This window comes from Caballeronia sp. INML2, assembly GCF_023631365.1.
Classification (GTDB): Bacteria; Pseudomonadota; Gammaproteobacteria; order Burkholderiales; family Burkholderiaceae; genus Caballeronia; species Caballeronia turbans.
Genome location: NZ_JALQDH010000111.1, coordinates 111,158 through 167,375, shown reverse-complemented (window position 1 = coordinate 167,375; position 56,218 = coordinate 111,158). Strand labels below are relative to the sequence as shown.

Annotated in this window: 56 protein-coding genes (2 of these 56 cut by a window edge); 38 read left to right on the top strand and 18 right to left on the bottom strand. The window is 64.1% G+C overall.

Annotation, left to right across the window (positions count from 1 at the left end; all coding sequences use genetic code 11):
• Both NCT32_RS33285 and NCT32_RS33280 read left to right on the top strand, forming a co-directional pair.
• Window positions 1-244, top strand: partial view of an L-dopachrome tautomerase-related protein gene (locus NCT32_RS33285; protein WP_086961127.1) — the final stretch only. 884 nt of this gene lie to the left of the window's left edge; only the last 244 of its 1,128 coding nucleotides appear in the window; its start codon lies beyond the left edge, outside the window; it ends in the stop codon at window positions 242-244.
• Window positions 245-339: 95 nt separating this feature from the next.
• Window positions 340-708, top strand: a complete 369-nt coding sequence (locus NCT32_RS33280) for a YqjD family protein (protein ID WP_250478390.1) — start codon at window positions 340-342, stop codon at window positions 706-708.
• Window positions 709-813: 105 nt separating this feature from the next.
• Here the strand turns inward: NCT32_RS33280 and NCT32_RS33275 are convergent, their stop codons facing one another.
• Window positions 814-987, bottom strand: coding sequence for a hypothetical protein (locus tag NCT32_RS33275; protein ID WP_250491283.1), 174 nt, complete (start codon window positions 985-987; stop codon window positions 814-816).
• A 280-nt stretch (window positions 988-1,267) separates the two neighbouring features.
• Between NCT32_RS33275 and NCT32_RS33270 the strand changes: the two genes are divergently transcribed.
• Together NCT32_RS33270 and NCT32_RS33265 are read left to right on the top strand one after the other, a co-directional pair.
• Window positions 1,268-1,702 (top strand): hypothetical protein, encoded by a 435-nt coding sequence (locus NCT32_RS33270; protein WP_061118504.1) that lies wholly within the window; start codon window positions 1,268-1,270, stop codon window positions 1,700-1,702.
• A 185-nt stretch (window positions 1,703-1,887) separates the two neighbouring features.
• On the top strand, window positions 1,888-2,259 hold the full coding sequence (locus tag NCT32_RS33265) for a YciI family protein (protein WP_250478388.1): 372 nt from the start codon (window positions 1,888-1,890) through the stop codon (window positions 2,257-2,259).
• A gap of 227 nt (window positions 2,260-2,486) precedes the next feature.
• Here NCT32_RS33265 and NCT32_RS33260 read toward each other — a convergent pair whose 3' ends face one another.
• From NCT32_RS33260 to NCT32_RS33250, 3 genes are all read right to left on the bottom strand, one after another.
• Complete coding sequence (locus tag NCT32_RS33260; RefSeq protein WP_061118502.1) at window positions 2,487-3,077, bottom strand: YSC84-related protein; 591 nt, start codon at window positions 3,075-3,077, stop codon at window positions 2,487-2,489.
• Window positions 3,078-3,261: 184 nt separating this feature from the next.
• On the bottom strand, window positions 3,262-3,558 hold the full coding sequence (locus NCT32_RS33255) for a nickel-binding protein (RefSeq protein WP_250478387.1): 297 nt from the start codon (window positions 3,556-3,558) through the stop codon (window positions 3,262-3,264).
• Between the two features lie 18 nt (window positions 3,559-3,576).
• Complete coding sequence (locus tag NCT32_RS33250; RefSeq protein WP_061118501.1) at window positions 3,577-7,200, bottom strand: AAA family ATPase; 3,624 nt, start codon at window positions 7,198-7,200, stop codon at window positions 3,577-3,579.
• A 337-nt stretch (window positions 7,201-7,537) separates the two neighbouring features.
• Between NCT32_RS33250 and NCT32_RS33245 the strand changes: the two genes are divergently transcribed.
• Window positions 7,538-8,752 carry an MFS transporter gene (locus NCT32_RS33245; protein WP_086961097.1) on the top strand — a complete coding sequence of 405 codons (1,215 nt, stop codon included), beginning with the start codon at window positions 7,538-7,540 and terminating at the stop codon, window positions 8,750-8,752.
• Between the two features lie 164 nt (window positions 8,753-8,916).
• Here NCT32_RS33245 and argG read toward each other — a convergent pair whose 3' ends face one another.
• Entirely contained in the window at window positions 8,917-10,248 is a 1,332-nt protein-coding gene (gene argG, locus NCT32_RS33240; RefSeq protein WP_061118500.1) for an argininosuccinate synthase, read from the bottom strand.
• Window positions 10,249-10,333: 85 nt separating this feature from the next.
• On the opposite strand from argG, the gene NCT32_RS37720 reads away from it, so the two are divergent.
• Window positions 10,334-10,606: a GntR family transcriptional regulator gene (locus tag NCT32_RS37720; RefSeq protein ID WP_086961095.1), complete on the top strand. Its 273-nt coding sequence runs from the start codon at window positions 10,334-10,336 to the stop codon at window positions 10,604-10,606.
• 187 nt (window positions 10,607-10,793) lie between these two features.
• Here the strand turns inward: NCT32_RS37720 and hutG are convergent, their stop codons facing one another.
• Both hutG and NCT32_RS33230 read right to left on the bottom strand, forming a co-directional pair.
• Complete coding sequence (hutG, locus tag NCT32_RS33235; protein WP_061118499.1) at window positions 10,794-11,591, bottom strand: N-formylglutamate deformylase; 798 nt, start codon at window positions 11,589-11,591, stop codon at window positions 10,794-10,796.
• A 39-nt stretch (window positions 11,592-11,630) separates the two neighbouring features.
• Window positions 11,631-12,611, bottom strand: a complete 981-nt coding sequence (locus NCT32_RS33230) for a LysR family transcriptional regulator (protein WP_061118498.1) — start codon at window positions 12,609-12,611, stop codon at window positions 11,631-11,633.
• Between the two features lie 9 nt (window positions 12,612-12,620).
• On the opposite strand from NCT32_RS33230, the gene NCT32_RS33225 reads away from it, so the two are divergent.
• The 11 genes from NCT32_RS33225 (at window position 12,621) to NCT32_RS33175 (ending at window position 24,086) form a co-directional block, all read left to right on the top strand.
• Complete coding sequence (locus NCT32_RS33225; protein WP_143756341.1) at window positions 12,621-12,824, top strand: hypothetical protein; 204 nt, start codon at window positions 12,621-12,623, stop codon at window positions 12,822-12,824.
• 86 nt (window positions 12,825-12,910) lie between these two features.
• Window positions 12,911-13,654: an ABC transporter permease gene (locus NCT32_RS33220; protein WP_086961093.1), complete on the top strand. Its 744-nt coding sequence runs from the start codon at window positions 12,911-12,913 to the stop codon at window positions 13,652-13,654.
• Complete coding sequence (locus tag NCT32_RS33215) at window positions 13,651-14,841, top strand: ABC transporter ATP-binding protein (protein WP_086961091.1); 1,191 nt, start codon at window positions 13,651-13,653, stop codon at window positions 14,839-14,841. Before NCT32_RS33220 ends, NCT32_RS33215 begins: the two co-directional genes overlap by 4 nt.
• Window positions 14,838-15,554 (top strand): ABC transporter permease, encoded by a 717-nt coding sequence (locus NCT32_RS33210; RefSeq protein ID WP_086961089.1) that lies wholly within the window; start codon window positions 14,838-14,840, stop codon window positions 15,552-15,554. The genes NCT32_RS33215 and NCT32_RS33210 overlap by 4 nt, the downstream gene beginning before the upstream one ends.
• 23 nt (window positions 15,555-15,577) lie before the next feature.
• Window positions 15,578-16,501 (top strand): glycine betaine ABC transporter substrate-binding protein, encoded by a 924-nt coding sequence (locus NCT32_RS33205; RefSeq protein ID WP_086961087.1) that lies wholly within the window; start codon window positions 15,578-15,580, stop codon window positions 16,499-16,501.
• 3 nt (window positions 16,502-16,504) lie between these two features.
• The gene (locus tag NCT32_RS33200; protein WP_061118496.1) at window positions 16,505-17,377 is read left to right on the top strand and encodes a nitrilase-related carbon-nitrogen hydrolase; all 873 of its coding nucleotides are present in this window, start codon (window positions 16,505-16,507) and stop codon (window positions 17,375-17,377) included.
• 79 nt (window positions 17,378-17,456) lie between these two features.
• Window positions 17,457-18,716, top strand: a complete 1,260-nt coding sequence (locus NCT32_RS33195; protein WP_250491282.1) for an SRPBCC family protein — start codon at window positions 17,457-17,459, stop codon at window positions 18,714-18,716.
• Complete coding sequence (locus NCT32_RS33190) at window positions 18,709-19,788, top strand: hybrid-cluster NAD(P)-dependent oxidoreductase (RefSeq protein WP_061118495.1); 1,080 nt, start codon at window positions 18,709-18,711, stop codon at window positions 19,786-19,788. Before NCT32_RS33195 ends, NCT32_RS33190 begins: the two co-directional genes overlap by 8 nt.
• Window positions 19,785-21,188, top strand: a complete 1,404-nt coding sequence (locus tag NCT32_RS33185; protein ID WP_061118494.1) for an MmgE/PrpD family protein — start codon at window positions 19,785-19,787, stop codon at window positions 21,186-21,188. Before NCT32_RS33190 ends, NCT32_RS33185 begins: the two co-directional genes overlap by 4 nt.
• An 18-nt stretch (window positions 21,189-21,206) precedes the next feature.
• Window positions 21,207-22,835, top strand: coding sequence for an FAD-dependent oxidoreductase (locus tag NCT32_RS33180; protein WP_061118493.1), 1,629 nt, complete (start codon window positions 21,207-21,209; stop codon window positions 22,833-22,835).
• Window positions 22,836-22,892: 57 nt separating this feature from the next.
• Complete coding sequence (locus tag NCT32_RS33175) at window positions 22,893-24,086, top strand: FAD-binding oxidoreductase (RefSeq protein ID WP_061118492.1); 1,194 nt, start codon at window positions 22,893-22,895, stop codon at window positions 24,084-24,086.
• Window positions 24,087-24,091: 5 nt separating this feature from the next.
• Here NCT32_RS33175 and NCT32_RS33170 read toward each other — a convergent pair whose 3' ends face one another.
• Entirely contained in the window at window positions 24,092-25,042 is a 951-nt protein-coding gene (locus NCT32_RS33170) for a GlxA family transcriptional regulator (RefSeq protein WP_061118491.1), read from the bottom strand.
• 188 nt (window positions 25,043-25,230) lie between these two features.
• Here NCT32_RS33170 and NCT32_RS33165 point away from each other — a divergent pair, with 188 nt between their 5' ends.
• From NCT32_RS33165 to NCT32_RS33125, 9 genes are all read left to right on the top strand, one after another.
• Window positions 25,231-26,232, top strand: coding sequence for a LysR family transcriptional regulator (locus NCT32_RS33165; protein WP_061118490.1), 1,002 nt, complete (start codon window positions 25,231-25,233; stop codon window positions 26,230-26,232).
• Window positions 26,233-26,382: 150 nt separating this feature from the next.
• Complete coding sequence (locus NCT32_RS33160; protein WP_061118489.1) at window positions 26,383-27,405, top strand: ABC transporter substrate-binding protein; 1,023 nt, start codon at window positions 26,383-26,385, stop codon at window positions 27,403-27,405.
• A 10-nt stretch (window positions 27,406-27,415) separates the two neighbouring features.
• Window positions 27,416-28,183 (top strand): ABC transporter permease, encoded by a 768-nt coding sequence (locus NCT32_RS33155; protein WP_061118488.1) that lies wholly within the window; start codon window positions 27,416-27,418, stop codon window positions 28,181-28,183.
• A complete protein-coding gene (locus NCT32_RS33150) occupies window positions 28,171-28,956 on the top strand; it encodes an ABC transporter ATP-binding protein (RefSeq protein ID WP_061118487.1) in 786 nt (261 codons plus the stop codon). The genes NCT32_RS33155 and NCT32_RS33150 overlap by 13 nt, the downstream gene beginning before the upstream one ends.
• 115 nt (window positions 28,957-29,071) lie before the next feature.
• The gene (locus tag NCT32_RS33145) at window positions 29,072-30,259 is read left to right on the top strand and encodes an FAD-binding oxidoreductase (protein WP_061118486.1); all 1,188 of its coding nucleotides are present in this window, start codon (window positions 29,072-29,074) and stop codon (window positions 30,257-30,259) included.
• Entirely contained in the window at window positions 30,240-30,836 is a 597-nt protein-coding gene (locus tag NCT32_RS33140; RefSeq protein ID WP_061118485.1) for a HutD family protein, read from the top strand. The genes NCT32_RS33145 and NCT32_RS33140 overlap by 20 nt, the downstream gene beginning before the upstream one ends.
• Before the next feature lie 23 nt (window positions 30,837-30,859).
• A complete protein-coding gene (locus tag NCT32_RS33135) occupies window positions 30,860-31,609 on the top strand; it encodes an electron transfer flavoprotein subunit beta/FixA family protein (protein ID WP_061118484.1) in 750 nt (249 codons plus the stop codon).
• Complete coding sequence (locus tag NCT32_RS33130) at window positions 31,610-32,539, top strand: electron transfer flavoprotein subunit alpha/FixB family protein (protein ID WP_061118483.1); 930 nt, start codon at window positions 31,610-31,612, stop codon at window positions 32,537-32,539. It begins immediately after the preceding gene.
• Window positions 32,540-32,669: 130 nt separating this feature from the next.
• Window positions 32,670-33,443 (top strand): OBAP family protein, encoded by a 774-nt coding sequence (locus NCT32_RS33125; RefSeq protein WP_061118482.1) that lies wholly within the window; start codon window positions 32,670-32,672, stop codon window positions 33,441-33,443.
• A 13-nt stretch (window positions 33,444-33,456) separates the two neighbouring features.
• Here the strand turns inward: NCT32_RS33125 and NCT32_RS33120 are convergent, their stop codons facing one another.
• Window positions 33,457-33,648 (bottom strand): hypothetical protein, encoded by a 192-nt coding sequence (locus NCT32_RS33120; protein WP_061118481.1) that lies wholly within the window; start codon window positions 33,646-33,648, stop codon window positions 33,457-33,459.
• A gap of 422 nt (window positions 33,649-34,070) precedes the next feature.
• On the opposite strand from NCT32_RS33120, the gene NCT32_RS33115 reads away from it, so the two are divergent.
• Entirely contained in the window at window positions 34,071-35,429 is a 1,359-nt protein-coding gene (locus tag NCT32_RS33115; RefSeq protein WP_061118479.1) for an epoxide hydrolase family protein, read from the top strand.
• A 232-nt stretch (window positions 35,430-35,661) separates the two neighbouring features.
• Here the strand turns inward: NCT32_RS33115 and NCT32_RS33110 are convergent, their stop codons facing one another.
• Window positions 35,662-36,447 (bottom strand): IclR family transcriptional regulator, encoded by a 786-nt coding sequence (locus tag NCT32_RS33110; protein WP_061118478.1) that lies wholly within the window; start codon window positions 36,445-36,447, stop codon window positions 35,662-35,664.
• Window positions 36,448-36,633: 186 nt separating this feature from the next.
• Between NCT32_RS33110 and NCT32_RS33105 the strand changes: the two genes are divergently transcribed.
• The 3 genes from NCT32_RS33105 to NCT32_RS33095 all read left to right on the top strand — a co-directional run bounded on the left by NCT32_RS33105 (window position 36,634) and on the right by NCT32_RS33095 (window position 40,704).
• Window positions 36,634-37,917: an MFS transporter gene (locus NCT32_RS33105; protein ID WP_061118561.1), complete on the top strand. Its 1,284-nt coding sequence runs from the start codon at window positions 36,634-36,636 to the stop codon at window positions 37,915-37,917.
• Window positions 37,918-37,921: 4 nt separating this feature from the next.
• Entirely contained in the window at window positions 37,922-38,368 is a 447-nt protein-coding gene (locus NCT32_RS33100) for a type II 3-dehydroquinate dehydratase (protein ID WP_061118477.1), read from the top strand.
• Window positions 38,369-38,913: 545 nt separating this feature from the next.
• Window positions 38,914-40,704, top strand: a complete 1,791-nt coding sequence (locus NCT32_RS33095; protein WP_061118476.1) for an acyl-CoA dehydrogenase — start codon at window positions 38,914-38,916, stop codon at window positions 40,702-40,704.
• Between the two features lie 143 nt (window positions 40,705-40,847).
• On the opposite strand, the gene NCT32_RS33090 is transcribed toward NCT32_RS33095, so the two are convergent.
• The 7 genes from NCT32_RS33090 to NCT32_RS33060 form a co-directional block, all read right to left on the bottom strand.
• On the bottom strand, window positions 40,848-41,537 hold the full coding sequence (locus NCT32_RS33090; protein WP_061118560.1) for a DsbA family oxidoreductase: 690 nt from the start codon (window positions 41,535-41,537) through the stop codon (window positions 40,848-40,850).
• Window positions 41,538-41,612: 75 nt separating this feature from the next.
• Window positions 41,613-42,410, bottom strand: a complete 798-nt coding sequence (gene phaZ / locus NCT32_RS33085; RefSeq protein WP_409241559.1) for a poly(3-hydroxyalkanoate) depolymerase — start codon at window positions 42,408-42,410, stop codon at window positions 41,613-41,615.
• Window positions 42,411-42,556: 146 nt separating this feature from the next.
• On the bottom strand, window positions 42,557-44,248 hold the full coding sequence (locus NCT32_RS33080; protein ID WP_061118559.1) for an alpha/beta fold hydrolase: 1,692 nt from the start codon (window positions 44,246-44,248) through the stop codon (window positions 42,557-42,559).
• Between the two features lie 32 nt (window positions 44,249-44,280).
• The gene (locus NCT32_RS33075) at window positions 44,281-44,745 is read right to left on the bottom strand and encodes a MaoC family dehydratase (RefSeq protein ID WP_061118474.1); all 465 of its coding nucleotides are present in this window, start codon (window positions 44,743-44,745) and stop codon (window positions 44,281-44,283) included.
• 22 nt (window positions 44,746-44,767) lie between these two features.
• Complete coding sequence (locus tag NCT32_RS33070; RefSeq protein ID WP_061118473.1) at window positions 44,768-46,405, bottom strand: fatty acid--CoA ligase; 1,638 nt, start codon at window positions 46,403-46,405, stop codon at window positions 44,768-44,770.
• Between the two features lie 74 nt (window positions 46,406-46,479).
• A complete protein-coding gene (locus tag NCT32_RS33065; protein ID WP_061118558.1) occupies window positions 46,480-46,851 on the bottom strand; it encodes a BON domain-containing protein in 372 nt (123 codons plus the stop codon).
• 41 nt (window positions 46,852-46,892) lie between these two features.
• Complete coding sequence (locus NCT32_RS33060; RefSeq protein WP_061118472.1) at window positions 46,893-48,038, bottom strand: porin; 1,146 nt, start codon at window positions 48,036-48,038, stop codon at window positions 46,893-46,895.
• A 481-nt stretch (window positions 48,039-48,519) separates the two neighbouring features.
• On the opposite strand from NCT32_RS33060, the gene NCT32_RS33055 reads away from it, so the two are divergent.
• From NCT32_RS33055 to NCT32_RS33030, 6 genes are all read left to right on the top strand, one after another.
• On the top strand, window positions 48,520-49,500 hold the full coding sequence (locus NCT32_RS33055; protein WP_061118557.1) for a quinone oxidoreductase: 981 nt from the start codon (window positions 48,520-48,522) through the stop codon (window positions 49,498-49,500).
• Window positions 49,501-49,510: 10 nt separating this feature from the next.
• A complete protein-coding gene (locus NCT32_RS33050; RefSeq protein ID WP_061118471.1) occupies window positions 49,511-50,359 on the top strand; it encodes a TauD/TfdA family dioxygenase in 849 nt (282 codons plus the stop codon).
• A 51-nt stretch (window positions 50,360-50,410) separates the two neighbouring features.
• On the top strand, window positions 50,411-51,466 hold the full coding sequence (locus tag NCT32_RS33045) for a 3-keto-5-aminohexanoate cleavage protein (protein WP_061118470.1): 1,056 nt from the start codon (window positions 50,411-50,413) through the stop codon (window positions 51,464-51,466).
• A gap of 162 nt (window positions 51,467-51,628) precedes the next feature.
• Window positions 51,629-52,978, top strand: coding sequence for an MFS transporter (locus NCT32_RS33040; RefSeq protein ID WP_061118469.1), 1,350 nt, complete (start codon window positions 51,629-51,631; stop codon window positions 52,976-52,978).
• 70 nt (window positions 52,979-53,048) lie between these two features.
• Window positions 53,049-53,255: a hypothetical protein gene (locus NCT32_RS33035; RefSeq protein WP_143756340.1), complete on the top strand. Its 207-nt coding sequence runs from the start codon at window positions 53,049-53,051 to the stop codon at window positions 53,253-53,255.
• A 116-nt stretch (window positions 53,256-53,371) separates the two neighbouring features.
• Window positions 53,372-53,689: a Rieske (2Fe-2S) protein gene (locus NCT32_RS33030; protein WP_061118468.1), complete on the top strand. Its 318-nt coding sequence runs from the start codon at window positions 53,372-53,374 to the stop codon at window positions 53,687-53,689.
• 496 nt (window positions 53,690-54,185) lie between these two features.
• Here NCT32_RS33030 and NCT32_RS33025 read toward each other — a convergent pair whose 3' ends face one another.
• Window positions 54,186-54,599, bottom strand: a complete 414-nt coding sequence (locus NCT32_RS33025; protein ID WP_061118467.1) for a hypothetical protein — start codon at window positions 54,597-54,599, stop codon at window positions 54,186-54,188.
• A gap of 283 nt (window positions 54,600-54,882) precedes the next feature.
• On the opposite strand from NCT32_RS33025, the gene NCT32_RS33020 reads away from it, so the two are divergent.
• Together NCT32_RS33020 and NCT32_RS33015 are read left to right on the top strand one after the other, a co-directional pair.
• Complete coding sequence (locus NCT32_RS33020; RefSeq protein ID WP_061118466.1) at window positions 54,883-55,920, top strand: amino acid ABC transporter substrate-binding protein; 1,038 nt, start codon at window positions 54,883-54,885, stop codon at window positions 55,918-55,920.
• Between the two features lie 18 nt (window positions 55,921-55,938).
• Window positions 55,939-56,218 carry the beginning of an SLC13 family permease gene (locus NCT32_RS33015; RefSeq protein ID WP_061118465.1) on the top strand. 1,061 nt of this gene lie beyond the right edge of the window, so the window shows 280 of its 1,341 coding nt (coding positions 1-280); the start codon lies at window positions 55,939-55,941; the stop codon falls past the right edge of the window.

Genomic DNA, 56,218 nt, shown 5'->3' with positions numbered 1-56,218 from the left:
CTGGTTCGACGAACGCGGCCGGCTTTACGTGTCGTCGGTGGAACATCACGCCATTCGCGTGCGCGATGGCGAGCGCTTTTACACCCTATTGCGCGATAAGCAACTTGTATGGCCCGACACGTTCTCGCAAGGCGCGGACGGCACGCTCTACGTCACCGATTCGCGGATCCCGGACATGAACTGGTTCGATCCGCAAAGCCCGATTGCGCTGCCGACTCGACTCTATGCGATCAGGGGGCGTTAGCAGAACGTCAGCGGCACGGCGATTGCGTTGCTGAACATGTCTCTCTTCAAGCGAGCCGCAGAATACCGAACTTCACAATGCCCAAGGAGGCAAACATGGCTGACAACGATAGCTCTCTGCAACCCGTCGACGCGCTCAAGACCGAAAAAGCCGGCAATGCCTACGAGTTTCCGACGAGCGAAAGCGTCGCTGCATCGAACGGCGATAACGAATCATCCGCAAACGGCGGAACTCACACGTTCCGCGAATCGTCGCGCTCATGGGACGCAAGCAGCAATTCCTCGGCGTCCGCGGATCTGCGTTCAGTGGCGAAGAACAAGTTTTCCGACGTGCAGGACGCCATGACCAGGAAGTACAGAGTCGCCGCGGACACGACCGACGATTTCGTGCACGACAATCCGTGGAAGGCCATCACGATGGCGGCGTTGGCCGGGTTGGTGATCGGGATGCTTGCCTCGCGTTAGTACGCATTTATCGCGTAATTAACTGAACGCGGAATTGCAGGCAAGACGGGAACGGAAAACATCGCGATACCGCTTTGACGTTGCGGAGATCGGGCGCGCCCTCGCCTAGCTGACGAAGACGACGTCGCAAGTGATCGAACTGGTGCAAGTGAAATACGCGATCCGCCCGATCCGCAACTGCAGCAAAACCTGCTCGAGCCCGTGGACCTCCCCGCCATCTTTCCGCATGCCGACGACCGTCGCGCGGCATGCTTCCATCACATCGCGCTTGATGGCCATGACGCGCCGGATGGCTCCTTGCTTGTCGGTGAAGTATCGATTCATTCGGCACACTCGCATTGTCCGGCTCTGATCGTAACGCCGCACGCCTTAAGTGAATGTTATGAAGAATACGTTTAGCGCGCGATGCTGCATGGTCCGCTGCGCTTGAACCACGCGTTGATAGGAACCTCATGAATCACTTTTGTTACAGCTCTTACCGAGGTTTATTAATGATGTTACGAAAACCTTTCTGACCTGCGGTTATACTCGGCGCCGTCTAAAACAAAACGTCCGAACAATGTCGAAGCGAATCATTCAGCTTATTGCTATTGCAGCGGTCACGGCCGCGACGTCGATCCCAGCCGTCGCTGGCGACATGAATAATGCGCTAGGCGGTGCGCTCGGCGGAGTAGCCGGGGCCGCGCTGGGCGGCGCCGTAGGAGGCAGCACGGGCGCGGTGCTCGGCGGCGCAGTGGGTGGTGGAGCGGGCGGTGCGGTCACGTCGAATCGTCGCGAACGCACGGGCGCTATCGTCGGCGGCGCGCTGGGCGGCGGTGCGGGCACGGCCGCAGGCAATGCCATGGGCGGTCCCGGCGGCGGCCTGATCGGCGCTGCGCTGGGCGGCGGCGCTGGTGCCGCGCTGGGCGGCAATGTTTCTCGATCGAATTCGTATGGGGACGACTACAGCCGTGGTCATCGCGGCAAGCATCACAAACGTCATCGTCATGATTGAGGAATGAGTCCACGCGGGGCGTGGTGGCCATGATGTCGCGTACATGATCGCCACGTGCTCCGTGCGGTGTCGTATTTCGGACCAAAAGCGGACAGGCTGGCGAGACGGGCTAAAAACTAGCTGGAGCATTGTCGATTTCCGATCATCACATTCGTCGTCACTGAACTCCATCCAAAGGATCTCCGATGAAATACCTCGGCTTGGCCTACTTCGCCCCTGAAAAATTCGCCGCGATGGCTCCAGACGACATCAAGGAATTGGTGAGCCAATGCCCGGCATTGGACGAGAAGATGCGCGCTACCGGCAAGGTTCTGATTTCCGCCTCGCTTGGCGATCTGGACAAGTGGAGAACGCTTCGCCCGCGCGCTGGACAGACGCGCGTCACCGATGGGCCCTACACCGAGTCGAAGGAAGTCGTCGGAGGCCTGTTCATTATCGAGGCGGATAGCCCTGACGAGGCGTTGCGCATCGCGTCCATGCACCCGGCTGCCACACTTGGCGAAGAAGGCGGATGGGCTGTGGAGCTTATCCCCTTGGATTTCTATCTGGCCCAATGAAGATTTGGACGCCTTTCTCCAGAAGGCGTTAGCGTTCTCTTCACCACAGACACCTTCACCGCGGCGGGGGTCATCGCGGCGATGTCCGCTGCTCTCTTTTTTGTCGACGACCGATGAGCGCAAGCGCTCCGTTCACGAGGCAAATCGAAACCGGTGAAGAGTTTCGCGCAACGGATGCGGCGCAACCACAGGTTACGCCACATGCCGCCGCAGCCTGCGCAATGCGCTCACTCGGTCAGCCGCGATATCTTCGTGCCCTGAAGGGAGGCGTCGGCCATCAGGCCGGCGTTGGTCAGCACGAAGACCTGGACCGGCTTGCTTGCGGTGGTCGTGTCGACCATGCCGTTCGCGCCCATTCTGACGAGTGCCACGGACGCGTCCGCACCGGCCGACCAGCCGTCGGAGTTGCGGAATTTGCTGAGCGCGTCCTGCGTCATGAACAAAAAGATGAGCGCCTTCGATTGCGCGCCCGCCTGCAGGCCGAGCGAGCCCGAAGTGGTGCTGTAATAGCCTACGGTACGACCGCCCACGCGCAGTGAGCCTTTGCCATACTGCGCGCCGACGACGAAGCCGGCCTGGAGCACGGACGGGAATACGAGTACGCCGCTCGCTTTAGCGACCAGTTCACGCGAGCCACCTACCGTGGAATAGAGACGCTGCAAGGTGCCATCGACGTCGGCATCGATGGAGCGGCGCAGATCAGCGGCGCCCGCAGCCTGTTCGGCTCCTGTGTTTCTGTTCGTCGTGCAGCCGGCGAGCGCGAGGCCGCCCAGCGCCAGGACGGCGGTCGACTTGAGCACGAAGTTCCGTCTTTGCATGGTTGTTCTCCGTCGTGGAATTCGGGAAACCGCATAGATCTGGAGCGAGAGGCACGTTGAGTTATAGCACAGCATAGGGCGATGGGAGTTTCGCAAGGCGAAAGCGAGTTCTCTTCACCCGGACCTTCAAGCTGCCACGGTAATGCTGGTCAGCGCCGCGCCCGACAAAACTCTTGCCGAGGAATCAACTGAACATTTCCGGTCGCAAATCGCTTACCTCGACGATCACGTCGGCTGGAAGATTCGCTCGGCGTGCCGCGGCGCGGATGGCATCGACACTGGGTGCTTCATATAAGCAATAGGTCTTTTTCTTGTCCGCGCTCAGAAACGAAAAAAGCCACTCGACACCTTCCTCGTCGTTGATTCGCTTTACGGTCGCCGCGCTGTCGTTCGTGACGTCGAGTTGCTCCGCAAAATTACGTTCGATCATGAAACGTGGCATGACATCCTCCTCGGGTATCGACAGCACATCGCACATCATCTTGCGCGTGAGCCTGTGCTAGTTCCTGGTCCTTGCGCAAATCTGCCCTCCTCCGATGCGCTCGATGAGCGCGAACATCTTGAGTCTCCTCGCTTCGGCCGCCGCCATCGAAAGCAGATCTTGCGCTCGTGCTCTGTCTTCGATGCGATTGCGCGCCACCAGCATGAGCGCGTATTCGTACCGGCTATGCGCGAGCCAGGGCCACGCACGCAAGCGTTCGTCCAGGTGAAGGGCGTATTCGAAATGCTGTTCGGCCGCTGCCCAGTCGCCAAGCGCGTGCGCGAGCATCCCGAGAAACCTTGCCGTCGATCCGCAGCAAAGGGTAAAGACAGGAACCGTGACGGCCTGATCCCGAAATGGCAGAAGAAGGGAGTAGATCTGTTCGGCATGCTTGACGTCCCGCAGGCGCGCGGCAACCTCCGCCAGATACGCCAGGGTGACTAGCCGCTTGCTGTCCACGGGAATGCTGTGCTCCGATTCCGCAAGCCGCTCGAGATTGTCGCGGGCCTGGGCTTCGAACCCGAGATCGCTGCAGATCAACATGAATCCCGGCCGCCATGTTGCATCCTCGGAATGCGCGTCGACAAAGCGCTTGAAGATCGGCGCCACCTCGGCGAGTCTGCCCTGCTCGCGGCGAACCGAGAACATCTGCATGCCATAGACGCCCGTTGCGAGATTCGCGTCGGCGCTCTGCGCCATCCGCAGGGAGTCGCGCGTCTTGTGCTCCGCCTCGGCAAAGTCGCCAACGAGTATGGCCCGCATTGCCTGTGCCCCCGTCACGCACCACTTGTCGACGAAATGCTGCCCGCTTGCGGCAATCTGCCGATACCGTTCCAGCGCGCTCTCGAATCGGTCGGCGTCGCCGATCTCCAGGTAGCCAGCCAGACATCGGGCGCACGCGTGACCGATGGTGTGCGCATCGCCGAGTTCTTCCGCGATCTGCCTCAACTCCAGCAACACACTTTCACGTTCCGCAAACCTGTCCGCCGACAGCGGCAGAGCACCGACATGCATCACCTCGCAGGCCAATGCGTCGAAGAGACTCGGCAGATCGTTCAGGCGTCGCGCGAGGGCAACGGCCTTCCGGGAAAATTCGCTGCTCTGCTCCCGAGCGCCTGTCATATGAACAGTGCGGACGAGCCGGCTCAACAGGCGGCAGCGCATGACCGATTCCTCGGTCCCGGTGAGGGCGAGCGCCTCCTCGAGCAATGAAAGCGAAGCATCGCCGGAGCCTTCGAGGAACGTCTCCGCGGTGTCGAATTCCAGCGCTGCCTGCACGAGATACGACGTGGATTTCTGGTCGCGGGCGATTCGCGCGGCCTCGCGGAAAGTCGCGATCGCCTCGCGTTGGGCCAGGCGCAGTTCCGCCCTGCCTCTCGTCAGCAGCATGGGCAGCAGGCGCGCGGCCCGCTCGGGCTCACTATAGTGGCATCGCTCGACCAGTTCGAGTCCGCGCCGCACATGGGCGATGGCCTCCTCGTAGGCGGCGCCTGCGAGCGCGTGTTCGCCGGCACGCTGCCAATAGCCGATCGCGCGTTCCGGCAGGTCGGCCGCAGCGAAGTTCTGCGCAATCAATTCGGGTTGCCGCTCGACGATGTCCGGATAATGTTCCTCCAGGGCGGCGGCAATTCGAGCGTGGAAATGCCGCCGGCGCGCAAGCAGAAGCGATTGATACGCAATCTCCTGGATCAACGCATGCCGGAACACGTAGGCATCGCCGTCAGCGGGTTTGCCCGGAGCGGGAACGATGATTTCGGCGGCAATCAGGCGATCGAGCGTTCGCTGCAGTTCAATCTCCGACCTGGACGCGATCAGACCCAGCAGCTTCCTGCCGAACTCCCGTCCCACCGTGGCGGCAATCTGGGCGGTCTCCTTGACGCTCGCCTCCAGCCGGTCAAGCCGCGAGAGCAGCGAGCCCTGCAGCGTGTCCGGAATCGCGATCGTCTGCGGCGTGCCCTTCAACTCGTAACTGATGCCGGCATCCCGCAACAGGTCGCCCTGGAGAACGGCCTTGGTCAGTTCTTCCACGAAGAGCGGCACGCCGTCCGTCTTCGAGACAATCTGATCGAGAACGAGATCGGGAAGCCGCTTGCCGCCCGTCAGCCGCTCGATCATCGCCGCGCAGTCGCGGCGCGACAGCCGGTCGAGATTCAGTTGCACGAGATGCGGAAAAGTCCATCCCGCCTCGAATTCGGGCCTCGCCGTGAGCAGCACGAGCAGCCTTGCGGAGATCAGCCGTTCGAGCACGAGCCGGATAAATTCAAGCGACGATGGATCGATCCAGTGCGCGTCCTCGACAACGAGGAGCACTGGCTGCGCGCGTGTCGATGTTTCGAGAATGCCCACAAGAACGTCGAGCGTCCGGCGTTTGAAGGACGGAGAAGAAGTGTCGACTGGCGGATGCGACGCGTCCGTCGGAATTCCGATCAGGCTCGCCAGAACCAGAAGCGTCTCGTCGACATCCGCTCCGAGTTTCAGGATTCCGGCCTTCAGCCGCTCACGATCCGACGCATCCGCCACGCTCAGACCGACGCCAAACGTGCGCTGTAGCCAGCGAAGGACCGGCCAAAAAGGGCTATCGCGATCATACGCAGAGCAGTGAAGCGAGACTGTCGCGTGCGACTCTTCACCGATGCTGTCGCAGACCGCGCGCAGCACGCGGGATTTCCCGATTCCCGGCTCGCCGATCAAAAGCACGCAGCGCATTTCGCCTTCGACGCTCTGCTTCCAGCGCTGCAAGATCACTTCCAGTTCCGCGGCCCGGCCGATGAGCGGCGTCATGCCGCGGGCCGCCCTGAGTTCAAAACGGTCGATCGCATCGGCCGGCGCCAGAACGCGCTGGACTCGGACCGGACCGGTGACCCCTTTCAAGTCCCGGTAACCGAGGTCTTCGAGCTTGAACGATCCCTCGATCAGATGTTGTGCCCTCGGCCCCACGACGATTGCATCGGGCGGAGCGAGCGCCTGCAGCCGTGCCGCGATGTTGGGCGCCTCGCCGACGATCGCCTGGTGATCCAGCGAAGATCCCGCGCCGATCGCGCCAGCGACGACAAGTCCCGTTTCGATTCCGATCCGCACCCGCAGACGCAGCCCGTACTCGGCCTCGACGTTATCGTTCACCTCGCGAAGCGCCGCTACGGCGGCGAGCGCGGCGAGTACCGCGCGCGTGGCGTCGTCTTCGTGCGCGTGGGGATAGCCGAAATAGACGAGCAGGCCATCGCCGATATACAGCGCGATATGGCCTTCGTGAGCTTCGATCGCGCGTGCACAGGCTTGGTGATAGACGCCCAGGAGGCGCCGCATATCCTCTGGATCGAATCGCTCGCCCAGCGATGTCGAGTCGATGAGGTCGACGAACATGACCGTGACTTGCCGCCTCTCGGCCTCGGTGGACTCACGTGTGCGCGGCGAAGCTGAGTCCGCTCGTTCCTTCGCCCGCTTCGGCGCATTCGCGTGGGCTTCGCTCAGGCCCGCAAGCCCTATCGCAAACCGCTTGCGGTCACCGAGCCCGAGGCCGAGCTCCTTCAGGTCGCACTCGGAAAGGTCCCCAAGCACATCCCAGTCAATTCCTTGCGAAATGAACTTCGCAGCGTGAGCGCCGAGGCCAATCCGCGTCAACCATGTCGCCAGATCGTCGGTCATCGCAGAATCTCTGCTATTTCTCCAATGTCATCATCCCCGTGGCAGCGCGACTTGTCACGCGCCTTTGCCCATCCCGGTAATGCCGCATCGCCGTGTGGCGGCGGGACTTCTTGAAGTATGTGGATAAACCGCGCACCCGATTCTGCTGAAATCGCGGATATCACCTTGAAACACCGTGCGTGGGGTTCCTCTCATCTCGTTTCGTATGAGTGCCTCGGCCTGCCCTTTGATCCGGCGAACGCGGGCCATTAGCCGCGCCTCATCCTTCGATGTATGCATGCACGATATTGCGTATAACGTAAGGGGTGAGTGTCACTTCCAGCTGAACCCGTGTTGCATGCCAAGAATAAAAAGCCGACAAAGACCAGGCGTTCTTCACCAGATCCCTCGCAGCGTCTGGGTGCTCGGATGCGTCAGCCTGCTCATGGACGTCTCGTCGGAGATCATCCATAGCCTTCTGCCAATGTTCATGATGGCGAGCCTCGGCGCGAGTGCCACGACGATTGGCGTCATCGAAGGCATCGCGGAGGCAACGGCGCCTGTCGTCAAGGTGTTCTCCGGCGCGCTGAGCGACTATCTCCGGAATCGCAAATGGCTCGCCGTCGCGGGCTATGGGCTCGGGGCACTGAGCAAGCCTCTGTTCGCAGTAGCGCCGACGATCGGCGTCGTCGTGGGCGCGCGCGTCATGGATCGAGTAGGGAAAGGCATCAGAGGGGCGCCACGGGACGCGCTCGTGGCTGACGTGACGCCGCCGCATCTGCGCGGCGCTGCGTACGGTTTGCGTCAGTCTCTCGATACCGTCGGTGCATTCCTCGGCCCGCTGCTCGCCGTCTGGATCATGCTCGCCTGGTCGGACAACTATCGCCTCGCATTCTGGATCGCGGTCATACCGGGAGTGCTTGCGGTCGCACTGCTCGCATTCGGCATCAAGGAGCCCGAGCACGCGCCTGGCACCGAAGGCGCCAAAGCCACCAATCCGATCCGCTGGCAGAAGCTCGTCGAACTAGGCAGCGGCTATTGGTGGGTCGTCACCATCGGTGCGGTGTTCTCACTGGCGCGCTTCAGCGAGGCGTTTCTGGTTCTCCGTGCGATGGGAAGCGGCGTGCAAGTGGCGCTCGTTCCGCTCGTCATGGTCGCGATGAATGTCGTGTACGCGATTTGTGCCTATCCGTTCGGCAAGCTCGCGGATAGAGTCAGCCATACGCGTCTGCTGATCGGTGGACTTCTCGTGCTTTGCGCCGCTGACATCATGCTCGCGCAGAGTGCGCATTGGGGCTTCGTGCTTGCGGGCGTCGTCCTATGGGGGATGCATATGGGCATGACACAGGGTCTCCTCGCGACCATGGTTGCCCACGCTGCGCCGGCTGACTCGCGCGGCACGGCGTTCGGCTTCTTCAACCTGTTTAGCGGGGGCGTTACGTTGCTGTCCAGCATTCTCGCTGGAGCGATATGGGATCGGGTGAGTGCAGCAGCGACGTTCTATGTCGGTGCGGGGTTTTGCGTCGCGACCATCCTGCTACTTTCTTCAGTTCACCAACGCCGGCGTCGCTGAATCGCTGCGCGACGCCCGCAAGCTCGCAACTTGCGACACAGTGCGAGCCCGTCTATACGAAGCAGAGGCAGGCACGAACTCGGCGGGCACAAAAAAACGGCCACCGGTGCGAAGACCGATGGCCGCTCGTGTACTTCAGCGAAACCGCGAAGAAACCTTGAACGTTATTCTTCGCTCTTCAGCTGCGGCAGCGCCGAAGCTTCTCCCGGCGTCAGCAAACCGACCTCGGAGTAGATTCGCAGCTTGTCGCGCGTATCGGTGATGTCGAGGTTGCGCATGGTCAGCTGGCCGATGCGGTCGCGCGGCGAGAACGTCGAAGCGACTTTTTCCATCGACAGGCGCTCCGGCTGATACGTCAGGTTCGGCGACTTCGTGCTGATGATCGAGTAATCGTTCCCGCGGCGCAGTTCGACGGTCACTTCACCCGTGATGGCGCGCGCGACCCAGCGCTGCGCCGTCTCGCGCAGCATGATGGCCTGCGGGTCGAACCAGCGGCCCTGATACAGCAGGCGGCCCAGACGACGCCCGTTCTCGCGATACTGCTCGATGGTGTCTTCGTTATGGATGCCGGTCACGAGCCGCTCGTACGCGATATACAGCAGCGCGAGCCCGGGCGCCTCGTAAATCCCGCGGCTCTTCGCTTCGATGATGCGGTTCTCGATCTGATCGCTCATGCCGAGACCATGACGCCCGCCGATGCGGTTCGCCTCCAGCAGCAGCTCGACCGCGTTCGGGAACGTCTTGCCGTTGAGCGCGACCGGCTGGCCCTCCTCGAAGCGGATCGTGACTTCTTCGCGGTCGACCTTCACGTCGTCACGCCAGAACGCGACGCCCATGATCGGATTCACGATGCGGATGCCGCTTTCCAGGCTTTCGAGGTCCTTCGCTTCGTGCGTCGCGCCGAGCAGGTTCGAATCCGTCGAATAGGCCTTTTCCGCCGACATCTTGTAGGCGAAGCCCGACTGGCGCATGAACTCAGACATCTCCGCGCGGCCGCCGAGTTCGTCGATGAACTGCTGGTCGAGCCACGGCTTGTAGATCTTCAGATCCGGATTCACGAGCAGACCGTAGCGGTAGAAACGCTCGATGTCGTTGCCCTTGTAGGTGCTGCCGTCGCCCCAGATGTTGACGCCGTCTTCCTTCATCGCGGCGACGAGCATCGTGCCCGTGACGGCGCGGCCGAGCGGCGTCGTGTTGAAGTAGGTGACGCCCGCCGTCGATACATGGAACGCGCCGCTTTGCAGCGCGGCAATGCCTTCCGCGACGAGTTGCGCGCGGCAGTCGATCAGGCGCGCGCCCGCTGCGCCGTATTCGGTCGCGCGGCGCGGGATCGAATCGTAGTCGTCCTCGTCGGGCTGGCCGAGGTTCGCGGTATAGGCGTAGGGCACGGCGCCTTTCTTCTTCATCCAGTGAAGCGCGGCGCTGGTGTCGAGACCGCCGGAGAACGCGATGCCGACCTTCTGGCCGACCGGAAGATTTTCGAGAATTGTGCTCATGAGCAATACCGTCTAATCGATTAATGGAAAACTGGTCGGACTATCGAGTCCGCGATGGCCGGACAAATGACAAGCGTAACCGGAAATGGCGGCACGCTTCGCCCCGGCGTGTCGGGGCGGCTGCCGCCCGGTTCGCGGCTGGAGGAAACCGAGCTTTTCCGAGCGCTTCGCATGCTCGCGCACGCCGGTCCGCGAGGCGCTGCGGCAGCTCGCATCGGAGGCGCCGATCACGCTGCGTCCCCGCCAGCCCGCAATGCGATCTCGCTCTCGAGCGTCGTCAGAAGCTCGTCGCTCGCGTGGTCACGTGTATCTCCAGAGCCCATTGCCTGTATTTCTTGCGGGCTCGATTGTCGCATGAATCGATGCGTTCACCGCCGCAGACAGCATGCCGGGCTATCTGACGAAAGTGCGTCCATATCGTCGATGTCATCGCGACCATCACCCTCATTCCGAGCCGAGGGCGCGGAGCTCGACTAGTTCGCGCCGCGGCGTGATCGGCTCCGCTGGCGGAGTCGGCGCGCTATCCCGAACGGCCCGCCGACGCCTCAGGACAACGCCACGACAGCGTCGAGCGCGCCGCCGACCATATCGCGCAGCGTCGGCTGGATCGCTTCGGCTTTTGCCGGCAGGTAATCGAACGGGGGTGCTTCGTCCATGTAGGCGGACTGGCACATCTCCAGTTGCACGGCGTGAATCCCGTCCTGCGGCGCCGCATAGTTCCGCGTGATGAAGCCGCCTTTGAAACGTCCGTTCGCGATCCATGAGTAATCGCTCCGCGCGGCCGCATCCGTCACGGCTTTCATCACCGATGCCGCCGCCGTGCGGCCATCCTGCGTGCCGATGTTCAGGTCCGGCAGCTTGCCGTCGAACAGACGAGGCAACACGCTCGCAATCGAATGCGCTTCCCACAGCAGCACATTGGCGTGCCGCTCGCGAAGGCGCGCAAGCTCGACGACGATCCTGTCGTGATACGGCTTCCAGTACTTCGCGACGCGACGCTGTTTTTCGGCGGCATCGGGTACGCAGCCTTCGCGGTACACCGGCTCGCCACGGAACGTCAGATCGGGGCACAGGCCGGTCGTCGTCTGCCCTGGATAAAGGCTTTCATCGGACGAAGGCCGGTTGAGATCGATCACATAGCGCGACATGCGTGCGCCGAGGATCGTTGCGCCGAGCTGCTGCGCGAACGCATAGAGCCGGTCGAGGTGCCAGTCGGTGTCGGCAACCGTCAGCGCGATATCCGTGTACCGGTCGCGCAGATCGTCGGGGATGATCGTGCCGAGGTGCGGGATCGAGAGCAGCAGCGGCCCATCGCCGCGTTCGAGCGTGTAGAGATCGTCCATTGAATGATGTCGATTGTGAAGTGGTTTGCGACAAGGAAGTCATAACAGCGCATCGTCCGGCAGCGTCGGCACGGCGCGCGTGAGTGCGGGACGAATCAGGTGATCGAGCACGCGGCGCGTGAGCGTGACGGTCTCATCGACGAAATCGTCCCATTCCCCTTGCCGATGCAGCACGAAAAACTCGCGTCGCGCGAGACGTCCTTCGGGCAGCGGCAATACGGCGATCGCGTCGAGATAATGCCGCGCCTGCCAGAGACACAAGGGCGTCGAAATGGCGAAACCGAGTTTCGCGCTGACGAGGCTCAGCAGCGGATCGGTTGCGTCGAATTCGAAACGGCGCGGGCTTTCGATGCCGAGATGCCGCGCGAAGCGATCGACCTGCTGGCCGATGACGGAGCGCGCGGTATAGCGGATCAGCGGCAGCTCATCGGCGAGCGTGCGCCACGCCGACGCATCGTGTCGAAGCGGCTCGCGCTCTTCGAGCCAGCGGCGCGATACCACGGCCACGAACGCCTCCGAAAACAACGGCACTTCGACGATGCGCGCGTCATTCAACGCGGTCTGCGTGCAGACGACGACATCGACTTCGCGCGCGTGCATCTGCGCCGACAGGCCGGGCGTCAAACCCGACCATAACGAGATCTGCCGCGCCGAGCCGGACATCGCGCGGATCAGTTCAGGGCCGACCGTTGCCGCGAAGGAATCGACACAGCCGAGCCGCAACGGCAACGCGCCCGCAAGCGACGCATCGCCGATGCGCGCGCTCACCATCTGCGCGTGATCGAGCAGCGGACCCGCGAGTTCGAGCAGCGCGCGCCCGGCGCGGTTCGGACGCGGCGGACGGCTGTCGCGATCGAACAGCGCCGTGCCCTGCTCGCGTTCGAGCGATGCGATCGACTGGCTCACCGCGCTCTGGCTCAAACCAAGGCGGCGTGCAGCCGCGGTCATCGAGCCGGTCTCGCAAACGGCGACGAAAGCCTGCAGCGCGCGCAGGTCGAGCGGTGATGGGGTGCGTCTCATCGAGACTCCGTGATGCTGCCTGGTGCATTGGATCTGGAAACCGCGGCGCGGCGCGGCGCGGCGCTCATCATGCGCCTTTCGGGGGATGGCCCTGGCGTCATCAGCAAACCGCCGATGACGACCATCAGTTTGTCTTATGCTAAATATTCGCACGTCACGACCCACGATGCGCGGGCGTCGTGTGCGGTCGCACAGGCCGAGTCGGATTGGTGACAGTAGATGTCGAGTTTGTGTCGGTCCAGCCGATTTTGGCCCGTTACATTCGACCAACGCTGGCATCGGTGCGCGGGAGGGCCGCAGTGGATACACTGGTTTTCATCTGGAATAACGCGGCATCGATCGGGCATATGCTCGTCGATCACATGCTGCTCGTGCTGGCCGGGGTCGGCTGCGCGATCGTGACGGGCGTCGCGCTCGGCATCGTCATCACGCTCGATGAGCGGCTCGCCCGCGTCGTGCTCTACACCGCCGCGATGCTGATGACGATTCCATCCATCGCGCTTTTCGGCCTGCTGATTCCGGTGCTGTCGCTGATCGGCCAGGGCATCGGCTTTCTGCCCGCCGCCATCGCGCTATTTCTCTATTCCCAGTTGCCCATCCTGCGCAACACCTACGCCGCGATCCGCAACCTCGACCCCGCTCTGCGCGAAGCCGCGCTCGGCATGGGGATGACGCCGTGGCAGCGGCTGTATCGCGTCGAAATGCCGATCGCCGTGCCGATCATCATGGCGGGCGTGCGCATGGCCGTGGTGATGAACATCGGTATCGCGGCGATCGCGACGTATATCGGCGCGGGCGGGCTCGGGCGGCTCATCAGCCGCGGCATCTCGCAGTCGGACCCGCGCCAGCTCGTAGCGGGCGCGGTGATCGTCGCGCTGCTCGCGATCCTCGCCGATCTGGGCCTCGCCGCCCTGCAATGGCGTCTTACGCCGGAAGGCATGCGCCCGCGCCGGGTGCGCTTCCTCTGGCGGCGCGGCGGGCTGCAGCCGCCGCTCGCGGCGCCTCTCGTCAATGCGGCAGCCACCCCGGCGGAGGGACGATGATCGAGCTTCGAAACCTGACCAAGCGCTTTGCGTTGCGCGGCGCAAAGCCGGTCGTCGACGACATCTCGATGACGGTCGAAGAAGGCGAACTGTGCGTGCTGCTCGGGCCGTCCGGCTGCGGCAAGACCACGACGCTCAAGATGATCAACCGGCTCGTGCAGCCGACGTCGGGCCAGATCCTGATCGGCGGTGTCGATACGGCCGGCTTCGACATCGTCGAGCTGCGGCGGCGCATCGGCTATGCGATCCAGCAGGTCGGCCTCTTCCCGAACATGACGGTGGCGGAAAACATCGCGCTCGTGCCGCAGATGCTCGGCTGGGACAAGGCGCGCATCCGCGAGCGCACGGAAACACTGCTGGCGATGGTATCGCTCGATCCGGCGACCTTCATGCCGTGCTATCCGCGCGATCTGTCAGGCGGACAGCAGCAGCGCGTCGGCGTGGCGCGGGCGCTCGCCGCCGATCCGCCGGTGATGCTGATGGACGAGCCGTTCGGCGCGATCGATCCGATCAACCGCACGTCGATTCAGGACGAATTCCGCCACATCCAGAAGAGCCTGAGAAAGACCGTGATGTTCGTGAGCCACGACATCGACGAGGCGATGAAGATGGGCGACAAGGTGGCCATCTTTCGCGACGGCAAGATAGAGCAGATGGCGAGCCCGGACGAGCTGCTGGCGCGCCCGGCAAGCGCGTTCGTCGCGGATTTCGTCGGCGCCGACCGCGCATTGAAGCGCCTTCGCCTGATGCGCGCAGCCGATGCGGCGCTGGAACCGGCACGCGTCGCGCGTTTGGGCTTTTCGAGCGCGGATGCGCGTGCGCTGCTGCGCGATCACCTGGCCGACACGCTCGTCGTGCTCGATGCGCAAGACAAGCCCGTGGGTCATATCGGTTCGATGGAACTCGCCGCTGGCGGTGCCACGCTCGAAGCCGCGCAACTGCGCCCGCTGCCTGCCCTGGCACGTGCGACCGACGACCTGCGCTCCGTCATGTCGATGCTGCTCGCGCACGGCGCGACGTGGCTGCCGGGCGTCGATGCCGACGGGCGCTTCATCGGTTATGTGACGCACGAACGCATCGCGCTGATGGCGCGCGCGGCGTGCGCGTCGGGCGAGGCGTCGCCGCATGTTCCCGCTGCCACGCCCGATGCGCCCGAACCCGCGCTCGTGCTCGGAGGTGCGCGATGAACGGACGCGCCGCCCGCATCGCTACCGGCTCGCTGACGGCAGTGCTCAGCGCATCGGCGCATGCGGACAACTGGTTCGCGTCGATCGGCCAGTATCGCGCGGACATCGTGTATCAGGCCGGCCAGCAAATGCTGATGGTGCTGATCGCAGGCGTTGCGGCGATCGTCGTCGCGGTGCCGGTCGGCATCTGGCTGAGCCGCCCGGCGAACGGCCGCGCCGCACAGTTCGTGATGTTCGCGCTCAACGCAGGTCAGGCAGTGCCGAAACTCGCGATTCTCGCGCTCGCGATGAGCGCGTTCGGCATCGGCGCGAAGCCCGCGATTCTCGCGCTGTGGCTCGCCACGCTGCTGCCCATCGCGATGAACACCTACGAAGGCATCCGCGCCGTGCCGCCCGCGCTGATCGAAGCGGCCAACGGCATCGGCATGACGCAATGGCAGATTCTCCGCAAGGTCGAACTGCCCAACGCGATGTTCGTGATCCTCGCGGGCGTACGCACCGCGCTCGCGATCACCGTGGGCACCGCGCCGCTGGCGTTTCTCGTCGGCGGCGGCGGACTCGGCGAACTTATCTTTACCGGCATCGACCTGAATGATTTTTCGATGTTGCTTGCCGGCGCCATCCCGACCGCCCTGCTCGCGGTCGCCACCGATCTGTTCGTCGCGCAGCTTCAGCACTGGCTGGTGCCGCGCGGCGTCAGTCCTCAACGTTGATCCTTCTCGGGGAACCGAAGCCCATGTTCAAGCCGCTATTGTCACGCAAGCTGTGGTCGCGCCTGCTCGGCGCATCTTTGTTCACGCTCGCCGTCGGCGCGCTGGGCGTCGGTCAGTCCGCGCGGGCTGCATCGACCATAACCGTCGGCGGGAAAAACTTCACCGAGCAGGTGCTGCTCGCGGAGATGACCACGCAACTGCTGCAGGCGAAGGGCTTCACGGTCGTGAAGAAGGACGGCATGGGCAGCACGGTGCTGCGTCAGGCGCAGGAGAACGGACAAGTGGACGTGTACTGGGAATACACCGGCACGTCGCTGATCACCTATAACAAGGTGACCGACAAGCTCGATCCGCAGCAGACCTATGCGCGCGTGAAGGAACTCGACGCGCAGAAGGGTCTCGTCTGGCTCGATCCGTCGAAGGCGAACGATACGTACGGCCTCGCGATGAACCGCGACGTCGCGCAAAAACTCGGCATCGCCACGCTCAGCGATCTCGCGAAGGTGCTCAACGGCGGCAAGGAGCTGACCTTCGCGTGCAATTCCGAGTTCTACGCGCGGCCCGACGGTCTGCGTCCGCTCGAGAAGGAATATGGCTTCCACTTCGGGCCGGCGCAGATCAAGCGGATGGATTCGGGCCTCACGTATCAGGCGCTGAAGGATCGTCAGGTCGATACCGCGCTCGTCTTCACGACCGATGGCCGCGTGCCCGCGTTCGACTTCATCGTGCTGCGCGACGACAAGAACTTCTTCCCGGCGTATGCGCTGACGCCGGTCGCGCGCAAGGCGACACTCGACGCCAACCCGAATCTCGCGGGCGTCCTGAACGCGCTGTCCGCCAAGCTCGACGACGCAACGATGGCGCGCCTGAACGCCGAAGTCGACGTCCAGAAGAAGTCGCTCGGCGACGTATCGAGCGCGTTCCTCAAGTCGGCCGGCCTGCTCTGATCCATGCGCGCGACGCAACCCTTGCTCGTCGCGGCCGCGCAGGTCGAGACGGTCGTCGGCGATCTCGCGGCGAATGCCGCGGCGCATCGGCGGGTGATCGAAGAAGCCGCGGCGCGCGGCGTGCGTTTGCTCGTGTTTCCCGAGTTGTCGCTCGTGGGGCATGGCGCGGGTGAGCACGCGCTGAAGCTCGCCATCACGCGCGACGACGAGACGCTGCTCGAACTCGCGCGCTGCTGTACGTCGCTGTGCGCCGTGGTCGGTTTCATCGAGGAGGCGCCGGGCGCGTCGTTCTACAACAGCGTCGCGACGCTGCATGCGGGGCGCGTGGCGCAGGTGCATCGGAAGATCGCGCTGGCGACCTACGGAAAGCTCGACGACGGCAAGTACTACGGACACGGCGAGTGCCTCGACCAGTTCCCGATGCCGGACGATCCGCGCTGGCGCGTCGCGACGCCGATCTGCGCCGACCTGTGGAGCCCCGCGCTGATGCATCGCCTGGCGCGCGACGGCGCGACCTTGTGCGCCGCGCCGGTCAGTTCGGCCGTCGAAGCCGTCGGCACAGAATTCGACAACCCGCGCGGCTGGGACACCGTGTTGCGGGCTCACGCGCTCGTCTATGGCCTGCCGATCGTGTTCGCCAATCGCGTCGGACGGGAAGGCACGCTGCAATTCTGGGGCGGCTCGCGCATCGTCGGCCCGCGTGGCGAGATCCTCGCGCAGAGCGAGTCGGCACGCGAGGAGCTCGTGATCGCGGCGCTCGACTACGGCGCCGTGCGCAACGCGCGTTTCGACCTGCCGACGGTGCGCGACGCCCGCGCCATCGACACGATTCTGGCGCAGCGCGGGTCCGGAAACGACATCGTGTCGGTTTCGTGATCGGGTTGGTCGTCTGTCTGTGCGCATCGGCGAAATCAGCGACAGACAATCGGTTTAACTGATCGTTTGCACGGAGAGCATGACGATGATCGACCCGACGCGCGTGCGCGCCGCCCTCGCGCAACGCCGCGACAACTTCTCGCTGCCGCAGCCGTTCTATACCGACGAAGCGTTTCATCGACTCGATATCGACGCCGTCTTCAACAACGAGTGGCTGTTCGCGTGCAATAGCTGCGAGTTGCGCGAGCCGGGCGACTATCTGACGCTCGAAATCGGTGCGACTTCGGTCATCGTGTTACGCGACGAGGACGGCGAGATTCGCGCATTTTTCAATACGTGCCGTCATCGCGGCTCGCGCATCTGTCTCGACGAAAAGGGGCATGCGCATCGGCTGACGTGTGCTTATCACCAATGGGTCTATGAGCTCGACGGCTCGCTGCTGCATGCGCGGCAGATGCCCGCAGGCTTCGAGCGCGAAGCGTATGGGCTGCGTCCCGTGCATGTCGGAATCGTGTGCGGCATGGTCTACATCTGCCTCGCGGATACGCCGCCCGACATCGCCCGCTTTCGCGATGCCGTGACGCCGTACATCGCGCCGCATCAGCCGTGGCGTACCAAGGTCGCCGCCGTCTCGACGATGATCGAGGACGCGAACTGGAAGCTCGTCATCGAAAACAATCGCGAGTGCTATCACTGCGCGGGAAATCATCCGGAACTGCTCGCGACGCTGGTCGAATTCGCATTGCCCGACGATCCCGCCGGCTCGCGCGACTTCCGCCTGCTGATGGACGCGCAAGCCGCGAAGTGGGAACGTCACGGCCTGCCGCATCTGCCCGCCGATGGCGGCGACGAGTTCCGCTGCATTCGCTTGCCGTTTCATCGCGGCGCGGTGTCGTTCACGCCGGATGGATCGCCTGCATGCGGCAAGCTGCTCGGCGATCTCACCGAACCGGATCTCGGCTCCGTGCGCATGTTCCGCGTGCCGAACAACTGGAATCACTTTCTCGCGGATCACATCATCCATTTCCGCATCCTGCCGCTGTCGGCGTCGCGCACGGTGCTGCGCACGACCTGGCTCGTGCACGAAGACGCGGTGGAAGGCGTCGATTACGACATCGACAAGCTGACCTCCGTGTGGAACGCGACCAACACGCAGGACGCGCGGCTCGCGGCCAACAATCAACTCGGCGTCGGATCGATCGCTTATACGCCGGGGCCGTATGCGCCGTCCGAATTCATGCTGCGCAACTTCACCAACTGGTATGCGAACAAGCTGTCGACTCATCTCGATAGCGCGCTTGCGCATCGTTCGTTCGAGCTGAAGGTGTCGAATGGCTGATGTGCTGATCGACGCGGAAAGCGCCCACGCTTTCGATGAAGCGCAAGCGCGCACGCTCGAATGCATCGCCGTGCGCGACGAAGCGCCGGGCGTCAAGACTTTTCGCCTGCGAGATCCGCATCCCGACGGCGTGCGCCTCTTCGCGCCGGGTCAGGCGATGCTGCTCGCGCTGAACATCGACGGCGTGCGTCATGACCGAATGTTTTCCATCGCATCGTCGCCCGTCGAGCGCGACGTGATCGAACTGACCATCAAGGCGCAGGCGCATGGTGTGGTGACGCGCTGGCTGCACGAGCGCTGCGCGCCGGGAATGCGGATCGACGCGCGCTATCCGCTCGGCCGCTTCACGCTCGATCCATCGAACGCGACGCCGCTTGCGCTCGTGTCGGCGGGATCGGGCGCATCGCCGCTCATGTCGATGCTGCGCACGCTCGCGCTCCGCAGGCCGGATGCCGACGTCGCATGGCTGCATTGCGCGCGCAACGCCGACGACATCCTCTTCGCCAGCGAACTCGCGACGCTTCAGTCGCGCATGCCGAACCTCAAGGTCAGCGTGTGGCTGAGCGCGCCCGCGCCGGGATGGTTCGGCTTGCGCGGGCGCATCTCGCGCGGCACGCTCTGGGCGATGACGCCGGACTTCGGGCGGCGCACGGTGTATTGCTGCGGGCCTGCGGGTTTCATGCAGAGCATCCGGCAGATTCATGCAGCCGAAGGCGCGCGACGCGCGGCGTTTCATATCGAGCATTTCGGGCCTTCGCCTTGCGCGGCACCCGAACACGATGCAACCTCCTTGCCCGAAGAAATGCACGGCGTGGTTCATCACGCCACCCTCGGCGACAAGCGCTTCCAGGTGCACGCGGGCGAAACGCTGCTCGTCGCGGCGACGCGTCAGCAGGTCGTGATTCCGTGCGGCTGCGCGAGCGGCATGTGCGGCACCTGCAAGGTGCGCCGCGTGTCCGGCGAAGTATCGATGCACCACGCGGGCGGTTTGTCGGCAGCCGAGGAATCGCAAGGCTGGATTCTCGCGTGCTCCAGCCGCCCCTCCACCGACGTCGAAATCGCCTTCCGATGATGACCGCCGCCCTGCCTTTGCTCGACGACGCAAGCCGCTTCACGCACGCGTTGCGCTTCGAGATGCTGCCCGATGCCGTGGTGCGCGATGCGCAACGCCGTCTGCTCGACCTCTTCGGCATCGCGGCGGCGGGCACGTCTACGCGCATGTCGTCGATTGCGCGGGAGCATGCGCTCGATTGCTTCGCCGCAGGCCGCACGCCCGCGCGCATGCTGTTCGACGGACGCATCGCGAGCGCGGCGGGCGCGGCGTTCGCGGGCGCGGCGACCATCGACAGTTTCGATGGTCACGACGGCCACGCGCTCACCAAGGGACATGCGGGCGTCACCGTGCTGCCTGCGCTGCTCGCAATGACCGAGCGCGTGCCCGGCATGAGCGGGCGGGAATTCATCGTGCAGACCGTCCTCGGCTACGAACTCGGCACGCGCGCGGGCATCGCGCTGCACGCGACGAGCCGCGAATATCACACCTCCGGCGCGTGGAATGCGCTCGCGGCGGCGGCCATCGCGAGCCGCGCGCTCAGCTTCGACCTGACGACGACGCGGCATGCGCTCGGCATCGCGGAGTATCACGGGCCGCGCTCGGACATGATGCGCTGCATCGATCATCCGACCATGCTGAAGGACGGCTCGTGCTGGGGCGCGCTCGCGGGCATCAGCGCGGCGCTGCTCGCATCGCGCGGCTTCACCGGCGCACCGGCGACAACCGTGGAGCGCGATGCGCCCGCGGTCTGGGCCGATCTCGGCGAGCGCTGGCTGATCCTCGAACAGTATGTAAAGCCATATCCGGTTTGCCGCTGGGCGCATCCGTCGATTGCAGCGGCGCTGGCGGTGCGCGCGCAGGCCGGTTTCGATGCGGCCGACATCAAGCGTGTGGAGATCGAGACCTTCCACGAGGCGAAGCGCCTGTGGTCCGGCGCGCCCCGCACTACCGAAGAAGCGCAATACGGCGTGCTGTTTCCCGTCGCCGCCGCGTTGCTGCATGGTCGCGTGGATGCCGGCACCATCGGCGATGCGGGTCTCGCCGATCCTGCGGTGCGCGCGCTGCTGCCGCGCCTCGTCACGCGCGAGCATGCCGAATTCAACGCGGCGTTTCCCGCCGAGCGCTGGGCGCGCGTGCGAATCGAACTGCGCGATGGACGCCGTCTCGATTCCGGCGCGATGCAGGCAAGCGGCGATCCCGCCCGTCCGATGACGCCGGGCGCCGAGCGCGAGAAATTCCGCACGCTGACAGGCGCGCGCTTCGGCGCACGTTTCGCGAGCGAACTCGAAGCGGCCGTCGATGCGCTCGCCGAACCGGACACAAGCGCCGCCGCCTTGTGCGAGCTCGTGCTGAACGCGCCGACCGCCATCGGCGAATCGGATGCGCGGCGGGACGACGCGCAAGCCATGACATCCTGACTTCAAAGAGTCGAACCCGTGGAAAACGAAGCCATGCAAACGCCCTTCTACGATCCCGCATCCGTGGCGGGCAAGGCGCCGCCCGTCGATGAATCGACCGATCTGCTCATCGTGGGCGCGGGTCCGGCGGGCATCGCGGCCGCGCTCGAAGCGGCCGGACGCGGCATCGGCGTGACGCTCGTCGATGAGAATCCCGTGCCGCTCGAAACGATGGGCGAGGACGTGCCGCTGCATTTCGGCGCTCGCATGGGCGCGGCGGCCGGCAACGCCAACGCGATGCTCGAAGCCATGCTCGAAGCGCGCCCTGAACTTGGCGATGCGCTCGAAGCAGGCATCGACGTGAAGCTCGGCACGGCAGTCTGGGGCCTCTTTCCGCACGGCCCGGCGAGCGCCTGGATGGACACGCATGTCGCTGGTCTCGCCGATTCATCGCATACGTGGCTCATGAGTTTCAAGCGGGTGATCGTCGCATCCGGTCGGCGCGACATGGGCCTCGCGTTCGACGGCTGGCAGCGTCCCGGCGTGATGGGCGCAAGCGCCGCGTGGCGGCTGGCGGCGCTGTACGGCGCACTCGATGCGCGTCGCGCGGTGTTGATCGGCAGCGACACGGACGCGCTGAACGTGGGCGTCGAACTGATGACGCGCGGCGTGCAGATCGTCGCGGTGATCGAACAGTCCGATGCGATCCTCGGCGATGCCGCACTCGCGTCGCAACTCGAAGCGGGCGGCGCGCGCATGCTCACGCGTCATGTCGTGCGCCACGCGCACGGGGATGCGTATGGCGTGACGTCGGTCGAAGCGGCATCGCTCGATGCGGGCGCGTCGGCTAGGTTCGATTGCGACACGGTGCTGCTCGGCATCGCCGCGCTGCCCGCGATCGAACTGCTCGAAGCGGCAGGTTGCGCGACTGCGTTCGATGCGGCGCGCGGCGGTCACGTCGTCAGTGTCGATGCAATGCAGCGGACGTCGCTGCCGTTCGCTTACGCAGCAGGCGACTGCGCGGGCGTCTGGGCGGCGAAGAGCCGCGATGAAGCCATCGCGCGCGAAGAAGGCCGTCGCGCGGCGCGTGCGGCGCTCGATGCGTCGAGCGTTGCGGACCTAGCGCAGGTCGTGCAGCCCGAAGCACCCGCGCACGATATCGCCCGATCGCGCATGGAATGGGTGCGCGCGAGCGTTCTCGGCGCGGCGGGCGAGCCGTTCGTGTGCCAGTGCGAGGAAGTCACCGCGCGCGAAATCCTCGATGTCCGCCCGCCGCGCTACCTCGACTGGCATCCCGCCGATCCGGCGCACGACACGCGCGGCGTCGCCGGCCTCGCACGCAGCGGCCCGCCGAATCCCGATGCGGTCAAGCGTCTCACGCGCGCCTGCATGGGCCCATGCCAGGGCCGCCGATGCCGCGAGCAAGTGGCGGCACTGCTCGCGATCGGCGCCGGCTGTGCCCTGCCGCAGATTCCGCTCGCGACCTTTCGCGCGCCGGTGCGCCCGCTCGCGTTGCGGCAACTCGCCGACGTGGCCGAAGCGTCATCGACCGCGGCGCACTGGGATAGCTGGTTCGGCATGGCCTCGCAATGGGTGCCGTTCTGGCGTGTCGATCCGCTGTATCGCGCGGGCACGCGGCGCGTCGGAGAACCGGTTGCAAGCGAATAGCGGACATCGGCATCGGCTTTTCATCGAAACGAAATCTCGCAATCAAGGCTCGCAAGCATGAACACGTTGGCAGCAGGCAATATCAAGGGCGCATCGGTCGTCATCGTCGGCGGCGGCGTGACGGGCCTCTCCGCGGGATGGTGGCTCGCGCGCGAAGGCATCGACGTGCTGGTGCTCGAAGCGGGCATGATCGGCTGGGGCGCGTCGGGGCGCAACGGCGGCGGCTGCTCGCATCATCACAGCCCGCTCTTCATGGAAGAACAACGCCTCTGGCCGATGATGGACGAACTGCTCGGCTATCCGACCGAATTTTGCCGCGAGCGCATCCGCATTGCGCTCGACGAACATCAGTTCCGGCTGTATCGGCGTGCGCTGGAGAACGGGGCGCATCACGGCCTGCGCTCCGACGTGCTCGATGCGAAGCAGGTGCGCGAGCTCGTGCCGCTCGCGGGCGACAACGTGCATGCCGGCTATTTTTATCACTTCGGCGGGCATGCGAATCCGCATCGCACCTTGCAGGCTTATGCATGGGCGATGGAGGATCACGGCGCACGCATCCTGCAGCATACGCCGGTGACGGGTTTCGTCACGCAAGGCGGACGCGTCAGCGCGGTGAAGACGTCCAGCGGAGACTTTGCCTGCGATCACCTCGTAATCGCGGCCGGACCGCATACGGGCGTGCTTGCCGCACAACTCGGCATCGACGTGCCGCTCGCGGCGGCGCGCGCGGAGATGATCGTCACCGAACCGCTTCCGCAGATGCCGCTCGGCGGCGTCGACGGCAACGGCCTGTACGGGCGGCAGACGCTGCGCGGCAACCTCGCGTACGGCGGCGGTCCGCACGAATGGATCGGTCTCGACGACGTGCCGAAGGTGCGTCCGCATTCGACGCCGCTTCAATGCAGCATCGCGGCGCGGCTCGCGGCGCTGCTGCCGAAGGCCGCGCATGCGAAGGTCATCCGCAGCTGGGCGGGTTACATCGAGAACACGCCGGATGGACGGCCCGTGATCGATCGCCCCGATGCGCAGGGCAACGTGACGGTCGCGACGTTATCGAGCGTGGGTTTCGGGCTGTCGCCGGCGAGCGGCCACGCGATCCGCGATCTCGTGGTGGACGGGCGATGCGCGTTCGCGGATCTCTCGTCGCTGTCGCTTTCGCGCTTTGCGCACCTGGAACCGAACTGGCGCGAGCTGCAAGGCTGGCTGCCGTTGCCGCTGCGAGCCGCAGCGCCGGAGCTCGAAGCGGCATAAGCCCTTCACGACCTCGGCTGCGCGGCGCGCAACTCCGTCGGGCTGATGCCATACGCCCGACGCACCCAGCGCGCCAGATGCGACGGCGACGCGAAACCCGTCGCCACCGCCACATCGGCCACGGGCACGCTCGAATACGTCAGCATCTCGTGCGCGCGCTCCAGCCGCAACTGCACGTAGTAGCGCGCGGGCGTTGCGTTCAGATGCCGCAAGAATAGCCGCTCCATCTGGCGCGACGTCATGCCGATGGCCGAGCCGATATCGTTGATCTGCAGCGGCGTTTCCACATGCGCGCGCATCATCTCGATGGCCCGGCGGATGCCGCGCGGCAGGCTCGCGTGATTCTGGTCGCGCCAGCCGCGCTGATTGTCGGCCGTATCGCGCATGCGCTCGTGGTGGAACTGATTGGCGACGCGCACCGCCAGATCGCTGCCGTGCTGCGTCTTGATGAGATGCAGCATCATGTCCATTGCAGCGATGCCGCCCGAGCACGTCATGCGGTCGCGGTCGATTTCGAACAGCTTGCTGCTGCATAGCAGGTCGGGAAACGCCTCCGTGAACGCCGGCAGATTCTCCCAGTGGATCGTGCAATGGTAGCCGTCGAGCAATCCCGCGAGCGCAAGCAGATACGTCGCGGTCGAGAGCGAACCGATGACCGCATCGGTGCGGGCCGCGCGTTTCAGCGCCGCGACGAAGGCCGGTTCGAGCGCGGGCGCGAGACGAAGGCCGCCGCAGACGAACACGTAATCGGCATTCTTGTAGACGTCGTCGAAGTTGCGCGCCGCCAGCGCGATGCCGCCCGACGAATGCACCGGCTCTCCGTCGAGACTCGCGAGCGTCCAGTCGTACAAGGTGTCGCCCGCGAGGCGGTTGGCCGAGCGCAGCGGCTCGATGGCGGACGACAGGCTCATCATCGACAAGCCGTCCGCGAGGAGGAACACGAACCGGCGCGGCATGGCGTCGGACGAGGAAGTGTGATTGACCAAAGCGCGCGATGTGGGGTTGACCTGCGTGCCCTCGCATCAGCCCATGTCCATGCGAAGGCGCCCGGTTCGATACATGTGCCGCTATTATGGCCGCGAAAACCGCCCGATGGACAGGGCGCGACGAGGCTTATGCGGCAGAATAGGCCCGGGAGGAGACCATGCGAAATACATTCGTCGGGGTGGACCTGCGTGCGTTGCAGGCGTTCGTCGCAGTCTGCGAGACGCGTTCGATGACCGAAGCCGCGCGTGTGCTTGGCGTCACGCAGAGCGCGGTGAGCCAGCTCATCGCCGCACTGGAGCGCGAACAGGGCGTGGCGTTATTCGATCGCGAGTTCCGGCCGGTGCGGCCCAACGCGGCGGGCCGCATCCTGCTCGAACAGGCGGGCGGGCTGCTCGAACATGCGCAGGCGGTCTCGCATAACGTGCGCACAGCAACCAGCGAAGGCGTGCCGAGCCTGCGCATCGGCTGCGTGGATTCGTTCGCCGCCAGCGTCGGGCCGCATCTCGTGCAGCGCCTGTCCGATCGCATGAAGACGCTTTCGATGTGGTCCGGCCTCACGCCGACGCTCAGCGAGCAGCTCGCCAATCGCGAACTCGATCTCGCCATCTGCACGGAAGCCACGCTCGATCCGCGGCGTGTGGAATTGCGCCCGCTGTTCTCGGAGACCTTCATCGCCGTCGCGCCGAAAAAATTCGGCGCAGGCCGCAAGCTGCGCGATTTCCACGACGTCGCGCGCGAACTGCCGCTGTTGCGCTACACGGGCCGCTCGCTGATCGGGCAACAGGTCGAGCGGCTCGTCAAGCACATGAACTTCCATGCACCGAACCGCTACGAATTCGATGCCACCGATCCGCTGCTCAGTCTCGTCGCGTCCGGCTTCGGCTGCGCGATCACGTCGCCGCTTTGTTTGTGGCAGTCGCGCGCGCATCTGCCGGACGTGACTGTCGTTCCGCTGCCCGCAACGCGCATCGGGCATCGCCACTTCTACATTCTCACGCGCCGCTCCGAATGGTCCGCGATGGCCGATGCGGTGTCGCGCGAGTCCATTGCGGTGGCGCGCGAGGTGATCGCGCCGGGCTTGCACGCCGCCCTGCCCGGCATGCCCGCCGAACTGTTCGACGCCTATGCGCACGACTTCGACGCGCAAGGCGCAGCATGACATTAGCGAAACTGCTTTAAAACATAAGAGTTTCTGATTTGGTCAGATGGCTTAATGGCCGCGTCACGTTCGCCACTACCATCCATTGCAGACCAGGCTTTGCGGGCAGGCCGCCGCCGTTTTCCACCTCTCATTCAGACAGGCATAACGATGACAAGCAATCGCCGTACATTTCTGAAGCAGGCTTCCTGGATCGGCGCGGCAGCGGCCACGGCGGGCTTCACGACGGCATTCGCGCCGCTCGCGCGCGCGGCGACCGCCGTCAATTACGGCGGTTCGGCATGGCTCGGCCACTACGCGGCGTATGTCGCGATGAAGACCGATATCTTCACGAAACTCGGGATCGACTGCCGCTGGCAATCGTTCTCGACCTCGTCGGCACGCATGGGCGCGGTGATGGCGGGCAACATCGATATCGCGGGCACGGGCGTCGTCTCGGCGCTCGCGCTGATGGCCAACGGCGCAAAACAGTTCCAGCTGATCTCGACGCCCAATAACTTCGGCAAGTCCGAAGGGCTGCTGGTGCGCAGCAACGTGAAGTCGCTCGCGGATCTGAAGGGCAAGAAGATCGGCGTCACGTATGCGTCGAGTTCGCACGTGCTGCTGCTCGACGTGCTGCGTCAGGCCAACATGGACCCCGGCAAGGACGTGAGCATCATCAATCTGCCCGCGAACGAACTGCTCACCGCATACCGCGGCAATCAGATCGATGCCGCCGCCGCATGGACGCCGACCTTCGATCGCATCAAGGCGCTGCCCGACACGAAGCTCCTGCTCGACGATTCGTCGTTCTCGCTCTACAAGCAGTATCAACTGACGCCGGGACCGGACGTGCTGCTGGTGCGCACGGCGTTCGCGAGCGCGCATCCCGAGGTGCCGAAGGCTTTCCTGCAAGGTATCGCGCAGGCCAACGACATGATGACGCAGCATCCGGAGAAAGCCGCGCCCATCCTGATGACGCTCACGAATCTCTCGGAAGACGAGCAGATGGCGGTCCTCAAACAGACCCAGTGGTATTCGCACGCGCAGCAAAAATCGCTCTTCGTGGGCAGCGGCGGCAAGCCGGGACCGTTCGTCGACGGCGTGCAGAAGCTCTCTGACATGCTCGTCGATCTCAAGCAGATCGATCAGTCGCCGAAGGTGGCGGACTGGATCAACGCAAGCTATCTGTGAGCATCGACGAATGGCATCGAATCGCAAATGGAGGGGCGGCCTGCTCGTCGTGAGCGCGTGCTCGCTGATCGGCTTCCTGCTGCTGTGGGAACTCGTATGCCGTGCCGGGCTGGTCGATGCGGTCTTTCTGCCCGCGCCATCGCAGGTGCTGGCGCGCGGCATCCGCATGTGGAATCAGCATGCGCTGCTCGACAACGTGCTCGCGTCCACACGTCGCGTGATGGTCGGCTTCTTCGCGGCCGCGGTCGTTTCGATTCCGCTCGGCATCATGCTCGGCACCTCGCGCGTGGCGCGGGCGGTATTCGATCCGCTGCTGTCGTTTCTGCGCCCGCTGCCGTCGATGAGCTGGATTCCGCTGTCGCTGCTGTGGTTCGGCATCACCGAGACGCAGAAGTACAGCATCGTGTTCATGGGCTCGTTCGCGCCCGCGCTTCTGTATGTGATCGACGCCACGCGCAACATCGATCCGATCTTCATCCGTGCGGCGCGCAATCTCGGCGCGAATCGCTGGCAGGTCATGTTCGAAGTCATTCTGCCCGGCTGCATCCCGCAGATTCTGTCGGGCATGAAGGTGATTCTCGGCCTCTCGTGGACCTGCGTGATCTCGGCGGAACTCGTCGCCGCGCAACAGGGTCTCGGCTTCATGATCATGAACGGACGCGAGTTCTTCCAGACCGATACCGTCGTGCTCGGCATGGTGCTCATCAGCATCACGGTGCTCGTTACGGATGCCGTGTTCCGGCTCATCGAACGCGGAGTGCTGTCATGGCAACGATGAACCATCCGATGATCCGGCTCGAAGGCGTCGCGAAGAGCTACGGCCCGTTGCAGGTACTGAGGGAGGTCGATCTCGACATCGCAAAAGGCGAGTTTCTCGTGCTGCTCGGCGCATCGGGCTGCGGCAAATCGACGATGCTCAACATGATCTCCGGCTTCGAGCAGCCGACGCAGGGCCGCGTGCTCGTCAACAACAAGGTCGTGAAGGATGTCGAGCCGGCATGCGGCATGGTGTTCCAGCAGTACGCGCTGTTTCCGTGGAAAACGGTGAGCGAGAACGTCGCGTTCGGCCTGAAGATGCGCGGCATGGGCAAGGCGCAAAGGCGCGAGGCGGCGCGGCGTCATATCGAAGCGGTGGGTCTGAAGGGCTTCGAGGACAGCTATCCCGGCAAGTTGTCGGGCGGCATGAAGCAGCGCGTGTCGATCGCGCGTGTGCTCGCCAACGACCCGGACGTGATGCTGCTCGACGAGCCTTTCGCCGCGCTCGATGCCATGACGCGGCAAGTGCTTCAGGAACAACTGCTTTCGCTCTATGAAAAGAGCGGCAAGACCATCGTCTTCATCACGCATTCCATCGACGAGGCACTGATGCTCTCCACGCGCATGATCGTGATGGGCGCGAAGCCGGGACGCATCGTGCAGGATATCCGCAACGATTTGCCGTTGCCGCGCACGGCCGAAGTGCAGCTTTCGCCTGCGTATCTGGAGATGAAGAAGTCGATCTGGGAAACCGTGCAGGCCGAAGTCATGAAGGGCCTCGAAGGCGCCGCGTGAATCCGCGGTATGCATCGCTGCTTCTGCTCAGCATCGGTTTCTCTTATGACGAGGGCGAAGTGCAACTGGCGCGGCACACTGCGTCCATGATCCGCATGAGAAAGGAAGCGCAACAGTGAATACCTATGACGTGGTGGTGATCGGGGCCGGCGTGATCGGCAGTTCCGTCGCGTTCCATCTTCAGAAGCTGGGCGCGAAAAGCGTGCTCGTGCTGGATCGCGCGACCATCGGCGCGGGCACGACGTCGCAATCGTCGGGCATTCTGCGCACGCATTATTCCGTGAAGGAAAACGTCGAACTGGCGCGCAAGTCATGGGCGGTGTTCAATGACTTCGCGGCCTATCTCGGCGACGACGAAGCATCGTGCGGCCTCGTGAAAAGCGGTTATATGATTGTCGCGGCCGAGGGCGACAAGGTCGAGCCGTTGCGCGCATCGCTCGAACAGCAGAGACAGCAAGGCATTCCGCTTGAATTGCTGAGTGCGCAGCAGGCGCACGAACTCATGCCGATTGCACGCTTTTACGATGCCGCGCTGATCGGCTTCGAACCCGAGGCCGGCTTCGCGGACGCCTATCTCACCGCGACGAGTTTCGCGCGCGCCGCGCGACGCGGCGGCGTGACGATCCGCGAAAACGTTACGGTGAACCGGCTGCTGATCGAGCACGGCAAGGTGCGCGGCGTATCGACGAGCGTGGGCGATTTCGCGGCGTCGACGGTCATCAGCACACAGAACATCTGGACGCCCGAACTCGCAGGCTGGACGGGCAAGTCGCTGCCGGTCTCGCCCGAGCGTCATGCGGTGCTCGCCCTCGAATGCGAAGGCGCGGCCTACACATACGCGATGCCGGTGTTCAAGGACCTCGCATCGAGGGGCATGCTGTATTACCGCAGCTACGGCGGCAATCAGATGCTGGTGAGCGAAGGCACTGCCGGCGAAAAGCTCGACACCGCCGACACCGAACAAGGCGATATCCCGATGGACTATGTCGTCGAAGTCGGCGCGCAGGTCGCCGAGCGCTTTCCGGCGTATGAGGCGGCGGGCATCGCATCGTCGTGGACGGGTGTGTATGACGTCACGCCCGACTGGAACCCCGTGCTCGGCGCGTTGCCGGGTATCGAAGGGCTCGTGGTCGGCTACGGTTTTTCAGGCCACGGCTTCAAGCTGTCGCCCACCGTGGGCAAGGTGCTGGCGCAGGCCGCGCTCGGCTTGCACACCGATGTATCGCTCGCGCCGTATTCCGTCGAACGTTTTGCGACCGGCGCATTGCTGACCGGGAAATACGGTGTCGGCGCAGTGTCCTGAAGCGCGCGTGCCGGACGGCATCGAAGTCCGGGCGTTGACGTCGTTCGAGACGCAGCCCTGGCGCAACGGCGGCGGAACGACGCGGCCCCTCGCTTACGACCAGGATGGCGCGTGGCGCATCAGCCTCGCAACGGTCGTGCGTGACGGGCCTTATTCGCGCTTTGCGGGCATGACGCGTTTGTCGCTCGTCATGCAAGGCGCGGGCGTCACGCTACGCCATGGAGATGTGCAATGTCGCCTGAGCAGCGGAGCCGTCGCGGATTACGACGGCGATGCGGCATGGGACGCCACCTTGCACGATGGACCGGTGCTCGCCCTCAATGCGATGGCTGCGCGTGGCGTCTGTCGCGCGAGTATCCGGCCGCTGACTGAAACGATGACCGTGCCATCGGGATGCTTCGTAGTCGCGTTGACGATCGAGGCGGAATGCACGTTCGCCGTCGAAGGCTTCGAGGCCACGCTCGATGCCGCGCATGTCTTATTGCGCGGCGAACGAGGACCGCCGCTTCATCTCGCGCCGCATCGCGGCTCGCAGGCTGCGCTCGTCGTCATCGAGTTCATTGACCCTCGCTCTTGAGATTCGAACCAGGGAACGCAACCATGAAGATCATGGCCGCAGTGAAGCGTGTCGTCGACTACAACGTGAACGTCCGCGTGAAAGCGGATCAGAGCGGTGTCGAGACGAGCAACGTGAAGATGTCGATGAATCCGTTCGACGAGATCGCCGTCGAAGCGGCCACGCGCCTGAAGGAAGGCGGTCACGCCAGCGAGGTTATCGCGGTGACATGCGGTCCGGCGCAGAGCACGGAGACGCTGCGCACGGCGCTTGCCATCGGTGCGGATCGCGGCGTCCACATCCTGACGGACGTCGAATTGCAGCCTCTCGCGGTCGCCAAGTTGCTGAAGGCGGCTGTCGAACGTGAACAGCCGCAACTGGTGATTCTCGGCAAGCAGGCCATCGACGACGATGCGGGCCAGACGGGCCAACTGCTCGCTGCGTTGCTCGACTGGCCGCAGGCGACATTCGCCAGCAACATCCGGATCGGCGCGAATACCGCCACGGTCACGCGTGAAGTGGATGGCGGTCTCGAAGTCCTCGAGCTTACGTTGCCTGCCATCGTCACGACGGATTTGCGCCTGAACGAGCCGCGCTACGTCACGCTGCCCAGCATCATGAAGGCGAAGAAGAAGCCGATCGAGACATGGAGCCCTGCGGATCTGGGCGTCGATGCTTCTGCACGCCTGAAGACGCTCAAGGTCGTCGAGCCGGCGGCGCGCAAGGCGGGGGGCCGCGTGAACGACGTCGCGGCGTTGATCGACAAGCTCAAGAATGAAGCGAAGGTAATCTGAATGACCACTCTCGTCATTGCCGACCACGAAGGCGCGCGGCTCAAGGCGGCCACGCTCAATACCATCAGCGCGGCGCGCCAGTTGAACAACGGTGTGCACGTGCTGGTTGCAGGTCACGATGCGCGCGGTGCGGCGGATGCCGCGCGCATCATCGAAGGCGTGGACCGTGTCGTTCTCGTGGATGCGCCGCATCTTGCGGACGGTCTCGCGGAAAACATCGCAGCACAGGTGCTGATGCTTGCGACGTCCTACACGCATGTGCTTTTTCCGGCCACGGCGGCGGGGAAGAACGTCGCGCCGCGCGTGGCCGCGAATCTCGATGCGTCGCAGATTTCCGATGTGATCGCCATTCACGATGCCGATACGTTCGACCGCCCGATCTATGCTGGCAATGCGATCGCCACCGTGCGATGCGATGACGCGATCAAGGTCTTGACGATTCGAACCACTGCCTTCGATGCCGCACCTTCGGCGAGTGCGCCGGCGCCTGTCGACACGAAGGCGGCTGTTGCAGGGACGCAGCGTGCGCGTTTCGTGCGCCGCGAGGTCCCGGTGAGCGAGCGGCCCGAGCTCACGTCGGCGCGCATCGTCGTGTCGGGCGGCCGCGGTATGGGCAGTGCGGAAAATTTCGCGCTTCTCGATTCGCTTGCGCAAAAGCTCGGGGCGGCGGTGGGGGCTTCGCGGGCGGCCGTCGATTCGGGCTTCGCACCGAACGACTGGCAGGTCGGACAGACCGGAAAGATCGTCGCGCCGCAGTTGTATGTCGCGGTCGGCATCTCGGGCGCGATTCAGCATCTGGCTGGCATGAAGGACTCGAAGGTCATCGTTGCCGTCAACAAGGATGCTGAAGCGCCCATTTTTAGTGTCGCGGATTACGGACTGGTCGGCGACTTGTTCGAAGCGATACCGCAGCTCACGCAGGCGTTGTAGAAAACCGCCAACCGTCATGGCCGATTGCGCGAGCTTCGCTTCGGCATGGTCGCGCTTCGACGACTTTGTCGAAGCGCGCATGGAACGACGATTGCTGGCCGAATGACACTGATTCCATGGGGGAGCGATCATGAGCTATCGACCCGAGGAAACCGACAGCTTTACGCCGTTCGCCGCCGGCCTGATCACCGGTCTGGCCGCCGCTGCCGCCGCGTTGATCGCGCGTCGGGCGGCCGCTGTCATGAGCGTGGGCGCCGGTCATTCGGCCAAACATCGCGCGCTGGACTTCGCTGCCGGCATCATGCAGCCGAAGTATCCGCTTCGGGCGATGAGTACATGGCTGAACGGATTTCACTTCTACGCCGACGACATGGGCCGGCAGGTGGAAGCGCATCACTTCTGCATTCATCTGCGTCACGATCTGCATCAGTGCGTGATCTTCGATTCGAACGCACCGTGCGCGCGGCTCATCGGCATCGAATACATCATTCCGGAAGAGCGCTTTCTGCAGCTCCCCGAGGAAGAGAAGCGGCTGTGGCACAGCCACCACTACGAGGTGAAGTCGGGCGTCCTCGTGGCGCCAGGCATTCCTGAACTGGCCGAACGTGCGTATTTCAAGGACCTCGTCACTACATACGGCAAGACGTTCCACAACTGGCAGATCGACCGGGACGATTTCCCCTACGGCGCGCCGCAACTCATGATGGGTTTCACGCAGGACGGACAGGTCGACGAAGCGGCCGTCGCCGCGCGCGACAAGCGCCTCAAGGTGTCGCACGAGAACAGAAAACGCAAACGCTACGACATTCCCGTGGGGGATATCGCGCCGGGCGCGAACGCGTGGGAATCCGGCACCTCGCTCCAGACGAGGCTGGAGGAAGTGCCGTTCGATCCACGGCGATAAGCGAAGCGCGTGCTCAAACGCCGGCGTCACCGCTCTCGCGGGTGGTCGGGCCCTCGCCCGGCTTCGTTTCCGTCAGATCGCCCTCGCGCACTTCGGCCTCGCGTATCGTCGTGCCTTCATCGTCGGTCTCGGAGACATCGGTGGTAAAGGTTTCATCGCCACCTTCGGGCTTTTCCTGCTCGGGATTCTGTGCAGACGTGCTCATGACGCGCTCCTAATAAGATGTTGATGATCGGCTCGATGCCGATTCATCTGTCCTCCCAGTCAGCAATTGGAGTGCCGAGCTTCGCGCGCTGAACAGGGAGGCCCTGCTCGATCGCCCCGCCTTGTATCGCAACGTGTCCCCTGCGCAGACGGATAAGGACGCATACACAACGCCTCGTTTTCGACACGTGCGGGATACGTTCGCAGGCTTCAATACGCTCATCGCGCGCGCCCTTGAGCGTCGCCGGGAAGAGGGCACGACCGTCCTCCCGTAACGGGTGCTGCAGGCGCCGCGGCGCAGCATCGGCTGGAGTCTCACAGCCCTGCTGCTTGCGAACGGACACACGGTGCGGGCGCTCGCGACACACGCGAAGTCACTTTTGCCGCTGAAGGCGCAGCGCCTATCTTTCTCCAGGAGTTCTCATGTCGGATAACACAAGCCTCCCCCAGTCACCCGCGCGCCGTCGTTTCGTGGAAGCCGCGGCCGCCGGCGTTGCTGCCGCATCGCTGAGTCAGCTCGCTTTTGCCTCGACCACTTCATCAATCACTTCACTCGGAAGTTCAGCGACCGACGACAAGGAAGCGATTCGCCCACTTCGCGTGCACGTGCCCGAAGCGCATCTCACCGATTTGCGCCGACGCATCCGGTCGGCACGCTGGCCGGAACGCGAGACGGTCTCCGACGACTCGCAAGGCGTGCCGCTCGCATTGATGCAGGAACTCGCGCGTCACTGGTCGACGGATTACGACTGGCGCAGGTGCGAGGCGCGAATCAACGCGTACCCCAACTTCGTGACCGAAATCGATGGACTGGACATTCACTTCATCCACGTTCGCTCGAAGCATGAGAACGCCATGCCGCTGATCGTCACGCACGGCTGGCCCGGTTCGGTCATCGAGCAGTTCAAGATCATCGATCCGTTGACCAACCCTGTGGCTCACGGCGCGAGTGCATCGGATGCCTTTCATCTCGTCATTCCTTCTTTGCCCGGCTATGGATTCTCGGGCAAGCCGACGCAAACCGGCTGGGGCCCCGAACGGACCGCGCGCGCCTGGGTGACGCTCATGAAACGGCTGGGATACGACAAGTTCGCGGCGCAGGGTGGCGATCTGGGCGGTGTCGTCGCGAACGTGATGGGCAAACAGGCGCCGCCCGAGTTGCTCGGCATCCATGTGAATTTTCCGGCGACGGTGCCCGCGGACATCGTCAAGGCGCTCGCCGCAGGCGATCCCGCGCCCGCCGGCCTCTCGGATGACGAGCGTCACGCGTACGAACAGTTGAGCAGCGGCGCCAAGAAGCGGCGCGCCTACGCGCTCGAACAAGGTACACGTCCGCAAACGCTTTATGGATTGTCGGATTCGCCCATTGGCCTCGCGGGATGGCTGCTCGATCACGGCGACGGGTACACACAGCCGGCGGCGGCGCTGACGTCCGCCGTCTATGGGCGCGCGATCAACGGTGAATCGTCCGGAGCGATGACGCGCGATGACGTCCTCGACGACATCACGCTCTACTGGCTGACCAACACAGGAATCTCCGCTGCGCGGTTCTATTGGGAGTCGCACATCAACTTCACTGCCGCGGCGGATGTGTCGGTGCCCGCTGCCGTGAGCGTCTTTCCGCGCGAGAACTATCAGGCGCCGCGGAGCTGGACGGAACGCGCCTATCACAACCTCATCTGGTACAACCGGCTCGACAAGGGTGGACACTTCGCCGCGTGGGAACAGCCGGACTTGTTCGCCGAGGAAGTCCGGGCGGGATTGAGGCCGCTGCGCAAGTAGACCGTTTCGGGTGACTCCGTCGCCCACAAGTCGATACGGCGAAGCGCAAGCGGTCTTCCTGTCGAGCCCGAACGATCCGGCCACGCGTGTGCAAGCCATCGAGGCTTGCGCGCGCACATCCGATTCCTTGCTTCTGCTTCGCGTCCGGCGCAGCGCCAGCCCTACTTCCCGTCTCGAACAAGGACGGCCACGCCTTTCGCAGCGGGCCGAAGGTCGATGCTTTGGTTCAGGCTCATCCCTTGCCGAGCGGCGGCCGACCGGGGAACCCGGCCAGGTTGCTCAATTGGGCCAGTTCGTTAGCCGCCTCGCGCAAGAGCACCGAATATTCGTGGATCTTCTCGACCGTGAGCCGCACACGCGGACCGGCCAGGCTGATGACGCCGACGCAGCGTGTGCCGCTGACCACGGGCGCCGCCACCGCTGACATGCGCGGGGCAAACACCTCGTCGATCATCGCGTAGCCGCGCACGCGCGCAGCGTGCAGGAAACCGAGCAGTGCCTTTAGCGTCGTCGGCGCACTGGGCCCGAACTCGTTCGGCTGTCCAAAGCCCTGCTTCAACACCAGCGCTGCCGCCTGTTCGTCGGTCATCGTCATGAGCCATGCGTGGCCGGTCGACGTGCACGATAGACGCGCCGCCTGCCCCATGTCCGGATCGTAGCGAAAGCCGGTGCGCTGGCCATCCGCCTTCCCCACCCAGATGATCGCTTCGCCGTCGACGAGCGACAGTCGCGCCAGTTCGCCGGTCCGCGCAGCGACGCGCTCGATGATCGGCTGGGCGATATCGGCGATGCCGGTCAGGCTCAGGAATTCCAGTCCGTTCGAGGTCATGCGCATCGTCAGGATGTAGCGGCCGTGCTCGACGAGCTGCCTGACGTATCCGCATTCGACGAGATCGACAAGCAGGCGGTGGCACGTGCTGCGCGGCAGGCCCAGGGCATCCGCAATGGCAAGGAGCCCGGCCCCTTCGCCTTGCGACGCAAGGAAATCGAGAATTCGCAAGCCGTTCTTAAGCGACATTTCCGCGTGCTCTCATGATATGAAATGTAGTTCCGGTGCGGAACGCCCCCCTTTTATAGCGCAAACAATAACACTTGTTCGTGACAGAAACGAACGCTTCACATATCGAAAATGGGGGGAGACGAAATGTCAGTTCTTGCTGACTCAGACATCGCGGCGAGCGAACGAACCGCACAGACTCAAATGATGGCGCGTCGCGCGGTGGCGGGCGCGACCGTCGGTACGGCGCTGGAATGGTTCGACTTCGCGTTGTATGGCGTGGTCGCAGCCACGATTTTTCCGAAGCTGTTTTTTCCGTCGCTCGACCCGACGGCTTCGCTGCTCGCGTCGTTGGCGAGCTTCTGGGCCGGGCTGGCCGCGCGCCCGCTCGGCGCGGTGATCTGCGGCGTGCTCGGCGACCGCTGGGGACGCCGCAACCTGATGCTGCTCACGGTCTCGGTGATGGGCGCGTCGTCGTTTCTGATGGGGCTGCTGCCCACTTACCAGCAAGTCGGCATCCTTGCGCCGACATTGCTCGTCTCCTTGCGCATCGTTCAGGGTTTCGCGCTCGGCGGGGAATCGACGGGTGCGCAACTGATGGCAGTCGAACATGCGTCTGCCGAACGGCGCGGGCTGTATTCCGGCCTGCTGGGCATCTGCTCGCCGCTCAGCCAGATCCTCGCCAATCTCTCCTTGTTCACGCTGTCAGGCCTGCTTTCGCTCGAGGACTTCGAATCGTTCGGATGGAGAATCCCGTTCCTCGCGAGCTTCGTGCTCGTGTTGCTGGGCATCTATATCCGCATGAAGGTCAGCGAGACGCCCGCCTTCGAAGCGCTCAGGAAGAGTGGACAACGCCCGCGCGCTGCCAATCCGCTCGGCATCGTTCTCAAATTCCATTGGCGCACGGCGCTGCGCCTGACGCTGTTCTTCTGCGGCCCGGCTGCGCTGTTTTATCTGATCGTCGTGTTCTCGCTGAGTTACCTGACGAAAAATCTCGGCGTACCGAAGCAGACCGGCTTCATGCTGTTGATGATCGCCAATGTCTGCGCCATCGTCGGCGCGCTCGCGGGCGGCTATCTGAGCGACCGGATCGGACGCAAGCGTGCGCTCCTGATCGGCTCGTTCTGCACGCTGGTGTGCTGCCTCATCTACTTTCCGATCCTCAACCACAATTCGATCGCCATGACGGCGGCCGTGATGGGTGCCTTTCTGGGCTTCACACAGTTCCAGAGCGGCATCCAGCCGGTGTGGTTCGCCGAATCCTTTCCGACCGAAGCGCGCTATACGGGCTCCGCACTGTCGTACTCGGGAGCCAACCTGCTCACTGGCGGGCCGATGCCTATCGTCGCCGTGGCGCTGCTCAATGCCTTTCACGGATCGCCGTGGGCGATCGTCGCGGTCTGCGGCTCGTTGAACCTGCTCTCTTTCCTCATGATCGCGGCGTCCCGGGAAACCAAAGGCACCGCCCTCGAACGCTGCGCTACACACTGAAACCATGACTCGCAAGCTCTATATCCTCAACGGCTCCAACCTGAACATGCTCGGCGTACGGGAGCCTCAGCTTTACGGCAGTACCACTCTCAAGGACATCGAACGGAACTGCCTTGCGTTGGCCGACGCGCTCAAGTTCGACTGCGTCTTTCGCCAGACCAACAGCGAAAGCGACCTGATCGACTGGATTCAGGAAGCGTTCACGCAGGACGCTGCGTTGATCATCAACCCGGCCGGTTTTTCGTTCGGGCGGATTCCGGTGCTCGACGCGGTCAAGCTGATCGGCCGGCCGGTGGTGGAAGTCCACATCACGAACATCCACCGGCGCACCGAAGAGTACCGTCACTCGACGATATCCGTGGCGGCCACCGCCGTGATATGCGGAGCGGGCGCGAACGGCTACCTGCTGGCGATCCGCGCGGTTGACGATCTCTGGGCCAATCAGGGTTGAACCTGTCGCTCAGTCCAGGGCGCACGCGGACTCTGCGAGGAGTCCGCTTTCACTGACATGCGTGGGCTGAGCATCGGGTGAATTTCGGACCCGAACGTCGGAAACGGCGGCAAGCGCCGGTCCGCGCCCAGCGCAACGCCATGACGGCCCGCAGCGAACGTCTCGCCGTCACGGCCAGATACACATATCGGCGTGCAAGCCAAGTACGGATGCCGGGCATGGACCGGCGCCGCATCATCTTCCTCCCGACGTACTCTCCAGGTCATCCCCTCCCGCCGCGAGAGGTGCGTGTCGTAACCACGTCGCTCTATGATCGGGTTCGATGCGTGTCGAATGCGAGAAGCCTCGTGACATCGAGCCTCGTCATCGTCGGCCACGCCGACGTCGCGTCCCCCGGAACGTCCGCCAGAAGTACATCCCGGCCATAACGGCTCAGGGGTCTCACATCGGCCGCGACCTCCAGTCGTCTTGCGATACGGCACCCGCATTCGACAAATACTTCGACGCTACCGCAGCGCTCGGACATATTCATTCGGAGAGACAAATTGAGCTACACCGCGCCGCTGAAAGACATGTTGTTCGTGATGGATGAACTCGCCGACATAACGCGCATTTCCACGCTGCCCGGTTTCGAAGACGCCACGCTCGAAACCGCACAGGCCGTGCTCGACGAAGCCGCGAAGTTCAACGGCGAGGTTCTGGCTCCGCTCAACGCCGAGGGCGACAAATACCCGAGCACCTGGCATGACGGCCAGGTCACGACGACGCCCGGCTTCAAGGAAGCATTCCGCCAGTACGGCGAAGGCGGCTGGCAAAGCGTCATGCATCCGACGGAGTTCGGCGGACAAGGGCTGCCAAAACTTATCGCCACGCCGTGCATCGAGATGCTGAACGCCGCGAACATGTCGTTTGCGCTCTGCCCTCTCCTGACCGACGGCGCGATCGAAGCGCTGCTCACCGCAGGTTCCGACGAGCTGAAGCAGCGTTATCTGCCCAAGCTCATTTCGGGGGAATGGACTGGCACCATGAACCTCACCGAGCCGCAGGCGGGCTCCGACCTCGCACTGGTGCGCGCACGCGCCGAACCGCAGGGCGACGGCACATACAAGGTCTTCGGCACGAAGATCTTCATCACATACGGCGAGCATGACATGGCGGACAACATCGTCCATCTCGTGCTCGCGCGCACGCCGGGCGCGCCCGAGGGTGTCAAGGGCATCTCGCTCTTCCTCGTGCCGAAGTTCATGGTGAATGCGGACGGCTCGCTCGGCGAGCGCAACGACGTGCATTGCGTATCGATCGAACACAAGCTCGGCATCAAGGCGAGCCCGACTGCCGTGCTGCAATACGGCGATCATGGCGGCGCAGCAGGCTATCTGATCGGTGAGGAAAATCGCGGCGTCGAATACATGTTCATCATGATGAACGCCGCGCGATTCGCGGTCGGCGTGCAGGGTATCGCGCTCTCCGATCGCGCCTGCCAGCAGGCGGCCGCCTATGCGAAGGATCGCGTGCAGAGCCGTCCCGTCGACGGTTCCGCGAAACATGCCGTCGCCATCATCCATCATCCGGATGTGCGCCGCATGCTCGCGACGATGCGCGCACTGACCGAAGGCGCCCGCGCGCTTGCCTATGTCGCGGCGGCGCACTCGGACATCGCACATCACGCGATCGACGCCGAAACGCGCGCGCGGCATTCCGCCATCTACGAATACCTCGTGCCCGTCGTGAAGGGATGGAGCACGGAGATGTCGATCGACGTCACGAGCCTCGGCGTGCAGGTGCACGGAGGCATGGGTTTCATCGAGGAGACGGGCGCGGCGCAGCATTACCGCGATGCGCGCATTCTGACGATCTACGAAGGCACGACCGCGATCCAGGCGAATGACCTGATCGGCCGCAAGACGATTCGCGACGGCGGCGCGACGGCCCGCATGATTCTCGCTCAGATCGACGAGACGCTTGCCGCGCTCGGACGGCATGACGGCGCGGCATTCGATGCGATGCAACGGCGCCTCGCGGCCGGACGCGCTGCACTTGCGAGCACCATCGAGTTCATCCTGCGTAGCGCGAAAGACGACCCTAGAGCGGTGTTCGCGGGCGGCGTGTCGTATCTGAAGCTCGCAGGTATCGTGCTGTCGGGCTGGCAGATGGCGCGCGCACTGCTCGTGGCGCATTCGAAACACGCCGACGATCCCGCGTTTTACGGCGCAAAGATCGCGACCGCCCATTTCTTCGCCGACCATCTGCTGCCGCAGGCCGTTGCGCTCGAAGCGTCGATCGTCAGCACGAAGAGCGATCAAGGCGTGTTCGCGCTCGACGAGGACCAGTTCTGAACGAGCGGCTACATCGTGACGATCCGGGCGCGGTCCCCCGACGCAGAACATCGCGCGGGTCAACGCCCGAAGCTACCGCCAACCGGGCTATATGAACATGCGGATCGCATGCGGGCCCGGACCGAACGCGGCATCCCGATGCGTCAGGCCCACTGCCTTCGATCCCGAACCGAACGAAGCATTGCGTCGAGCAGCGTTTCGGCCGATGCCGCGCCGGACACCGCAAACGACTCGTCGAACACAAACAACGGCACACCGCGGATTGGGTGAGACGGCTTCTGCGATCGCCGGTCCATCGCCCGATGGAACCGGCCGTACCAGCCTGCCAGATGCTCGCGCACGCTACCACGCTCCATGCCGCATTCGACTGCGCGCTCCTCCAGCACGGCCAGGTCGCCGATATCCTCGCCCTCCATGAAATAGGCGGTGAACAGGCTTTCGATCAGATCCGCCCGCAACGCCCCGGTGCCCGCGTCCCCCGCGAGAGCAACAAGAGCATGCGCGGCCGCGGTATTCGGCAACACGCCGATGCGCTCGAAGCGGAAGTCGATACCTGCCGACTTGCCCGCCTCCCTGACCTGCCGCCGCCGGGCGGCGACATTCTCCGCGCTGCCGAGGCGCGCAAGATAGAACGCCTGGTAATCGACGCCGCCCGCAGGCGTCTCGGGCAAAAGCTCGCATGAACGCCATCTCACGCCGTCGGCGCGCAAATCGGCGAACCGGCTCATCGCGGCCTTCAGTTGGCGACTGCCGATCAGGCACCACGGGCAAACGAAATCGAAAAAGACGTCGATCGACAAAGCAGGTGCGGCGCCGTTGGAGTTGCGCTCCATCGACGCCGGAATCGTACTGACACGTTTCATGGGTAGCCCTTCGGCTTGTGGATTTTCGCAGGCTTCAAATCGTCCCTACTGCTGCATGAGAAAGTCACGCACCAGAGGGCCGACTTCGCTCGTTCGCGTGATGAGAAACAGATGACCGTCCTCGATAACGTGCAGCCTCGCCTGACGGATGCAGCGCGCAAGAATCTTCGCGTTGACGAGAGGAACGATGGGATCGTCGTCACCGTGCATGACGAGTGTCGGCTGGCGCAGCGAACCGAGCCAGAGCAGGCTGCTCCATCCGCATGTGGCCAGTAACTGATACACGTAGCCGCGCCCGCCCGGCGCCTGGATGTGACGCCCGTGTTCGGCCAAGAGTTCGGGGTCGCGCCGGTACGCGCCGCCGTAGATCTCCGCGCCGATCTCGCGCAGATAATCCGGGTCCCGGTAACGGCGCGCGCCGATCAGCTTGGAAAGCACCGAGAGCCTCCCCGGCACCATGATGACGCCCGGCGATGTGGCGGCAAGCACGAGCCGCCGGCAACGGTACGGATACAGATACGCGAACTGCTGCGCGAGCGCACCGCCCCAGGACACGCCGAGGACATCGACCGGTCCGGCATAGCCGAGCTTCGCGAGCAGCTTGTCGGCCAGCACGGCCAGCGTGGAGAAGCGATACGGCGCGAGCGGCGTGGACGATCCGCCCACACCGGGAACATCGAAGATCACGACTTCCACGTCGCCGAGCGCGTCGGCGAATGGCTGGACCAGTTCCAGATTGGCGCCGATGCCATTGAAGATGAGGAGCGGCGGCGAGGCGTTACTGCCCCGCCAGATGCCGACGCGAAGCAGTTGACCGTCGAGCGCGACGGTCTGTATGTCCATTGTGCGCACACTTTTCATCGTTCTTGTCCATGTGAATGTCGGCGTAAGGCCGCGCCAACGCGCGGCACTTTTTTCGATCCGCCTTTCTGCGATCACAACTTTGCGTCTGACGAGACCGTGATTCACATCGATTGAAGCCCCGTGTATCAAGCCTCGATGACATACGTTCCCGGCGCATCGGCAAGGCGTTCATGCCGCTTGTTGCCGAGTGTTTTGGGCGCCGCGCGCAATTCGCCCGAGCGCTCTGCGAGCCACTCGCGCCAGTCGTTCCACCACGAACCCGTCTCGGGCTGGGCACCGGCAAGCCATGCGTCGGCGTCCTCCGGCAGTTCGGCATTACGGAAGAACCTTGCCTTCGCATTGCCCGGCGGATTGATCAGGCTCTGGATATGGCCGCTCGAACTCAGCACATAGCGCGTGTTGCCGCCGAACGCGCGCGCCGTGTTGTAGACGCCTTTCCACGGCGTGATGTGATCGGTCATGCCCGCCATGACGTAGGTGTCGCACGTGACCGCTGACAAGTCGATCGGCGTGCCGAGGACGTCCAGCGCCCCCGGCGTGCTCAGCATATTGCGCGTGAAGATGTCGAGCAGTTGGCCGTGCAGCTTTGCCGGCAGACGCGTCGCGTCGTTGTTCCAGTAGAGAACGTCGAAGGCGGGCGGCGCCTCGCCGAGCAGATAGTTGTTGATCCAGAAATTCCATACCAGATCGTTGGGCCGCATCCAGGCGAACACGCGACCCATGTCCTCGCCGGCCAGCACGCCCTTCGCCTTGCTGTTCTGCTTGGCGATTTCGACGGTCTCGGGCGTGGTGAAGAGCCCGAGTTGCGACGGCGAGCTACTGTCGAGCACGGCCACCATCAGCGTGGCCGCATGCACCGTCTTGTCGCCGCGGCTCGCCAGATGGCCGAGCAGCGCCGAGATCGTCATCGCGCCGGAACATGCGCCGTGCAGGTTCACGTCCGGGTTGCCGGTGATGTCGCGCACCGCCTCGATGGCCTCGATGAGCGCGGCGACATATGTGTTCATGTCCCAGTCGCGATGTTTCCCGGCCGGATTACGCCAGCTCACGGCGAATACCTGAAACTCGCTCTTCACCAGATACTCGACGATGCTCTTGTTCGCCGACAGATCGAAGATGTAGAACTTGTTGATCTGCGGCGGCACGATCAGTTGCGCGCGCGCATGGACGTTCGGCGTCGCCGGCGTGTATTGGATGAGTTCGAGTACTTCGTTGCGAAACACGACGGCGCCGGCGGAAGTGGCGAGATTCTTGCCGACCTGAAACGCGCGCTTGTCGACCTGGGACGGCATGCCGTTGTTGCCGAGCGTATCGGCCAGCATGTTCTTCAGGCCGGCGACGACGCTCGCGCCGCCCGACTCCACGAACTTGCGAAGCGCCGCGGGATTGCCCGGCAGCGTGTTGGTCGGCGCAAGCGCGTCCGTCACGAGCGACGCGACGAACTGCGCGCGTTCCTTGCTCCGGTCGTCCAGCGCCGAACGCTCGACGAATCCCGCAAGCGCATTGCGCCAGGCCAGATAACCCTGGAGCGTCGTGCGGTAGAGCGACTGCTCGCGCCATGCCGGATCGGCGAAGCGTTTGTCGCCCGGCGGTGGCGAGGGGGTGCCGTTGCCGCTCGCCGCCGACGTCAGATCGCGCGCGAGCGCCGCAGTCTGCTTCAGCAGCAGTGCGGGATGAAGCATCGCCTGCGTGCAGATCTGCCCGGCGGCTTCGAACATATCCGTGGCGCGCAGCCCGACGAACGGGTTGGGCCCGAGCATGCCGTCGGTTGCGCGAGCCGTGATGTCGTTGTCGTCGCTGCTCATGTTTGCTGCCATGTCCGTCTCCGTACTCTCTTTCTTGTCACGCTTCACGCCACGATCATCGCGAGCGTCTGCGCGATCAGCGCGGGCTTGTCCTCGCCTTCCACCTGCAACTCGTTGTCCGCCTTGACGACGATGCGCCCGCCGCCCTTCCTTTCGACTCCGGTCAGCACGACGCGGCTTCTGACGCGGCTGCCGGACCGTACCGGTGTCATGAAGCGCACCTTGTCCAGCCCGTAATTCAGCGCAGCCGAGGCGTCCGCCGGGATGAGGCCGACTTCGATCGCGAGCGTCGCCAGCAGCGAAAGCGTCAGGTAGCCGTGCGCAATCGTGCCGCCGAACGGGCCCTCGCGTTTCGCGCGCTCCTCGTTCATGTGAATCCACTGCGTGTCGCCGGTGCAGTGTGCGAATGCTTCGATGCGTGCCTGGTCGACGACGACCCACTCCGACACGCCAAGCTCCCGGCCGACGAAGTTTTCGATCGTCGCCATGTTGTATCCGGTCATGCTCATGCTTTTTCTTTCCTTCGAACGATCACGCGAACGCTTCGCGCAGCCGCTTCTTGTTCAATTTGCCGACGCTCGTCTTTTCGAGGCATTCGACGATCCGCACGACTTGCGGCACGGCGTACTTCGAAATCCGCCCTGTCTCGCTGAACGTCAGCACGTGATTCCTGATCTCCGCCTCCGTCACGGCCGGCGTGAACTCCGGCTTGGGGACCACCAGCGCCACGGGCCGCTCGCCCCACTTCTCGTCCTTCACGCCGATCACGGCCACTTCGGAGACGCCCGGATGCAGCGAGATCAGGCTCTCGATTTCGAGCGATGACACCCACTCTCCGCCGGACTTGATCACGTCCTTGATGCGGTCGGTGATCTGCAGATATCCGTTCGGATCGATGTTCGCGATGTCCTGCGTATGCAGATAGCCGCCCTCCCAAAGCTGGGCCGACGCGGCGGCATCCTTCAGATAGCCTTGCGTGAGCCACGGCGCGCGCACGACGACCTCGCCGCTCGCGCGCCCGTCGTGCGCGACGTCGATCCCTTCCTCGTTCACGATGCGCAGGTCGACGAGCGGCAGCGGCAGACCCGTCTTGCAGCGCAGCGGCACCTGCTCGTCGAGGCCGAGCGTCTCGCTGCCGGGCTGCAACTGCGCGAGGCTCATCAAAGGGCAGCTCTCGGACATGCCATAGCCCGCGAAGACATCGATGCCGCGATCGAGCGCGGCGCGCGCAAGGCCGTGAGGCAGCGCGCCCCCGCCGATGACCACTTTCCATCTGCTCAGATCGATCGCCTTCGCCTCTTCGCAGTTGAGCAGCATGTGCAGGATGGTGCCGACGCAATGCGAGAACGTGACGCCTTCGTCGCGCACCAGCCCGACGAGCCGCTCCGGCACATAGCGGCCGGGATAGACCTGCTTCACGCCCAGCACGGTCGCGATGTAGGGCATGCCCCACGCGTGGACGTGGAACATCGGCGTGATCGGCATGTACACGTCGCCGCGATGAAAGCGCTGTCCCGAAACCGGGCTCGCGAGCGCCGCCATGCCTGTGATCGTGTGCAGCACGAGCTGGCGGTGCGAGAAGTAGACGCCCTTGGGCAAGCCCGTCGTGCCCGTCGTATAGAACGTGGTGGCACGCGTGTTCTCGTCGAAGTCCGGGAAGTCGTATGCCGGCTCGCTTCTGGCGAGCATGTTTTCGTACTCGTCCGCGAACGGGATCGCGTGCGCGCTGGCTGCGCTAACTTCGTCGTCGATCAGAATGAAGGTGCGCACCGATTCGAGCTGATCCCTGATCGATTCGACGACGGGCAGGAAGTCCGAATGGACGAGCAGGATCTGCGCGCCCGCATGATTGATCGTGTAGGCGATCTCCGCCGGCGAGAGCCGCACGTTGACCGTCTGCAGCACGGCGCCCATCATCGGAATGGCGAAGTAGCATTCGAGGTAGCGATGGCTGTCCCAGTCCATCACCGCGACGGTGCTGCCCATGACCGCGCCGTGCCGGCCAAGCCCGTTGGCGAGGCGCGCGATGCGCTCCTGCATCGCGCGGTAAGTCAGGCGTGTCTCGCCGCGATACACGATCTCCTGATCCGGCGCGTGGGCGAGCGGTGTGTGCAGGAGATGCTTGATGAGCAGCGGGTACGCATACGCCGACTGAGAAGGTTCGAACATGTCGTGATTCACTTGAGTTTCCTTGATGCCAGGCGGCGCGCAACGGCACCGCCCTGCTCTGCACGCTGCATGGACTACTGCGCGAAATTCCGTCTGATGGTCAATTTGTTCGTCACCGATACGACGCCGGGAACACCCTTCGTCAGCGCGGCGACCTTCTCGCTCTGCGCGGCGTCGCTGACCGTGCCGGTCAGCGTCACGGCGCCGCTCTTCACGCCGACGCCGATATCGCCGGCGTCGATGCTTTTGTCTTTCGCGAATTCCGCGTAGACGAGCTTGCGCAACGCGCGATTGTCCTTGCGCGTGGCGACAGGCGCGCTCGCGCTCGACGCAACCGCAGGCGCGCTCGCCGCCGCGACGCTGGCGCCGGCGTGAAAGATGCCTGCGATGGACGCGAGGACGACCAACGCTGCACAACCTGAACTGAGTGACTTGATGCTCTTCATGGACTGTTCCATTTATTGTTCAAGGGATGTTCGGCCGCGAGTCAGAAGTTATGGCGAACGCCGATCATCGCTGCCGTGGTCGATTCGCCGGGCGCGACAGGCTGTCCATATACGATCGTCTGATTCATCGTTCCGTGGTTGTCGACATGACCGACCTGCGCATAAGCGAGCGTGCGCTTGGACAAGTTGTATTCCGCGCCCACCGCAAACTCGCTCGAATGATTCGTCGAGTTGTTGTTGTCCTTCAGGTAATAGAAACCGGACGTCACTTTGAAAGCGGGGGTGAATCGATAGCCGAGACCAGCTGAATACATATCGATATCGGCACGGCTGCTGTTTGCCGGATTCTTGCCATGGCCGTATGAGCCGGACACCGAGAAACCGTAAAACGTGTATTGGGCGCCGGCGTAGAAAAATCGGTTGTTCGCTTGCCCTGTCGCCGGAATCGCCGGGGTGGCGGGATACGTGGCGGGAAACGGGTTGGCGTCATGCCCGTTGTAATACGCCATGGCGAGGTTCAGTCCGTAGTTCGAATACTTGAGCACGGCCGACTCGCGCGTGCCGCCCTGGAAATGCCCGGGCACACCGCCGGGCGCGTACTCCAGCGCGAGGGACGCGCCATAGAACTTCGGCGATTCGTAGACGAGCGCGTTGCTGTCGTACAGCGCGCCGATCGCGCCATTCGTGCTCGTGCCGGGCCAGCCCGCGGCCTGGTTCATGCCGAGCCACGCGGTCAGGATGCTGCCGAAGTACTGCGCGCCGCGCACGTCCGTGTCGTACATCGCCCAGATCATCGGGACGATCTGGCGGCCCGCGTCGAGCTTGCCGAAAGGCCCGGATACGCCGAGCGTCGCGTACTGGTTGAACTGGGCGGTCACGCCCGGCGTGTCGCTCAGGCCGAATCTGCCCGTGCCGCTGTCGAATGAACTCTGCAGCTTGTAGTTGACGCGATAGCCGCCGCCGATGTCCTCGGTGCCCTTGAGGCCCCAGCCGCTCGAATAGATGCCGCCGTCCTTGAACCGATACACCTTGCCGAGATTGGGGGCGTTCGGGGCGAACGATGCCGCCGCCGTGCTTTGGTAAAGCAGCCCGGAATCGACCACGCCGTACAGCGTCATCGAGCCTTGCGCGTTTGCGGCGCCGGAAAAAGCCAGCAGCACGGCCGCACTGGTTGCACATCGCTTCATAAGGTATCCATATTTTTGTCGCTTGCACGTGCCAATGGGCGGAAGAATGTGGGCCAGGGCCGGGCAATCGGTTAAGGGGCCCCTTCACAAACGCATCGTTCGACTGGCTGCCGATGCAGCGTTGCGGGCCAACCCGACGGCATCGGGACAGTGTGTGAAGGATTGCAGCAAGAATACGAAACGAACGCGATTCAAGCCCCTCTCGCGGTGGGAGGGGCCACGGCGTTCGACAAACCTGGCAGCGCGTCGCTCTATTCGACGAGGCGCGGGCCGCCTATCGAAGGCGAGCGTGAAAAGCGCTTGAGAAGGCTCCGTAGCGCTTTGGGGGGCGACCCCTCCCTACGCGAGAGGGTTGCAGAAAACCACCCTGCACTACGATGCGTATCAGTTCACACACCCACCGAATTTGCGTAAAGACGCCGTGCATCGGCTCTTTATCCACTGCGAGCCGGTTAGCTCGCGTGCATGAATGGAGAAACAAATGGCACATGCGATCCGCTTTCACGAAACGGGCGGCCCCGAAGTCCTGCGATGGGAAGAAGTCCCGGTCGAAACGCCCGGCCCCGGCCAGGTCAGGCTGCGTCACGAGGCCGTCGGCCTGAACTTCGCCGATACGTACTTCCGCAGCGGCCTGTATCCGGTCCCCCTGCCCGCCGGCATGGGCGTGGAAGCGGCCGGCGTGGTGGAGGCCGTCGGAGCGGGCGTCGATCAGGTGCGCGTGGGCGACCGCGTGACCTACACCGGTTTCATCAACACGCTCGGCGCCTACAGCACCGAACGCCTCGTGCCCGCGGCGGCCCTCATCCGCTTGCCGGACGGAATCGAATGCGCGACGGCGGCCGCGATGACCATGCGCGGCCTGACCGCGTCGTACCTGATGCGCCGCATCCACGCGTTCAAACCGGGCGATTCGATCCTGCTGCATGCCGCGGCCGGCGGTGTCGGCCTGATCGTGTCGCAGTGGGCGCGTCTCCTGGGGATTACGGTCATCGGCACGGTGTCGAGCGACGAAAAGGCGCAGATCGCCCGCGCGCACGGTTGTGAGCACGTCATCAACTACAGCCATGAGGATGTCGCGAAACGCGTGCGTGGACTGACGGACGGCGTCGGCGTGAATGTCGTGTTCGACAGCGTCGGGAAGAGCACATTCGAATCGTCGCTCGACTCGCTGCGCCGCCGGGGGCTCATGGTCTGCGTCGGCACCGCGTCGGGTCCGATTCCTCCGTTCAATCCGCAATTGCTCGCGATGAAAGGCTCGCTCTATCTGACGCGCCCGGCGCTCGCCGACTACATCGCCGATCCGGCCGAGAAAAGCGCGCTCGCAGGCGAGCTTTTCGACCACGTGGCGAGCGGGCGCATCCGCATCGAGATCAACCAGCGCTATGCGTTGCAGGATGCGGCCCAGGCGCATCGCGATCTCGAGTCGCGCAAGACCACCGGTTCATCCATTTTCGTCGTGTAAGGAGAAAACTATGCGCGTCGACCAAATCACCTGCGCCATCGGGGCGGAACTGAGCGGCGTCAGCATCGCCGATGCGGTGCACGACGACGGCCTGTTCGCGGAAATCCGCGCGACGCTGCTCAAGCATCGCGTGCTGTTCCTGCGGGATCAGGACATTACCCGTGCCGAGCACGTCGCGTTCGCCCGCCGCTTCGGCGAACTGGAAGATCACCCCGTCGCCGGCAGCGATCCGGAGCATCCGGGTCTGGTGCGAATCTACAAGAACCCCGACCAGCCCAACGATCGCTACGAAAACGCCTGGCACACGGACGCCACATGGCGTGCCGCGCCGCCGTTCGGCTGCGTGCTGCGTTGCGTCGAGACGCCTCCAGTCGGCGGCGACACGATCTGGGCCAACATGGTCCTCGCATATGAGAACCTGCCCGAGCACGTCAAGGCGCAAATCGCCGATTTGCGGGCGCGCCACAGCATCGAAGCCAGCTTCGGGGCCGCCATGCCGATCGAAAAGCGGCTCGCCCTGAAAGCCCAGTTCCCGGACGCGGAGCATCCCGTCGTGCGTACGCATCCCGATACGCAGGAGAAGACGCTGTTCGTGAACGCCTTCACCACGCACTTCACGAACTATCACACGCCGGCGCGCGTGCGCTTCGGGCAGGACGCCAATCCCGGCGCGGGTCAGTTGCTGAGCTACCTGATCAGCCAGGCATACATCCCCGAATACCAGGTTCGCTGGCGCTGGAAGAAGAACAGCGTCGCGATCTGGGACAACCGCAGCACGCAGCATTACGCGGTCATGGACTACCCGCCTTGCCATCGAAAGATGGAACGTGCCGGAATCATCGGCGACGTGCCGTATTGATACCGCGCGGCGCACACCTCTAATCGAATTCAATTTCAGCTGGAGCAAAACATGCAATTCCTCGACGATTCGCTTCACCCCGAAAACCAGGACAAGGTCGTCATCACGGTCGCGCCCTATGGCCCCGAATGGATGCCCGCCGACTTCCCGGAAGACATTCCGGTGACGATGGACGAACAGGTCCAGAAAGCCGTCGACTGCTATAACGCCGGCGCCACCGTCCTGCATCTGCACGTGCGCGAGCTGGACGGCAAGGGCTCCAAGCGCCTGTCGAAGTTCAACGAGCTGATCGCGGGCGTGCGCGCCGCCGTGCCGGACATGATCATTCAGGTCGGCGGCTCCATCTCGTTCGCGCCGGAAGACGACGGTCAGGCCGCCAAGTGGCTGTCCGACGATACGCGCCACATGCTCGCCGAGCTCGATCCCAAGCCCGACCAGGTCACCGTCGCGATCAACACGACGCAGATGAACATCATGGAGCTGCTGTATCCGGAGTATCTGGAAGGCACCTCGCTGTCGAATCCCGCGTTCATGGCCGCCTACAGCGAAATGACCGTTCCCGCCGGCCCGGCATGGGTCGAGGAGCATCTGCGCCGCCTGCAGGCCGCGAACATCCAGCCGCACTTCCAGCTCACCGGCATCCACGCGCTGGAAACGCTCGAACGCCTCGTGCGCAAGGGCGTCTACAAGGGGCCGCTGAATCTGACGTGGATCGGCATCGGCGGCGGCTTCGACGGCCCGAACCCGTTCAACTTCTTCAACTTCGTCCATCGTGCGCCGGACGGCTGCACGCTCACGGCCGAGTCGTTGCTGAAGAACGTCCTGCCGTTCAACATGATGGCGATGTCGATGGGCCTGCATCCGCGCTGCGGCATCGAGGACACGATCATCGATCAGCACGGCAACCGCTTCACGTCGGTGCAGCAGATCGAGCAGTGCGTGCGCGTGGCGCGCGAACTGGGACGCGAGATCGCGAGCGGCAAGGAAGCGCGTGAGATCTACCGTATCGGCGTGCAGTACGAGACCGCCGACGAGACGCTTGCCGCCAACGGCATGGCGCCGAACCGCAAGCCGGGCCAGGTCAACATGCCGCTGCGCGCGGCCTGACATACGGCGCGCGGGCGCGGCGCTGGCCGCCGCGCCTTCACACTTACACTGAAACGCCACGGCGCAGGCCGGGAAGTACGTCTTCCCGGTCACAACGAACAAAGGCACGCTGCGCACGCATGCGCATGACGATGCCCACGCCGTACATTGGAGGAGACAATCTTGGAAATCGACTGCATCGAGCCGGGCGCGCGCAACATCGACGCCACCCGCGCCGTATCGCGCAAATACGCATGGATCGTATTCGCGCTCACGTTCGGACTTCTGTTGTCGGACTACATGTCCCGACAGGTCCTCAACGCGGTATTCCCTCTGCTGAAACAAGCGTGGGGCCTCTCCGACACGCAGCTGGGCTCGCTGAGCGGCGTCGTCGCGCTAATGGTAGGTCTTCTGACCTTCCCGCTCTCCGTTCTCGCGGACCGCTGGGGCCGCGTGCGCAGCCTCGTTCTGATGGCGGCGCTCTGGAGCGTCGCGACGCTCGGCTGCGCCGTCGCCACGAACTATGGCGAAATGCTGATCGCCCGCGCCTGCGTCGGACTCGGCGAAGCTGCCTACGGCAGCGTGGGTATCGCGCTCATCCTCAGTATTTTTCCGTCGCATCTGCGCTCCACGCTCACTGGCGCGTTCATGGCCGGCGGCGCGTTCGGCTCGGTGCTCGGCATGGCGCTGGGCGGATTCGTCGCCGTGCACTTCGGATGGCGAGCGTCTTTCGGAGCGATGGCAGCCTTCGGCCTCTTGCTCGTGATCGCCTACCGGCTGGTGGTGTCGGACAAACGCATCGCCGCACGGTTTCCCGATGTCCCGGCTGCGAAACGGCGCGCGGACGGTGTGCGCACGAGCCTGCGCACGCTGCTGGCAGGTCTGTTCTCGACAGTCTCGGTGGTCTGCGCGTATATCGGCAGCGGCTTGCAACTCTTCATCATGGGCGCCGTGATCGCGTGGATGCCCAGCTTCCTGAATCGCTACTATGCGATGCCCGCCGACAAGGCAGCCGCGGGCGCAGCCGTCTTCGTGCTGCTGGGCGGCGTCGGCATGGTCGCGTGCGGCGTGCTCACGGACCGCATCTGCAGAAACGCGCCGTCGCGCAAGTGGATCACCGCGCTCGCCTATTGTCTGTTCTCGCTCGTGTTTCTCTCCATCGGCTTCAGGCTCGATGCCGGCCCGCTGCAACTCGTCCTGCTCGGCGCGGGGATTCTCGTCGTGGCGGGCACATCGGGACCGGCGGGCGCGATGGTCGCGAACCTGACTCCGGCGGCGATCCATGCATCCGCATTCGCGACGCTGACGCTAGCCAACAACCTGATCGGCCTCGCGCCCGGTCCGCTCGTCACCGGCGCGATCGCCGACCGTATCGGTCTGCTGGGCGCCCTGCAGCTGATTCCGCTCGTGAGCGTCGCGGCGATGATCGCCTTCGCGATCGGCAGATCGAGATATGCGCGTGACCTGAGCCGCATCGACACGCTGCGTGGAGAAGCGGCGAACGATGAGCCTTTGCAGAAGCCGCTTGCGTAGCCTCTGCTATTCAATTTCCACGGTCTTGAGCGTTCAAGAGTGTGTGCATTCCATCGAAGGAGATTCAAGCATGTCCGTTGATGTACGAAACACCAAGCCAACGAATGGCGCCGATGCCATCGAACCGAAAGCGGTTCTGGAGGCGAAGGCTGTGCCATTGCAGGTTGCAAAAAGCCGCGTATTGGCCGTGCAGACGTGGTCGTGGGGAAAACAGCACGACCCGTACGACTGGATGGATGCGCATACGCCCTGCCATGATTTGAGCGCGTGGCATTGAGTATCGTTTCAGCGACGCCCGATTCGTCGGCATGCGCGCAGCCCTCTCTCACGGAGAGGGTTGCACGAAGCGTCGCTGCACCAGGATGCAGACACGTTCACCTAGGCACCACACAAATGACGCGAAACATATCGATATCGATCGCCGGCGGCAACGCGCCGGAGCCGGGCTCACGCGTGCTCCGGTTCGTCGAAGGGCGTAGCGTCGTGCTTTTCAATGTCGAAGGCGTCATTCACGCCATCGACAATTCATGCCCGCACAATGGCGCATCGCTCGCGAACGGCCGTCTCGACGGTCACATACTGCAGTGCCCCGCGCACGGACTGCGCTTCGATCTCAGGTCGGGCTGTGTCGTCGGCGCGAAGGGCTTGTGTCTCACGAAGCTCCACGTCGAAACGATCGATGGCGAAGTCGAGATGCGAACCGGCGATTGACATGAAAATCCGTCGCACGCGTCTGCGAACGGGTTGACGTGTGTCAATCGCACACCGGTGCGTGAGTGTAACTTGACAGTACGGCTCCGCGTCTCACAACTGCCAGACCTGCAAGGCAAACGCCATGGGAATCCTGTTATTGGCCGCAATTTTCCTCACATCGGCTGGCGTTCTCGTCCGTGCGGCGGTAACGCCGCCCCCCTCGGAGGAAATCGCACCAGCGGCAACAGTATCCGTATCAGAAGGCGAGCGCGCGAACCTTCAGCAGAGTCCCTGGCTGTTCTCGGCCGGAACGAATGATGTGGTGCGTCGATAAGACTGATCACGCATGTGTTCGCCGCATGCGGCGGCTTCAATTGCCACGCGAGCGTGACGTTTCCGCAACCTGAGCGCTGTCGTCTGCTTCGCGATGCTGATGGCTGGCGCGACCGATGTGATCCATACGGCCGCCGCCAACGCGCCCGTTGAAAGCGACCGCGCAGACTTTCCCCTCGCTTCACTGAACCGGCGTCTTCTCCTGCTTCGCTGGCGCGGACGGCGGACACGTCACGCCGGCCCCTTTGGATACATCCACGTTCTTCAGCGAAACGAGCAGCCTGCTTCCCGTATTCGCCGTGATGATGTGCCCGTAACTGACGGTCGGGATGAACTTGATATCGGGCGCGACCGCGACGGGCGGGCTTTGCGCTCCGTCGACAGTCAGGTCGAGTTCGACGGTGATCGAGTCGATCGCAACACCGTAATCCTGTTTGCGTTCGGCTTGAGCCTTCTTGAAGTTGCACACTCCGTCCAGGACATTCTGGAGCGCCGTCGGGATATCCACCGACTTTCCCGGCGGAATGGGTGGCGTGTTGCACCCGGCGAGAGGAATCAGAAGTGCAAGAACCGGCAGCGAGACGTAAGCGCGCATCGAAACCTCCCGGCCTTTGGGGAGGGCACAGTATCTGGCAGACGAGCCGGTCCTTCCGTGCGCTTTCGCACTACAGCAGCGAAGATCGACGCGACGCGCTTCATGCCATTGCCTCGAATACGGGGAAACAACCGCTTGAACTGGACCAGTTTTCGTCTACAACCTAATCTGACACGTGTCCCGTCGGACCGGGCAGAGACAGGAAACAGCAGACGCTCTGCCGGTACGAGCACGAACCACGTGACAAGACGCCGTGAACGGGAGTCTTCATATCGAGAAGACGATGCGCAACTCTGCGGTGACATTCATCGCGATCGTAGGCGCCGCGCTGCTCGCGCTGCTGACATCGTCGGTCCCCGCCTTCGCGGCGGGATCGGTCACGCTCGCGCAGGTCGAGGCGCGAGGCGTACTGCGATGCGGCGTCAGCGACGGCATCGCAGGCTTTTCTCAACAGGATGCGTCCGGGCACTGGTCCGGCATCGACGCGGATTTCTGCCGGGCGGTGGCCGCCGCGACGCTCGGCGATGCGAACAAGGTCGCCTTCGTCCCGCTCAGGACGTCCGCCCGCTTTCCGGCACTCCGAACAGGCCGCATCGATGTGCTCGCGCGCAACACGACATGGACCCTGCTGCGCGAAGGCACGCTCGGCGTTCAATTCGCGGGCGTGCTGTTTTACGACGCGCAGGCCTTCATGGTGCCGACGGCCAGCGGCATTCGCACGCTCGCATCGCTCAAAGGGGCGACCATCTGCGTTCAGCGCGAGACGACCAGCGAAACCAATCTCGTCATCTACTCGAATGCGAACGCGCTCGATCTGAAGCCGCTGGTAGTCGGCTCTGCGGCGGAACTCGAGCAGGCCTTCACCGCCGGGCGTTGTCGCGCCGTGACGGCCGACGTCTCCTTGCTGGCCACGCTGCGCAGCCGCGCGCCCGGCGGTGCGTCGGCGTTGACGATCCTGTCGGAACGAATCTCGAAGCAGCCGCACGCGCCGGCCGTGCGCCGCGACGATGAGGCGTGGCTCGTCATCGTGCGCTGGGTGCTCTTCACGCTGATCGCCGCGGAAGAACTCGGCGTGACGCGTCAGAACCAGGCCGAGCGCGTCCGCGATCCGCTCGTCGCGCGCGCGCTCGTTCCGGACGCGAGCGTGACCGCAACGCTGGGCATCGCACCTGGCTGGACGCTTCGCGCGCTGAAGAGCGCTGGCAACTACGGAGAAATGTTCGACCGCAATCTCGGCACCGGAAGCCCGATCAAACTCGAGCGCGGTCCGAACGAAATTTTCCGGCGCGGCGGCCTGATGTACGCGCCGCCGATGCAATGACGCCTGCGCGAGCCCATCATGAGCGACTGGCAAATCTACCTCGTCGTCGGCGTGTTTTCGGTGGTCATACTCGTGATCGCCTTCGATCTGATCGACATGGCCGTCGCCGCGCTCGTCGGCACGAGTGTGCTGATCGCGCTCGGCATCATCGGCGAGCAGGATCTGCTCGCGACCGCCCGAACCGCGGCGGGGCCGATAAGCCTGCTGTTCGGCGGCATGATCGTCGCGCGAATCCTGGCGACCACGGGCCTGTTCGATCTCGTCGGCGACTACTATCTGAGGGCCACGGGCGGTAGCG

Excerpts from the sequence above, each read along its gene's own strand:
- NCT32_RS33280 (WP_250478390.1), top strand. The coding sequence starts at position 340 with ATGGCTGACAACGATAGCTCTCTGCAACCCGTCGACGCGCTCAAGACC.
- NCT32_RS33275 (WP_250491283.1), bottom strand. The coding sequence starts at position 987 with ATGGCCATCAAGCGCGATGTGATGGAAGCATGCCGCGCGACGGTCGTC.
- NCT32_RS33270 (WP_061118504.1), top strand. The coding sequence starts at position 1,268 with ATGTCGAAGCGAATCATTCAGCTTATTGCTATTGCAGCGGTCACGGCC.
- NCT32_RS33265 (WP_250478388.1), top strand. The coding sequence starts at position 1,888 with ATGAAATACCTCGGCTTGGCCTACTTCGCCCCTGAAAAATTCGCCGCG.
- NCT32_RS33260 (WP_061118502.1), bottom strand. The coding sequence starts at position 3,077 with ATGCAAAGACGGAACTTCGTGCTCAAGTCGACCGCCGTCCTGGCGCTG.
- NCT32_RS33255 (WP_250478387.1), bottom strand. The coding sequence starts at position 3,558 with ATGATGTGCGATGTGCTGTCGATACCCGAGGAGGATGTCATGCCACGT.
- NCT32_RS33250 (WP_061118501.1), bottom strand. The coding sequence starts at position 7,200 with ATGACCGACGATCTGGCGACATGGTTGACGCGGATTGGCCTCGGCGCT.
- NCT32_RS33245 (WP_086961097.1), top strand. The coding sequence starts at position 7,538 with ATGCCAAGAATAAAAAGCCGACAAAGACCAGGCGTTCTTCACCAGATC.
- argG (WP_061118500.1), bottom strand. The coding sequence starts at position 10,248 with ATGAGCACAATTCTCGAAAATCTTCCGGTCGGCCAGAAGGTCGGCATC.
- NCT32_RS37720 (WP_086961095.1), top strand. The coding sequence starts at position 10,334 with ATGGCGGCACGCTTCGCCCCGGCGTGTCGGGGCGGCTGCCGCCCGGTT.
- hutG (WP_061118499.1), bottom strand. The coding sequence starts at position 11,591 with ATGGACGATCTCTACACGCTCGAACGCGGCGATGGGCCGCTGCTGCTC.
- NCT32_RS33230 (WP_061118498.1), bottom strand. The coding sequence starts at position 12,611 with ATGAGACGCACCCCATCACCGCTCGACCTGCGCGCGCTGCAGGCTTTC.
- NCT32_RS33215 (WP_086961091.1), top strand. The coding sequence starts at position 13,651 with ATGATCGAGCTTCGAAACCTGACCAAGCGCTTTGCGTTGCGCGGCGCA.
- NCT32_RS33210 (WP_086961089.1), top strand. The coding sequence starts at position 14,838 with ATGAACGGACGCGCCGCCCGCATCGCTACCGGCTCGCTGACGGCAGTG.
- NCT32_RS33205 (WP_086961087.1), top strand. The coding sequence starts at position 15,578 with ATGTTCAAGCCGCTATTGTCACGCAAGCTGTGGTCGCGCCTGCTCGGC.
- NCT32_RS33200 (WP_061118496.1), top strand. The coding sequence starts at position 16,505 with ATGCGCGCGACGCAACCCTTGCTCGTCGCGGCCGCGCAGGTCGAGACG.
- NCT32_RS33195 (WP_250491282.1), top strand. The coding sequence starts at position 17,457 with ATGACGATGATCGACCCGACGCGCGTGCGCGCCGCCCTCGCGCAACGC.
- NCT32_RS33190 (WP_061118495.1), top strand. The coding sequence starts at position 18,709 with ATGGCTGATGTGCTGATCGACGCGGAAAGCGCCCACGCTTTCGATGAA.
- NCT32_RS33185 (WP_061118494.1), top strand. The coding sequence starts at position 19,785 with ATGATGACCGCCGCCCTGCCTTTGCTCGACGACGCAAGCCGCTTCACG.
- NCT32_RS33175 (WP_061118492.1), top strand. The coding sequence starts at position 22,893 with ATGAACACGTTGGCAGCAGGCAATATCAAGGGCGCATCGGTCGTCATC.
- NCT32_RS33170 (WP_061118491.1), bottom strand. The coding sequence starts at position 25,042 with ATGCCGCGCCGGTTCGTGTTCCTCCTCGCGGACGGCTTGTCGATGATG.
- NCT32_RS33165 (WP_061118490.1), top strand. The coding sequence starts at position 25,231 with ATGCGAAATACATTCGTCGGGGTGGACCTGCGTGCGTTGCAGGCGTTC.
- NCT32_RS33160 (WP_061118489.1), top strand. The coding sequence starts at position 26,383 with ATGACAAGCAATCGCCGTACATTTCTGAAGCAGGCTTCCTGGATCGGC.
- NCT32_RS33155 (WP_061118488.1), top strand. The coding sequence starts at position 27,416 with ATGGCATCGAATCGCAAATGGAGGGGCGGCCTGCTCGTCGTGAGCGCG.
- NCT32_RS33150 (WP_061118487.1), top strand. The coding sequence starts at position 28,171 with ATGGCAACGATGAACCATCCGATGATCCGGCTCGAAGGCGTCGCGAAG.
- NCT32_RS33135 (WP_061118484.1), top strand. The coding sequence starts at position 30,860 with ATGAAGATCATGGCCGCAGTGAAGCGTGTCGTCGACTACAACGTGAAC.
- NCT32_RS33130 (WP_061118483.1), top strand. The coding sequence starts at position 31,610 with ATGACCACTCTCGTCATTGCCGACCACGAAGGCGCGCGGCTCAAGGCG.
- NCT32_RS33125 (WP_061118482.1), top strand. The coding sequence starts at position 32,670 with ATGAGCTATCGACCCGAGGAAACCGACAGCTTTACGCCGTTCGCCGCC.
- NCT32_RS33120 (WP_061118481.1), bottom strand. The coding sequence starts at position 33,648 with ATGAGCACGTCTGCACAGAATCCCGAGCAGGAAAAGCCCGAAGGTGGC.
- NCT32_RS33115 (WP_061118479.1), top strand. The coding sequence starts at position 34,071 with ATGTCGGATAACACAAGCCTCCCCCAGTCACCCGCGCGCCGTCGTTTC.
- NCT32_RS33110 (WP_061118478.1), bottom strand. The coding sequence starts at position 36,447 with ATGTCGCTTAAGAACGGCTTGCGAATTCTCGATTTCCTTGCGTCGCAA.
- NCT32_RS33105 (WP_061118561.1), top strand. The coding sequence starts at position 36,634 with ATGGCGCGTCGCGCGGTGGCGGGCGCGACCGTCGGTACGGCGCTGGAA.
- NCT32_RS33100 (WP_061118477.1), top strand. The coding sequence starts at position 37,922 with ATGACTCGCAAGCTCTATATCCTCAACGGCTCCAACCTGAACATGCTC.
- NCT32_RS33090 (WP_061118560.1), bottom strand. The coding sequence starts at position 41,537 with ATGGAGCGCAACTCCAACGGCGCCGCACCTGCTTTGTCGATCGACGTC.
- phaZ (WP_409241559.1), bottom strand. The coding sequence starts at position 42,410 with ATGGACATACAGACCGTCGCGCTCGACGGTCAACTGCTTCGCGTCGGC.
- NCT32_RS33080 (WP_061118559.1), bottom strand. The coding sequence starts at position 44,248 with ATGGCAGCAAACATGAGCAGCGACGACAACGACATCACGGCTCGCGCA.
- NCT32_RS33075 (WP_061118474.1), bottom strand. The coding sequence starts at position 44,745 with ATGAGCATGACCGGATACAACATGGCGACGATCGAAAACTTCGTCGGC.
- NCT32_RS33070 (WP_061118473.1), bottom strand. The coding sequence starts at position 46,405 with ATGTTCGAACCTTCTCAGTCGGCGTATGCGTACCCGCTGCTCATCAAG.
- NCT32_RS33065 (WP_061118558.1), bottom strand. The coding sequence starts at position 46,851 with ATGAAGAGCATCAAGTCACTCAGTTCAGGTTGTGCAGCGTTGGTCGTC.
- NCT32_RS33060 (WP_061118472.1), bottom strand. The coding sequence starts at position 48,038 with ATGAAGCGATGTGCAACCAGTGCGGCCGTGCTGCTGGCTTTTTCCGGC.
- NCT32_RS33055 (WP_061118557.1), top strand. The coding sequence starts at position 48,520 with ATGGCACATGCGATCCGCTTTCACGAAACGGGCGGCCCCGAAGTCCTG.
- NCT32_RS33050 (WP_061118471.1), top strand. The coding sequence starts at position 49,511 with ATGCGCGTCGACCAAATCACCTGCGCCATCGGGGCGGAACTGAGCGGC.
- NCT32_RS33045 (WP_061118470.1), top strand. The coding sequence starts at position 50,411 with ATGCAATTCCTCGACGATTCGCTTCACCCCGAAAACCAGGACAAGGTC.
- NCT32_RS33035 (WP_143756340.1), top strand. The coding sequence starts at position 53,049 with ATGTCCGTTGATGTACGAAACACCAAGCCAACGAATGGCGCCGATGCC.
- NCT32_RS33030 (WP_061118468.1), top strand. The coding sequence starts at position 53,372 with ATGACGCGAAACATATCGATATCGATCGCCGGCGGCAACGCGCCGGAG.
- NCT32_RS33025 (WP_061118467.1), bottom strand. The coding sequence starts at position 54,599 with ATGCGCGCTTACGTCTCGCTGCCGGTTCTTGCACTTCTGATTCCTCTC.
- NCT32_RS33020 (WP_061118466.1), top strand. The coding sequence starts at position 54,883 with ATGCGCAACTCTGCGGTGACATTCATCGCGATCGTAGGCGCCGCGCTG.